Raw genomic sequence first — 45001 nt, forward strand, 5'->3', positions numbered from 1 at the left:
ATGGTCATCATGGGCCTGGGCGGTTGTTCAGCCATTGATGTGATGATGATCCTGAAGAAACAACGCCAGGAAGTAATTGATTTCCGCATAGAAATTGAAGCGGAAAGAGAACAAGGTAAAGAACCTTCTCTCTGGGAATCAGCCCATCTTATTTTCCACCTCAAAGGTAATATCGATGCCGATAAAGCTGCTCGGGCAGTAGAATTGTCTATGAACAAATACTGTTCTGTGGCGGAAACCCTGCGTCAGGGTAAAACAAAGCTGACCTGGGAAGTGAAACTGAACGCATAAACTGCTGTAATTACCATATCCATGAGCAAAGACAGAAATCAATACCAACCGGATACCAATGCTGTAAGAATTCAAATACCCAGAACTGATCAGATGGAACACGCTTCACCGATGTTCCTGACTTCCAGTTTTTGCTTTGATAATGCAGAAGAAATGCGCGCTACCTTCGCGGATGAAACCGACTTTAATATCTACAGTCGTTTCAGTAACCCCAACGTAGACGAGTTTGTACAGAAGATGTGCGCCCTTGAAGGAGGAGAAGCTGGTTATGCTACCGCCTCCGGGATGAGCGCTATTTTCGCCAGCTTCATGGCCCTGCTCAAAGCAGGCGACCACCTGCTGTCTGCCCGCTCCATCTTTGGATCTACCCATACCGTTATCACGAAGTTCCTGCCTAAATGGGGAATTGAAACTTCCTATTTCGACATGACTGATCCTGCCGGCATTGAAGCGATGATCAAACCCAATACCCGGATGATCTTCGTGGAAACACCCTCCAATCCCGGACTGGAAATCATTGACCTGGAGCTCCTGGCGGGCATTGCCAATAAGCATAATATCATTCTGAACGTAGATAACTGCTTTGCTACGCCGGTATTACAACGGCCTATTGCTGCCGGTGCTCACCTGGTTACGCATTCTGCTACCAAGTGGATAGACGGACAGGGACGTGTACTCGGAGGCGTGGTAGTAGGTAAAAAAGAACTGATTAAAGAGATCCATACTTTCTGCAGAAGTACAGGTCCGGCTATGTCCCCATTTAATGCATGGGTACTGAGCAAAAGCCTGGAAACACTGTATGTAAGAATGGAACGTCATACGGAAAGTGCGCTCAAACTGGCGCAGGCACTGGAAAGTAACCCACACCTGTTGTCCGTAAAGTATCCTTTCCTGCCCAGCCATCCCCAATACGCTATTGCTAAAAAGCAAATGAGCGGGGGCGGTGGTATCGTTTGCTTCGAATTGAAAGGAGGCCTGCAACAGGGCGTGAAATTCCTGGATTCCCTGCAACTGCTGTCACTCACCGCTAACCTGGGAGACAGCCGCAGCATTGCCTCTCATCCGGCCAGCACCACCCATGCAAAACTCAGCGAGGAAGAAAGAGCTATCGCAGGGATTACACCAGGGCTGATACGGATTTCTGTAGGGCTGGAAAATATTAAAGATATTCTGGAAGATATAGAACAGGCGCTGGAGAAAAGTAAATAAAATCATTGCACAGCTGACTAAAAGTAAAAAGCACTCTATCCTGAAGCGTTTACTTTAGTCAGCTGTTGTTGTAAGACAGGCACTGTAGCAAGTCAATCTGGTAAGGAGTTTAGTTAACTTTTGTTGTAAGTAAGTCTGGCATAGTAGCGAATCAACCTTTTTCTGTAAATCAACTTCTTTTAGTAATCTACCCCTATGAGAAAAGCATTACTATTGTTGGCACTGGTTTGTTCCCATCCATTTTTTACAAAGGCACAAAATAATCCTCCTGCCTATGATCATAAAATCATTGCAGTGTTGCCCGTCAGAGTACTATTTGTTGAGTATAGAAATTTATCGGACAGCAGTATTCAGGCATTCCGGGCAGTGGAGGTAAAGTATGGTATTCAATTGCAGGAGGCTTTGTATGAAACTGTTGTCAGCGATACCAACCGGCTGCTGGTGGATGTGCAGCCCTGGCAAACAACAGATTCAATTTTGAAACGGGCAGGAGTAGATCTTCTCAAGATTCCCTGGCTGGATATATCTGCTATTGCAAAAATTCTAAAGGTGGATGCATGTGTGGTGACTACCGTGAAAAGTGACCGGCCTATACAAACCACGATTTTGGCAGGTAACACGCTGCCGGTGTTGCTCGCAACGGGTATAGCAAGTACGGCTACTTCKGCACTAATGAACAGGATTAACAGAGATAGCAAAATATTCCGTTTCAGCCTCAGGGACGGGAAGTCCGGTAATGAACTCTGGGCCTTCTCACAAACATCAACGGCAAATGAACTGGTACTGGAGAAAGATAAAATGGTGCTTTCATCTTCCATCTTTAAAAAGTTCAGGAAACGATTCCCTTATTGCGATTAGCCCCCACATTTTTTGAACTTTTCTACTTATATTAGAATAATGAAATCCTTTGCACATTTTCTCTTCATCCTCATCGTGGCTTATGTAGCCGGTATGGTATTGCCCTGGTGGAGTGTAGCCCTCGTGGCTTTTCTTGTCACCATACTGATGCCCTTATCTCCCGCCAAATCTTTTTTCAGTGCCTTCCTCAGCATATTTGTGTTGTGGATGATCCTGGCATTTTATACGGACGTAAGGAACGATCATATCCTCGCAAACCGGATGAGTGAAATGATTCTGAAGGTACGCAGTGCACCCCTCATGGGAGTGGTAAGCGCCTTCCTGGGAGCACTGGTAGCTGGCTTTGGTGCAACTACAGCTGCGTTCATAAGAGCTACCCAAAAACCTGCAAATAAACCAGCCTGATTCCTTATCATGGCTGTTAAAATTCTGATAAAACAGTTTGCCAGATAGGCTGGTAAGCCGTTCGCAGTTACATTTGGGACTATGATGAAATACCTGTCTGCCCTGTTTTGTATTTTTATTTCCAGCTATTGTCAGGCGAATGTGATCAAAGGCCGTGTAATGGACGGAAAAGATCAGCCACTTCCTTTTGCCACTGTATTTATTAAAGGAACCACCATCGGTACCACCACGAATGCTGCCGGACAGTATCAGCTGGATCTGCCGCCAGGACAGTACACCGTAGTTTGTCAATACATCGGATATAAGCGAACAGAACTCCCTATTAACGTTAACGCACCTACGCAAACGCTTGACTTCCGATTGCAGCCGCTTAATATGCAGATCAAAGAAGTAGTAGTGAAAGCGAATGGAGAAGACCCTGCCTACGCCATTATACGGCAAGCCATTAAAAAACGACATATCTATCAGCAACAGGTAAAGGAATATACCTGTATGTCCTACATCAAAGGTACTATCGGTATGAAAAATGTGCCGGGAAAGTTTTTTGGCCAGAAAGTAGATAAAGGAGAGATGGGCGTAGACAGTACCGGCAAAGGCATGGTATTTCTCTCCGAATCAGTCACTAAAATATCCGCCCGGCAACCTGATAAAATAAAACTGGAAGTCATCTCTTCCCGCCAGAGTGGGGGTGGCATAGGTATGAGCTTTCCTGCCATTATTAGTTTCTATGATAATAACGTAGCTGCTGTCATCACCCAGATGGGACCCCGCGGATACATTTCTCCTATTGCTGAAAATGCACTCGCTTATTATAAGTACCAGCTGGAAGGAGAATTTATAGAAGATGGTAAAACAATTAACAAAATAAAAGTAATACCACGGCGCAAACAGGAGCCTTTGTTTTCAGGATATATCTTTATCACGGATGGAGACTGGCGCATTCATAGCACCGACTTACTCCTTACCAGCGAATATCAGCTGGAGCTGATGGATACACTGGTAATACGCCAAACACATGTACCGGTAACAGCAGAGGTGTGGCGGGTAAAGGACCAGGTGTTGCGCATTTCTTTCAATAAGTTCGGATTTAGTATGGGCGGCAGTTTTGTAAATGTATATTCAGATTATAATGTACATCCCAATTTTCCGCCTAAATTTTTCGATAATGTATTCCTGAAGTATGATACTGCTTTTGATAAACAAAAACATGCCTATTGGGATAGTATCCGCCCTGTACCACTGGAACCGGATGAGGTAAAAGATTACCACGTAAAGGACAGCACCGCCCAGGCCGCCAGGGATTCCTCTTTTTCCCGTTATCACCTGGATTCCCTGCAACAGCAACAAAAGCGTATCACCCCCATGAATGTATTGTGGAATGGGGTAAAGCATAAATATTATTTCCGCCGCGACAGCGCCATTCAGTTTCATGCACTCAACGTAAAAGGATTGGCGAAATCGCTGAAATATAATACCGTAGAAGGTCTTGCACTCGCGGTGGAACCAGAACTGACCATTAATACCGGGGAAGAAACCAGTTTACGCATCGCTCCTTATATCAGGTATGGTTTAAGCAATACTCACCTGAATGCCTATACGGAAATTAACTTCGTAAACGACAGCCGGATCCGTAAACGCTACGGACAAAATGCCTGGACGCTGGCAGGAGGGAAGCGCATTTCCCAGTTTAATAAGGATAATCCGATTGATAATATCGCCAATGAGTTTTATACCCTGTTCCTGAAAGAGAACTATATGAAACTCTACGAAAACTGGTTCGCCAACCTGAAATACAGTCGTACGTTTCAGACGAATAACCGGCTTTCAATTGGCGTGAATTACGAAAGCAGGATGCCGGTGGAGAATACTACGGACTTTGTGTTCTTCAAAAACGACAAGAAAGCATTTACACCCAATCATCCCTATGAGCTGGCAAATGTACCTTTTGAAAAGCACCAGGCTTTAGTGGTAGATATGAGCTTTACGTTTCAGCCGGGGCAACAATTTGTAGAATTACCTGATCGTAAAATTCCTTTTGGCTCTAAGTATCCGACCTTTAGAATAGATTATAGTAAAGGGATTCCGGACATTGCCAACAGCATAGTCGATTTTGATAAGTGGAGCTTTTCTGTGCAGGACAATATGAACTTTAAACTCCTCGGTGAATTCCGCTATCATATTGGCGTGGGCGGTTTCCTGAACGACCGGAATGTGCAGATACCCGATTACCAGCATTTCAATGGCAACCAGACTTTCTACAATACCAAGTACCTGAATAGCTTTCAGTTGGCGCCGTACTATCAATATAGTACCACTGCCGCTTTCTACACAACCGCCAATGTAGAGCATCATTTCAATGGATTACTCACCAATAAAATTCCGTTGTTTAACAAGCTGAAATGGAACCTGGTAGCGGGCGCCAATGCTTTTTATGTAAATGGAGATAATAACTATGTGGAAGTATTCGGTGGTATCGAAAATATTATGAAGATGATCAGGGTAGATGTGGTGGCGGGTTATCAGAGTAAAGAAGATACCCGTATTGGTGTTCGCGTAGGATTTGGAGGGATTCTGGGTAACGTCATCAAGTTTAAAGTTGACTGACAATGATGCCGGGGATTTCGTTACCACCTGTAATAGCTTGCCAGGTAACAAAATCCCCGTATCTCAACACACACTGACCAAGTTAGAATTTCACTGATTTCTTTCTGCTACTTTTCAACTCCTTCTTCTCATCAAAGAAATAAGCGAGTAATCTGTAAATCCAGATACCAACTACTGCATAAATAAAGTAAGTAATGTAAATACTCATAAAATAACATTTTCGGGTTAAACAATATTGCTTCTCTATATCAATTTTCAAAAAGGGTGCCAATCGGGGTTGTAACTTAAAAGCAAAGTTATATACAATAATTATCAAATAGTTATAAAATCAGAAATATTTTTTTGGGAGTTAAATGAACTTTTGGTTGCCGGTTTACGTTAGTAAGATAGTCATATTTGGACAAGCGTAGTGCACATTTTACTCACACGTACGTACCAAATGTATCGTCATCTTTTGAATTATCAGCTATGAGAAAAATAGCCCTCTATGCGCTGCTGGCTGGAATTATCCTCGCCGCAGCTGCCTACATTACGGAAATGAATGACCTGCCGGGAGCAGTGGAACTGAGAACCCCCGGTTTTGTGGGTTACATCTTCATTATCAGCGCAATAGCCTGGTTTTCTCTACAAGTCCTTTATAACTGGAGTAAAGAGGCAGACCCTTACCACTACTGATATTCCTGTATTTTTGCTACCTTTGCGCCCTGATCAGCTGCTCTTTTATAATTAAAGAGGGTTTGATTGAATTTTGTTCACTAGAGCAAGTGTCCTTAAAATTCAGGTGAATTATGGCATTACACAACAGAGTATCCGCCGCCGAGTTGAAACAACGGCTGGCAATGGAAACATTTAAACGCGTGACTGTTTCTTTCTACCAGTACGCTAAAATCCCCGATCCGCAATTATTTCGAGATCAATTGTACGCATCTCTCTTTCAGCTGGACACATTTGGACGTATCTATGTAGCACATGAAGGAATTAATGCCCAGGTGAGCGTTCCGGCGCATCATTTTGAGGCGTTTAAGCAACAGTTGTATGCCATCGACTTCCTGAACGGCATCCGGCTCAATATCGCAGTAGATGATGACGGTAAATCCTTCTTTGTCCTGAAAATCAAAGTCCGGGATAAAATTGTAGCAGATGGTATAGAAGACCCCTCGTTCGACATGGCCAACCGTGGCCGGTATGTGGACGCTAAAACATTCAATGAACTCACAGCGGATCCGGACACCGTGATTGTGGATATGCGGAATCACTATGAGTACGAAGTGGGACATTTTGAAGGCGCCATAGAAGTACCGTCAGATACCTTCCGCGATCAGCTGCCCATGGCAGTGGATATGCTGGCAGATCAGAAAGAAAAGAACATTATTATGTACTGCACCGGCGGTATCCGCTGTGAAAAGGCATCTGCCTACATGCTGCATAATGGATTTAAAAATGTGTTTCACCTGGAAGGTGGTATCATAGAATACACCAACAAGGCAAAAGAACAAGGGCTACCGGTTAAGTTCAAAGGGAAAAACTTTGTATTCGATGACAGGCTGGGAGAGCGTATCAGCGATGATATTATCAGCCATTGCCATCAATGCGGGGAACCTTGCGATACCCATACCAACTGTTTAAACGATGGTTGCCATCTTCTCTTTATCCAATGCGAAGCCTGCGCGAAAAAGTACGATGGCTGCTGCAGTGAATCCTGCCAGACGGTACATGCGCTGCCGGCAGAACAACAGGCTGAAATGCGTAAGGGCGTAGAGAAAGGATTGATGTTTAATAAATCAAGACGTAGACGAATGCAGGAATAAAAAAATCCGCCCCGCGTTGTATCTTCTCGGCAGGGCGGAGTAGTTGACCATAAAATTGAATCGGCCGGAGTAATCTGGCCTTTCCTTTTTTATGACCATTCTATCAACCTATATGCGAACTAAAGTGGTTAGCTATTAGCTTTTAGCTTTTAGTAAATGCAGCGAAGATTATGTTATGTTCATCTTCGCTGCATTTACTAAAATGCTAAAAGCTAACTGCTAAAAGCTCTTCTACAGTATATCTTTCTTGCCTTTATATGCTCCGTAGAAAATGATAGGGAATACCAGCAACGTCAGGACCGTTGCGGTAATCAATCCACCAATTACTACGATCGCCAGCGGCTTTTGTGTTTCAGAACCAATACCATGTGAAATCGCCGCAGGTATCAGACCTATAGCAGCCATGAGGGCGGTCATCACTACCGGCCGGATACGACTCTGTACCCCAAGCCTGATCGATTCATTCAGCGAAAGCCGCGCCTCCAGGTTTTTATGGAATACGGAGATGAGGATCACCCCATTTTGTATACAGATACCAAAGAGTGCAATAAAGCCCACACCTGCAGAGATACCAAAGTTCATATTGGTAACATGCAGCGCCAGGATACCACCAATCAGCGCAAAAGGCACGTTCATTAATACGAGACCAGCATCTTTTACGCTGCCCAGCATTATAAATAATACCATAAAAATGGCGATGATACTGATCGGTACTACTTGTCCCAAACGTTGGGTGGCACGTACCTGGTTTTCGAATTCACCCGTCCAGCCTATACTGTAGCCTTTAGGCAGTTTCACGGCTTTATTGATTCTGGCCTGTGCTTCCGCAATGGTACTACCCAGGTCACGGTCACGCACGGAGAATTTCACCCCAATAAAACGCTTGTTGCTGTCGCGGTAAATGAATGCAGGACCCGTGATGGTTTTAATATCTGCAATCTCTTTCAACGGTATTTTATTGTTGTTGATAGTAGGCACCATCAGGTTGGCGAGGTCGTCTTCCGTTTTCCGGTAGTTTTCATCGTAACGGATCCTGATATCAAATTTTTTCTCGCCTTCATACAGCTGTGTTGCTGTTTTACCACCAATTGCCATTTCAATCACCGCCTGCGCATCGCCGGTGGCCACACCGTATTGCGCCATCTTGTTATCGTCCAGGTTGATGCTCATTTCCGGCTGACCGATATTCCGGATTACGCCAAGATCTTTAATGCCCTGCACGGTTTTCAACTGTGCTACTACCTGCTGGGACAAGGCTTCCAGCTTCACCAGGTCGTCACCAAATATCTTCACCCCATTGGCGGCCTTGAAACCAGCTACGGCTTCAGATACGTTATCACTGATAGGTTGGGAAAAGTTCAGGATAATACCGGGATATTTCTTCAGGCGCTGTTCCATCTGTGAGATGAGTTCGTCCTGTGTGATTTTACGTTTCCATTCTTCTTTTGGCGCCAGATCTACCTGGTACTGCACAAAGTAGAAGCCGTTAGGATCGGTACCATCATTAGAACGGCCTACCTGCGACAACACTCTTTTTACTTCAGGGAATCCACCCAGGTCTTCCCGGATGGCATGTGCCATTTTGGTGCTTTCTGTCATCGACATACTCATGGGCAACTCTGTAGTCACCCACAGAGAGCCTTCATTTAGCTGGGGCAGGAACTCCGTTCCCAGGAATTTGGCAGAAATAAAAGTCAGCACCATGAAAGCCAACGCCAGGGTAATACTCAAACGCTTGTTCCGGTAGGTCCAGCCAAAGCCTTTCATCACAATGCGGTCGAAGAAAATAACCAGCACGTTATGCTTCTCTTTCACATTTCTGTTAAGCAAAATAGAACACAGCACCGGCACCAGTGTTAAGGTAAACAGGAGTGCGCCCAGTAATGCAAAGCCCAATGTCCAGGCCAGCGGAGAGAACATTTTACCTTCTACTTTCTGGAAAGAGAAGATAGGAATGAGGGAGATGATAATAATGAGTTTGGAGAAGAAGATGGCCTTTGCCAGTTCTCCACCGGTTTGCTTGATCCATCCCAGCTTGGCCATCTTATTAAAGCGCGCCATGCCATACTTTTGCGCCTTGTGATCAAGCATCACGAAGATACCCTCTACCATCACTACGGCCCCGTCTATGATGATACCGAAGTCAATCGCCCCCATCGACAGCAGGTTGGCGCTCATGCCTTTCAAGCGTAAACACATGAAAGCAAATAACAACGCCAGCGGGATAATGATAGATACGATCACGGTAGTACGCCAGTCGGCCATGAACAGGAATACGATCACGGTAACGAAGATGATACCTTCCGCGAGGTTGTGCATCACCGTATGGGTACAGAACTCCATCAGGTTATCCCGATCGTAGAAGGTCTCCATTTTAATGTCATCCGGCAAAATGGTTTCATTCAGTTCCTTCAGTTTCTCTTTCAGTTTGATCAGTACTTCTGAAGGATTTTCACCTTTACGCATCACCACAATACCTTCTACCAGGTCATCATTTTTATCAATACCTACTTGTCCCACACGCGGGGCAGAGGCTTCGTGCACGTTGGCGAGATCTTTTACCAGCAGGGGGACCCCATTGATATTTTGCACAATGATGTTATTGATATCGGGGATGCTGTTCAGCAAACCAATACCACGGACTACATATGCCTGTCCATTTTTTTCAATTACATCACCACCTACATTCACATTACTTTTGGTAACAGCCTGGTATAATTCCAGTGGTGTGATGTCGTATTTGGCGAGTCTTACAGGGTCGGCAGAAATTTCATAGATCTTCTCCTGCCCACCAAAAGCTACCACATCAGCTACACCGGGTACGCTACGGATCTGCCGGTCTATCACCCAGTTTTGCCAGGTCAGCAGGTCGCGCGAATCCCGCTTACTGCTTTTCAGGTAGTAACGGAAAATTTCGCCGGTAGGGCCGTATGGTGGCTGCACTTCGGGTTCGGCACCTTCAGGAAGTCCTAAGCCCCCCAACATATTATTCACCTGCTGTCGTGCAAAGAAGTCTTCCACGTCATCATCAAACATTATTTTTACCACGGACAAACCGAACATGGTAACAGAGCGTACACTGGTTTTCTTTTGCACCGCGTTCATAGCTACTTCTATGGGCAGTGTTACAAAACGTTCTACTTCCTGTGCACTGCGACCATTCCATTTGGTAACAATCACAATCTGCGTATTGGTTACATCCGGAAATGCTTCAATAGGCGTATGCAAAAAGGAAAACACGCCTGCAGCAATCAGTGTAGCCACACTGATGAATACAAACAGTTTATTCCTCAGCGAAAAAGCTACAATATTTCTAATGAATTTATTCATAACTCCTGTTCTTTAGAATGCCACTCTGGTCCTTATTCCCACGATATTAACCGGTCCGCGGTCGCTGTTGTAAGCAGGATGCAGCACAAACTGATAGTCGGGGCTCAGGGCAATATGTAGCCTGGTAATGTTACATTGATAGAATACTTCAGCAATCATTTCGGGTGTGTAGTTCAACTGACCGTCGCCAACCATAAAGCCGGAGCCGCCGGCAGCGAGGTAGTTACGGTGATCTTTGGATAATCCATTTACCACCAGTGCTACACCTACGTTATCCTGTGCACGGTGCCAGCACTGCCCGTTTTGCAGCCATCCGGCGCTAATGGAACGATCTATTTCCGTGTAGGCCCAGGTTTCATTATGACCGTCATTCCAGGATGCTTTCAGAAAAGCACCGCCGCCTTTCGTGATCTCCTGGTCTATATTAACCGCGAAACCATATTTGGTACGACCGTCTTTTCTGACACCGGTAATGTCCGGTGTATCTACCGCTACTTTCACCGCTTCATTATAATTACCCATAGGAGCCTGGTTAATGAAAGCCATTACACGCACATTTCCTTCATGTTTATTCAGTATATGCGTGTGCGTTATTTCCACAACTTCTCCGTTGGATTTTCCATAATGATAATTAAGGGTAGGACCATTAGCAGTGGTAGGTTCCAGCGAAGTGGCTGCCTGTACCTGCCAGTTATCTTTGTGGTATTGTACGGTCAGCGCCATCGTATAGCCACGTACATCGGCCGGATAATCCCAGGCGGCATTACTCATCAGCGACCAGTTCAGGAACTGGGTGCGGGGATCATGACTGTATACGTTCTGATCGAAGAAGTCGGCCAGACAGTATTTACCGCCTATGAAGCGCAGGTAATGTGTAGGTGTGGTGCCGGCCACATTGTTGATATCATCCTCATCTTTCTCCACATGAGATGTTAACGGCAACGTATAAACGCCGTATGCACGTGCCAGGTATATAGTTGGTTTGGGATTACCCACGCGGAAAGTTTCTCCGTTAGGGAAACCCGCAATGCCGGTGGCATGGCTGAGACCTTCACCACCGGCGAGTTCCGGGTTGATATATAATTCCAGATTTTTCAGCGGACGAATACCTGCGTAAATGGTACTGGTAATAGAGGTAGCCCCTTTTTCGTGGGTAAGAAAGCTGTTAGTTCCGGAGTACTTCGCCTGGAAGTCCGGATGCCATTGCGTTACCAACGTTTGCTGGAAATGGAAAGAGTAGGGGATAATGCTATCCGTCTTCTTATCCTGCGCCAGCAAGCGGGTACTGCTTAATGCCAGTATACCTATGGAAAATAATCGCTTCATTACCGGGTTAGTCTTTAAGTGCATCGTAAATGAGCAATTGATTTTTGGAGATTACTTTCTCCTCCGCACTGAGGCCGGATGACAGGTAAGTAATATCCCCGGAAGTTTTAGCTACTTCCACCTGACGCACTGCAATGTTGAATTTGTCTTTAAATACCAGTACATAATTTTTACTGTTATCAAAGATGACGGCCGCAGAAGGAACCGCTATTTTTTGATCGTTATCCTGGTATTTTACATATACCGTTGCAAACATTTCAGGCTTCAGCAGCATGTTTTTATTATCTATGCTGATTCTCACCTGCATGGTTTTGGTAGCTGGATCCAGGAAGTTGTAGATCTTATCAATCTTGCCATGGAAGGGCTCATCAGGGTAGCTGACGGTGACTACGTCTGCCTGGTAACCTTCTTTAATACGGGCAATATCCGTTTCAAAAACATTGGCCATTACCCACACATCATCCAGTTCAGAGATGGTGAAAATGTTGGCGCTGTTATCCGAACGGATCTCCATATTGTTGTTGATATTTTTTTCAATGATATAGCCGGAGATAGGTGCTGTTACCAGGTAGGTAGCGCCTTTACCTTTTTTGTAAATTTTAAACAGGTCATTGAGCCGGTTGATTTCTGCATCTGATTTCTGTACTTCGCCTTTGGCATTCACCACATCTTTTTCGGTGCTCAACCGGCTGTCGTACAAGTCCTGCGCTACTTTCAGGTTTTTGTCTGCCACATTATGATCAGATTTTGCCTGCGCCAGTTGTTTTTCATAGTCAGCAATTTCCGCACTATGTATCACGGCCAGTACCTGACCTTTTTGTACATAATCACCCAGCTGTACTTTTATATCTTCTACATAACCACTCACCAGCGGATATACCTTCAATACCTTACCACCGTTAGGTGTTACTTTGCCGGAAAGACGAAGCTCATTCAGTACCGGTTGTATATGCGCGGTATCGATGCGTATATTTTTCAGCATCGTATCGCTGAGCACAAAAGTGGTCTTCTCTGAATCCTCTGCCTGGCTGTGTTTGCAGCCACTCCATAAAATGGTGGCCAGCAGCGAAAAGCCAATAATGATGATAGGCTGTTTCATGCGCTTAATTTTTAAATAGTTCTTGTCCTGTTGCATAGTTGAGTTCTTCGTAGGCATTTACCCGGTTGGATAAAAACTTGTTAATATTTTTTGCGTTGTCGCTGTAGCTGTTGAAATAATCAATAAACTGCAGCAGCGAGATATTGCCTTTACTGAAGTTTTTAGCCACTTCCTCGATGAGGGTATCAAACTCACCCTGGAACTGATGCAGGTCAAATCCTTTGTAACGCTTTTCCAGCGCTATGATACGCTGATAGGCATTGAGTACTTCTGTTTGTGCGATAGATTGTTGTTGCAGCAGTTGTTGTTGTTCGCTGCCGATCTGTAATTGTGCTGCACGGATATTCCCCTGGTTGCGGTTCCATGTGGGAAGGTCGATACCCAGGGTAAGGCCCACAAAATTCGGCGTATAACTACCTTGCTTATCATAGGTAGCACCTACGTGCAGATCCGGTACTGCGAGCGATTTTTGAAGGCGATAATTCAGCTGGGCGGTCTGATATTGCATATCTGCTATCCTGACATCAGGTCTGTTTAACGATACACTGTCGAGCAGCTGGGGAAGTTGTATTTTATCCAGGTTGTATGAAGCCAGATCTGCGGGTTGCAGCCTGGCCTCATAAAAATCCCTGGTATGTAACAATTGTTGCAGGTTTTTCTGAGATTCTAATTCCTGTTGTTTCAGGTCGGCAAAGTCATTCTCAATGCCTACCTGCAGGGCCTGTAGCCTTACCAGGTCTGCATGTGCCACTACTCCTTTTTTATCGGCAGTGACATAGGCATCTACAATTTTCTGCAGGTTTTCCAGCTGCTCTTTTAACACCGTTTCCGTTTGTTGCTGGTAGTACATATTGTAGAAGTTTTCCCGGAGCTGTAAACGAAGGGTGCGTAGCAATTCATCAAAGTTTGCCTCACTCATTTTCGCTGCGGCAGCGGCCAGTTGTATGCTTTTATTTCTTTTACCGGCGAGTTGTATTAGCTGGTCCAGGTTGTACTGCGTTTCACCACCAGCTCCTATATTAAACGGCTTAAATTTATCGGTACTACCAAAACCAAGTACGGTACTGAAAGACGGGTTGCTCCACATTTTAGCCTGTCGCACCAATGCTTTGGAAGCATCTATCTGGTAACGTTGTGCCAGCAATGCATAATTTTTTACCAGGAAGGAGTCCTCTACAGATTGTAGGGTAACGGTCTGAGGAGACGTTTGTGCCTGTGAAGGTTGAATATAGCCCAGGCAGGAAACACACGCTGTCAGGAACAGCATCCTTATAGTTCGCATAATGCCAAATTTCATGACACAAAGCTCACAAAGGCGAATTAAAGGGGCCTTTAAGGAAGATTAAAAATGGCTTAAAGAATTATAAATGGGGGAGCATCACGGTAAAAGTGGTGCCTTCTGCTTGTGTAGAAGTAACGGTGATATGGCCGTTGTGAATTTGCACGATCTTCTTACAGATAGACAAACCAAGGCCATGGCCGCGGATTTGAAGTGCATTGTGTCCACGGTAAAAGGGCTCAAATATTTTATTGATTTCATCAGTAGGAATACCGATTCCCGTATCTTTTATCTGCACTGTAATGTACTGCGTAAAAAAATCGATAGAAACCAACGCGGTATTGTTTCCCGAAAATTTGCAGGCATTATCAATCAGATTCAGGAAAAGCACCTTCAGCAGGTTTTCATTTCCATGGCAGGTCACCAGGGAATCATTATCGGGCACTTTCACAAAATGGATTTCCACTTTACTGGCCGTCTTTTGTTTAAGCCGGATCAGGGTGGTCATCTCCATCAGCAATTCATCAATACGCACATTGCTCAATACGAACTCCTGCTGCCGCATTTCTGACTGGGCCAGTTGTAACAGGCCATTGGAAAGATCCGAGAGATTTTCGGCGTCTTCCAGCACAGAAGTCAGCAACGCCAGGTATTCTTCCCGTGATCTGTCTTTCGACAGGGCTACCTGTAATTGGCTGATAATGGCTGCCAATGGGGTACGTAGCTCATGTGAGGCATTGCTTACGAAGCTTTTCTGAAGATGGAAAGACTCACTAAGACGCTGCAGCATCGTGTTGAAGTTGGCTCCCAGCTTGGCAATTTCATCTTTACCTTTTACGGCCACCTGTGTATCCTGCATATTATTGGCATTGATACTATCTACCTGCTGCACCAGTTGGTCGATAGGTTGCACCATTTTTCGTGCAAAGAAATAACCCACACCAACCAGTACTATGACAGCAGTGATCAGCTCCAGCAGCAGGATCTGGCTGAGGTTCTGCAAATTCTGGAAACCATATTTATCAAAAGAAGAAACGATTACAATAACAGAAACATCTCCTTCAGTGTAGTATACGCCTACTACTTCGCCGCTTCCTTTATCGTAACTGTATAGCTTATTTTCTTTAATGTAGTTAAGCAAACTGGGATACGTACGGATGGTCGTATCTTTCAGATTACTATACAGCAGGTCATAATTAGGGTTATATACCAGGATCGTTTCTTTATAAAGATCCTGGAAGGTGGTACGATCCAGTTTACGCAGCAGATCAACCTTTACATTGCCATCTTCAATAATTACATTGGCAATGGAACGGGCGCGGTATTCCAGTCGCTCCAGGTATTCCGCCTTCCGTGATTTAGCCGAAAAATAATAGGCCAGCACCGCAAATGCAATGAGCATCAACGTAGCCGAGATGGTGTAATAGAGCGCTATTTTGTACTTGATCTTCAATCAGAAAAGGGAAGGAGGTTTATTCTTCAGAAAGATAATATCCCATACCGGTTTTGGTATGCAATAGTTTCTGTTCAAAATCCTTATCTATTTTTTTGCGGAGGAAGTTCATATATACTTCAATCACGTTGGTACCGGTATCAAAATCGATATCCCATACCTTTTCAGCGATGGTGAGTTTGGAGATGACTTTGCCTTTGTGCATGGCCAGGAATTCCAGTAACTGGTATTCTTTGGCAGTGAGGGCAATTTTTTTGCCGCCGCGGGTAACATCTTTCTTCTCGCGGTCTATTTCCAGGTCGGCGATACTTATTTTGTATTGGGTACCGTGTGTGGCTTCAGAGCCGGCTCTTTTCAGGAATACCCGGATGCGCGCCAGCAGTTCACGGAAGTCGAAGGGTTTTATGAGGTAGTCATCAGCGCCCAGTTCAAAGGCCTGCATTTTATCTTCCATACCACCAAGGGCGGTGAGCATGATTACCGGAACCCGGTTGTTCTTATGGCGGATCACTTCGCACAGTTCATAGCCGTTGTGATGGGGGAGGTTCAGATCCAGGATCACCAGGTCGTAATTATTGCTGGTGGCTAATCCTTTGCCAATGCGGCCGTCATAGGCTACATCCACATCAAAACCATTTTCTTCCAGCCCTTTCTTCACGGCATTGGCCACTTTTACTTCGTCTTCAACTACCAGTATTTTCTGCATACAAGAAAGGGGAATGGTTAAAAAATGTAATTACAAATTGCGAATTACAATTTACGCATTTGCGTGGAGATCCAGGCGTTTACTACCTTCCCACAAATGCGTAAAATGTAATTCATCATTCGTAATTCTTTCCTCAGCTGGTCAGATTCGCTTCCAGCTGCATTATTTTTTCAAACAACTGTTCATATTGCTGATTTGCCCGGTCCAGGTATTTTTGTACATCCTGGTATTCGTTTTCTACCTGGGCAAATTTTGTTTTGTCATTGTAAACATCAGGTGTTCCCAAACTGGCTTCCAGGCTGGCTTTACGTTCTTTCAAGCTGGCCACCTGACCTTCTACCTGCGAAAACTGCTTTTGCTGTTTCTGCAATTCGCGCTGTACATCTTTGTTAATAGCACCTTTGCCAGCGTCTACGGTAGCAGCGGTATTTTGCTGACGGGTATCTTTTTTCGTTTCTGCGTTAGCGTTAGTTTTTGCAGGTGCCTGCTGCTGGGCTGCCATTCTCTTTTTCCACTCTTCATACTCATTGTAGGTGCCCTTGAATTCCTTGATCTCACCATCCACAATTTCCCAGATCTTATTGGCGGTCTGGCTCACAAAGTAACGATCATGCGATACCAGCACCAGGCTACCATCGTATTTATTCAACGCATCAATCAACATCTGAACAGAGTTCATGTCAAGATGGTTGGTAGGCTCATCGAGCATCAGGAAGTTCGCCTGACTGATAATGGTTTTAGCGAGTGCCACGCGTGCTTTTTCTCCTCCGGACAGGATCTTGATCTTCTTAAATACATCATCACCGGTAAAGAGGAAGCAGCCTAATAACTGGCGTAATTCCAGCTCCGTACGACCACTGCCAAAGTTTTTCAGTTCATCCAGGATTTCACTGCCCATATCCAGTGATTCCAGCTGGTGCTGTGCATAGAAACTGGTTACTACGTTGTGGCCGGGTACCCTTTCCCCTTCCATTGGTTCCATCCCGAAGATGATCCGGAGCAGGGTAGATTTACCTTTACCGTTGGCACCGATCAGTGCGATTTTATCACCACGGTTGATTTCTGCACTGGTGTTTTTAAGGATTTCTATATTCCCGTAGCTTTTGCTGATATTATTCAGGGTACATAAAATCTTACCGGGTGTTTTATCTACCGTAAAGTTAATTTTGATTTTAGAAGGACCATTATCGGTTTGCTCTACGCGCTCCAGTTTATCCAGCCTTTTGGCGATACTCTGTGCCTGTGCTGCTTTGGAAGCCTTGGCTTTAAAGCGCTCAATAAAGCGCTCCTGCTGACGGATATAGTCCTGCTGGTTTTCGTATGCACGCTGCTGCATTTCACGGCGGAGTTCTTTTTCCACTTCGTAATCAGCGTAAGATCCAGCATAGTGGTGCAATTGCTGCTGATATACTTCCACGATCCTGTTGACCATACGGTCCAGGAAGAACCGGTCATGCGATACAATGATCACGGCACCGTTATAACCAATCAGGTATTTTTCCAGCCATTCAATAGATGGAAGATCCAGGTGGTTCGTGGGCTCATCGAGCATCAGTACATCTGGCTGCTGCAGGATTAACCGGGCCAGAAGCACACGCATACGCCATCCACCGGAAAACTGGTTGTAGGGACGGTCTAAGTCGGCTGTGGTAAAACCTAAGCCTTCCAGTACCTGGGCCGTTTTGTGCTTCATGTTGTAGCCATCCAGTGCCTCAAATTCGTGGAGGGCATCGCTGAATTTATGCAGCAATTCTTCTGTCTGGCTATCCTCCAGCTCTTTGGTAATACGCTCAATATCTTTTTCCAGTTCCAGCGCTTTACCAAAGGCCATCATACCCACAGTAAGAATAGATTCATCGGTTTCAAAACTGAGCAGGTCCTGGTTAAAGAAACCAATCGTCAGATTTTTACTTTTATTAATACTTCCTTTGGAAATGGAATATTCCCCATTGATAATGCGTAACAGGGTAGACTTGCCGGTACCATTCAACCCGATAAGACCAACACGGTCGCCCGGTTCTATATGCCAGGAAGAATCTTCCAGTATAACCCTGGATCCAAACTCAAACGTAATGTCCTGTAAAGCGATCAACATAAAAAATAAAAAAATTGGATAAAAAACGTGCAAAGTTAAGGATAAATGTCCGTATTTGGTGGATTTTGTCTGATGTTACGTATGACAAATGCCGCGGTATTTATTTAGTTTTGCTTTAAAGCACAAAATTATGAATTTTAAAGTATGCGTTCCCGTTGGATTAGTGGTACTGGCAACTGCCCTGTTTGCATGCCATCAGGAAGCACCTAAAGAGGAGCAGTCCACGGGTACTTCCGCGGCTTTACAGGCGCCTTACAGCCAGGTATTTTATGATTCTCTTGGTAATACCCTGTCGTCTTATTATCAACTGTCTGATGCGCTGGTAAAGGCCGATAGCACCGCTGCGAATGTCATTGCCGCCACATTGAAGCTTCATATAGATAGCTTACCGGTTACCCTTTTACAGATGGATAGCAGCCGTCTGGGCAATATTACCGGCATCACCGGCAGCATTAGTGCGGAGTTAACCGGTTTTGAAGGAGAAACAGGACTGGAAGGTAAACGTGCATCTTTTCAGATGGTGTCAGATATGTTATTTGACCTTGTTAAGAATACCGGGTTAAAAGGGCATACCATCTATCATCAGTACTGCCCTATGGCATTTGATGACAAAGGCGCCTACTGGCTGAGCGACAAGCCAGGGATACAGAACCCTTACTTCGGACATAAAATGCTGACCTGTGGCGAAACCAGGGATACTTTAAGTTATAAATAACTTGTTATTGAATCGTGAACAGTAAATCGTAAATTACTGGTATCTTTTTGCTGTTCACGATTTAATGGTATGTTCACACGATATGGTCCCTTTGTTTTATTCCTCTACTTGCTATGCTCCTTTAACGGGGTACTGGGACAGCAATATACTGTTAGTGGCTTCATAAAAGACAGTACCAACGGCGAATCCCTGCCGGGAGCCACCATACAGGTTTTACACTCTTCTAATGGCGTACAGACCAACAATTACGGATTCTATTCCCTTACGCTACCCGCCGGAAATTATATATTGCTTTACTCTTTTCTTGGTTTTGAATCCAAAGCGATCGCCCTTTCACTTAACGGAAATATTAACCAGAACCTGGAGTTATATCCGCATTCCTACCAGGCGAAAGAGGTGGTGATTACCGACAAAAGAAAAGATGCCAATGTTAAAAGTACCGATATGGGCAGGGCAGAGCTGTCCTCTCTGCAGGTAAAGAAGCTGCCGGCGCTGATGGGAGAGGTGGACGTACTCAAAGCCTTACAGCTCATGCCAGGCGTACAGGCAGCCGGCGAAGGTAACGCCGGGTTTTATGTGCGTGGTGGTGGGCCGGATCAAAACCTCATCCTGCTGGATGAGGCGCCTGTATATAATACAGGTCATCTTTTCGGTTTCTTTTCTGTATTTAATGCAGATGCGATTCGTAATACTACGCTCATCAAAGGCGGTATGCCAGCGAACTATGGTGGCCGGCTGTCTTCCGTAGTAGATATTTCCATGAAAGAAGGTAATAATAAAAATTTCCAGGGAGAAGGGGGAATAGGACTGATCTCCTCCCGGCTCTCCTTCCAGGGGCCGCTGAAGAAAAACAAAGCCTCCTTTATTGTAAGCGGAAGACGTACCTATATAGACTTGCTCACGAAGCCATTTATTAATAATACTGCGTATAAGGGGTCGGGCTATTATTTCTATGATCTGAATATAAAAATGAATTATATCTTTTCGGATAAAGACCGTATTTACCTTAGTGGTTATGTCGGCAAAGATGTTTTCAGCTTCAATAACAGTGATCGTTCCTTTGATGTGAAGATCCCCTGGGGCAATACCACCGCTACTTTGAGATGGAACCATGTATTCAGTAAAAAGCTCTTTGCTAATACTTCCCTGATCTATAACGATTACAAATTTCAGTTCAGCGCGCTGCAGAATAATTTTGATATCCGGCTTTCTTCTGGTATCAGTGATGGTAACATAAAAACAGATTTCGATTACTATGCCAATGTGAATCATCATATCAAATTCGGTGGCAATTATATCCACCACATCTTTACCCCATCTACGATTGCGGGGCAACAGGATAGCACTAAATTTTCTCCGGAAAATGCGTTTAAGAAATATGCCCATGAGGTAGCGCTGTACCTGATGGATGACTGGGAAATATCACCTCAACTGCAACTGAATGCAGGTGTACGTTACAGCGGTTTTATGCAGATAGGACCATATACCCGTTATACCCGCGACGCTGCCGGCAATAAAACCGATAGCACAGTATATCGCCGGGGACAGTCGGTAATCAGCTATGGAGGCCTGGAGCCACGGATCATTCTGCGGTGGTCCTGGAATGATCAAAGTTCGGTGAAAGCAGCAGTGACCCGTAATTACCAGTTCATTCATCTCGTATCCAATGCCGGTACCACACTGCCTACTGATGTATGGGTGCCCAGTACCTACCTGGTAAAACCACAGGTGTCGTGGCAATACACCGCCGGGTACTTCCGTAATTTCAGGAACAATGCCTACGAGGCTTCTGCAGAAGTGTACTATAAGGATATGCACAACCAGATTGAATATCGTGAGGGGTATACGCCTTCGCTCGATGATCCTGAAAAGGATTTTGTGTTCGGGAAGGGGCAGGCCTATGGCCTGGAATTATTTGTCAATAAAAAGAAGGGGCGATTTACAGGCTGGCTGGGCTATACACTGGCCTGGACCTGGCGTCAGTTTCCGGACTTAAACGACGGTAAGCGCTATCCGGCGAAGTATGATCGCCGGCATGATCTGGCGCTGGTAGGTACTTACGACCTCAATAAGCACTGGAGTTTCTCGGGTATATTCATTTACGGTACTGGTAACACTACCACGTTACCGGAAACTTTCTATTTTATGGAAACCACGCTGGTACAGGGTTATGGGAGTATCAATTCTTATAGGATGGCAGCTTATCACCGACTGGATCTGTCAGCTATTTATACGCCAACGCCTAAGAAGCCCAAGAGGCGTATTAAAAGCAGCTGGACGTTTTCTATCTATAACGTGTATAGCCGCAAGAATCCTTATTTTATTTATTTCGATCAGCAGGGAAGTGCGTTGAATGGAACGTTGGAGGTGAGTGCGAAGCAGGTATCGTTGTTTCCGATTTTACCCTCGGTGACGTATAATTTTAGGTTCTAGGGAAGAAAAGATGGAAGTTTTATACAGGAATGGGGCGCGGTACATATGGGTGTTGGAGTGGAAATACACGATGGAAGGGACAGTTTAATTATCTCACTACTCCTGCATATTTTAAAAAGTAGTATATGGAACCGATAAGAACGAGCATTTGTGCCAGCGTAACACCGTACATGCTTCTTGTTAGCCTTATTTAAGTGGCCTTGTTCTCCGGCAGATGCAGGTCCTTCCGAAAAATGTCATACAATTTAAGATTTCCAATTGTTGTCATAATGTAATGGTTTTATATTACAGGAATAAAATTAATTTATTCCTGGTTTTAATATTGGGCTTTAAATAGATATTTCTTTTAGCTATATTATTACTTTATTGATAATATCATTTTTTAAGAAAAAATATTATTACCAATCACATATAGTCATTGCAAGGTTTATAATAATGAGGCACATTATAATGTAGTGGTAGATATACATGGATGGGGCATCGCTAAAGCATTTATAGCAAGAATAAGGAGATTTCTTATGTAGGTCATACCAGACGGTTGTTATATGCCTGTTACTCCCTGCCAGTTGCTCCTCCACAATCTGATAAATCGCAATAATCAATTCTTTCGCCTTATCTTCCGGGACATACAATTCTTTCGTCAGTGTGTCGTACCGTTTAAAGTAATTTCTGATCATTATATGATATTTTTAATTTACAATTGTAAAAATGGCACCTTTTTCAACTGTACTCACATCGCTGTATAAATATTTATTTTTAAAATCCTTAAGTTCAATGACATGGTAATCTAAAAGCTAACAAACTATTTCTTAACTTCGCAAACATTTTATAAAGGAAATATAGCCCATATGAAAAAGTATGGTGCTAACAGCAAAACGTATGATAAATATCACTTTTCCGGATGGCGCAGTTCGTCAGTATGAATCAGGAGTAACTGCATTGGACATTGCCAAATCCATCAGCGAAGGATTGGCACGCAAAGTATTGGCCGCAAATGTTAATGGGCAGGTAGTGGATGCTACGCGCCCGATTTTGACGGATAGCACACTGCAACTGCTCACGTGGGTGGATAAAGATGGTAAGGCTACGATGTGGCATTCCTCCGCGCATTTGATGGCGGAAGCCCTGGAAGCCCTGTATCCCGGCGTAAAACTGGGTTATGGTCCTTCTATTGAGAATGGATTCTATTATGATATTGATTTAGGAGACCGTACTATTTCGGAAGAAGACCTGAGAAAGGTAGAAGCCAAGATGGTGGAGCTGTCTAAACAAAATAGCGTGTATGTGCGCAAAGAAGTTAGCAAGGCAGATGCACTGGCTTACTTTACAGAAAAAGGCGACCAGTACAAACTGGAAACCATCAACGAACTGGCAGATGGAAGTATTTCCTTCTATACTCAGGGCGGATTTACAGATCTGTGTCGCGGGCCACATATTCCGAATACCGGCTTTATCAAATCCATCAAGCTGACCAGCATTGCCGGTGCTTACTGGCGTGGCAGTGAAAAAAATAAGATGCTTACCCGCATCTACGGTATCACTTTCCCTAATCAGAAGGAACTGGACGAATACCTGACACTGATTGAAGAAGCTAAAAAACGTGATCACCGTAAACTGGGTAAAGAACTGGAACTGTTCGCCTTCTCTGAGAAGGTAGGATTGGGCCTGCCTATGTGGTTACCTAAAGGAGCGATGCTGCGTGAACGCCTGCAACGTTTCCTCCAGGAAGCACAACTGGCCAGCGGTTATCTGCCGGTAGTAACACCACATATCGGTAACAAAAATCTGTACATCACTTCCGGTCACTACGAAAAATATGGCAAGGATAGTTTTCAGCCCATCCAGACACCGGAAGAAGGTGAGGAGTTTATGCTGAAACCAATGAACTGCCCGCATCACTGTGAGCTCTATAAAGTGTCGCCGAAATCTTACAAAGATTTACCGGTACGCTTTGCGGAATTCGGTACCGTGTACCGCTACGAGCAGCATGGTGAACTGCACGGATTAACCCGTGTAAGAGGATTTACTCAGGATGATGCGCATTTGTTCTGCCGTCCTGACCAGGTGAAAGAAGAGTTCCAGAAAGTGATCGACCTGGTGATGTATGTGTTCAACAGCTTAAGTTTTACAGAATATACCGCCCAGATTTCCCTGCGTCACAAAACGGACCGTGCTAAATACATGGGAACGGAAGAAAACTGGGAGCTGGCAGAAAGGGCGATCATCGAGTCGGCTGCAGAGAAAGGCCTGAATACTGTAGTGGAGTATGACGAAGCAGCGTTCTATGGTCCTAAGCTGGACTTCATGGTAAAAGATGCGCTGGGCCGTAAATGGCAGCTGGGGACTATCCAGGTGGATTATAACCTGCCGGAGCGTTTTGAACTGGAGTATATTGGAGCAGATAACCAGAAGCATCGTCCGGTAATGATTCACCGCGCACCATTTGGTTCACTGGAAAGATTTATTGCAGTACTGATCGAGCATTGCGCCGGTAAGTTCCCGCTTTGGTTAGCGCCCACACAGGTAAAAATCCTGCCTATCAGCGATAAAAGCCAGGACTATGCAGAAAAAGTAGCAGAATTGCTAAAAAAAGCGGAAATTCGCGCTGAAATAGATGACAGAAGCGAAAAAATCGGTAAGAAGATCCGGGAAGCAGAGCTGGCAAAAATTCCGTACATGCTCGTACTTGGTGAAAAAGAAGCTGCCGATGAAGTAGTAGCCGTTCGTCGTCAATCTAAAGGTGATTTGGGAACTATGCAACTCGCACAATTTACAGCAATGATAAATGAAGAGGTGGCAAACCGGAAGCCAATAGAGTAACAACGTAAATGAATGTGGAAAAAAGGTATATAAAACAATGAACATTACTCAATTGAGGTATGTTTATTGCTATGATTTTCCCCTTATTTTTGTAAATATTGTTTTTGGTCCATGGACGATATGTGGACCATGGACTGCAAAAGACAATTAATTAATTAATTTTATTTTTCTTAATGCAACAAAGACCCAGACCAAGTTTTGGCGGCAACAACCGGGGCAGAAACCCCAACTTCCGCAGGGAACAACAACAAGAACATCGCACCAACAGGATGATACGCGTTCCTGAGGTAAGGCTTGTAGGTGAAAATATTGAGGTAGGTGTCTACAGAACCGAGGAGGCGCTGAAAATGGCGGAGGAACAGGGTTTAGACCTGGTTGAGATTTCTCCGAATGCCGTGCCCCCCGTTTGTCGTATCATCGACTACAATAAATTCCTTTACGAAAAGAAGAAGAAGGAAAAGGAAATGAAGGCGAAGGCGCACAAAAGCGAAGTGAAAGAAATCCGCTTTACGCCCAACACCGATGACCATGACTTCGACTTTAAAGCCAAACATGCTGAAAGCTTCCTGAAAGACGGTAACAAGGTGAAAACCTACGTACAGTTTAAAGGTCGTGCGATCATGTTTAAAGAACGTGGCGAGTTAATTCTCCTGAAGTTTGCTGAAAGGCTGGCAGAAGTTGGTGGTTTGGAAAGTATGCCTACCATGGAAGGTAAGCGTATGATCGCCATCTTCGCTCCTAAAGCGGCTAAGAAGAAGGAAAAGGAACCTAAGGAACCAAGAGAACCGAGGGAACCCAGAGAGCCAAGAGAACCAAGAGAAGCAAAGGCTCCTGTTACCCCTCCACCAGCTGCTGATGCAGCGCCGGCGGATGATGCTAACGCGTAGCCAATGGTTATATCTGATTAAAAAAAGCAGCACAACAGGGTGTTATACCCCGTTGCGCTGCTTTTTCTTTTGTCGGGTAGTATACTATTGTATCTCTTTTAATACTTTCCTGGCTTTTGAGCGGATGCCCGGTGTAGGATTGTTTTCCAGCTGATCTTCAACCAGCAGGCGGATCTCGTTTTTGATCTCCGGGTAATCTTGCGCAAGATTAGCTAACACCGTCATGGAAAACGACTTTACTGCCACTGTTTCCAGCGGATCTTCCAGGAAGGCAAAGCAACTATTCATCACGGGACCATGCAGGCTTTCCGGGATGGATAAGTTTTGCAATACTCCCAGCACATTTCTTTTAACGGCTACCGGTATCCCTTCATCTTCCATTCTGCCTACGATGACCGGCAGGTGAGGAGCAAGTAATGCCGGATGTTTGTCGGCGACAAAACGAACCACCCAGGCAGACCGCTGTACCACCCGGTATTCATCCTGCAGAAACAATTGCATGAGCTGATCAAAACGACCGGCATGGGAACCTATCCATTTCGCGATGCGAAGGGATTGTACGCGGGAATGTTCTGCTAATATTTCGGAACGTAAATCCATATTGCCGGCAATTTAATGCAAGCAATTTAATTACCATGTTCCAGCAGGTAGGATAATGTTTTATGGCGTATCCTGGCCACATCTTCCGGGTTTACCGGCTGATCGGTTTCTTTACCCATATCATCCCATATCCTGATCTGGATGTATTGCGAAAACAAAGGATCATTGCGGAAAGCCAACGCTTCTTCTTCATTCATAGGGCCTCCCTGGTATTCCAGCGTTTGTTTGCTGGCTTCGGAAAGCGTTTCATAGTAAGCACTGTCAGACCACGTCAGGTAACGTTTGGCGGCTACGTGGCTGCCCACCAGTTTAGCCATTCTTTCCGGAAAGCCACACTCCAGCAGGTAGGCACTGCCCAGGTCATCATGCGCCAGACTACCATATTCGCCCATCTGTTCTGTGTGCTCAAAAAAATGACCAATGTCATGCAGGAATGCAGCTACGATCATTTCGTCATCAAACCCTGTCTTTTCCGCTATCAGCGCGGCCTGCATCATATGCATCAGCATAGTTACCTCTTCGCCGTATTCCTCATTGCCGTAATTGTTATACAGATCGAAGATTTGTTCGATGACGGAGTGTGCATGTAGTTCGTTGTCGGTCATTTTCGTACATTAATAAGGGTTAGTACTGTTTTTCATCGCATGCCGTGGCATTATCGCAAAAGTAATAGCTGTTGCCGCTATATCAGCATACATACTGTTATATTTTTATTAAGACCTCATTATTGTCTGAAAGACGAATGTGTGGTAAGAAGGCACAAATTTATGAACGAAATAACATGGACGAGAGATAACGTAATGCTTAACAGAAAGCACGGCGTTTAGTCATTTCCGTAATAAAAAATGCAGCACAGATATCTCATATCTGTGCTGCATTTACTAAAAGCTAAAAGCTAATGGCTAAAAGCTGATTCGTTATTCTTCTCCCGCTTCCTCACCATCGCCGTGACCAAGTATATCACGTACAGGTTTTACTGCCTGGTAAATACCGCGGTTGTATTTATTTCCTAAGATGATCAGGGTAGTAGAGTCTTGTACAAAACGATAAAATACCGTGTTATTACCATGCCACCAGCCATTATGATAGATAATGTTTTTGGTACTGTCCGGATATACCATCAGGCGCCAGCCAAGACCGTAGTTACGTACGCCGGGMTTTTCATGGCTGTAAGGTGTATAGGCGGCCTTCAGGGTAGCAGCATTTAATAACTGCCCGGAATAGAGCGCCTGATCCCATTTAAGCATATCACGTGCACTGCTGTATATTCCTTTGTCGCCCATTACACCATCAAAGTAAGTATCCGGTTCAAACTGCCCGTTGTATTTATGGCTCTGGGTTTGGTGGGGACGTGCAGCAGAAGCAGGATCATATACAAATGTATTCACCATGCCCAGGGGACGGAAGATGGTTTGTTCCATGAACTCCGCATATTTCTGTCCGCTTACTTTTTCAATGATTGAAGCTAGGAGAAGGTAGTTGGTATTGCAATACTGGAAATGTGTTCCCGGCAAATGTTGCATGGCGGGCTTATGTGCTTCCATTAGTTTGATCACTTCATCATTGGTGATGAAACGTGATTCTTCTTTCCACAAACTATCACAAAAATAGAGGTAGTTAGGTAAGCCGCTGCGGTGGCTCAGCAACATGCGTACATTGATTCCTTTATAAGGAAATTCGGGAAAGAATTTTTGTAAAGAGTCGTCCAGATTGAGTTTCTCTTTTTGTGCTAACCACAATACAGCCGCGCCTGTAAAGGTTTTTGAAACAGAGGCGAGTTGAAAAGAAGAACTGTCGATAACTGGTATTTTAGTTCTTGAATTCTCGTAACCATGATATTGTTCAAAAATGATAACGCCCTTTCTGGCTACCAGCATAGCACCGTTGAATCCACTGCGTAATAATTTACCATTGTAAAATGCTTCCAGTTCACGTTGCATTTGTATGGTACGGGGCGATTTCAATATCGCCTCTTTTTCTGCTGTGCTTAATCCCAGGGTATAAAGAGCGCTGTCTGATATTGTTTTTTTCCTTTCAGCTTCCCGTCTTGCTGCATTGCTCTGGCAACTTGATATTATTGCAATTCCCGATATAGTTAAGATGATACTTACTGCTTTCAATCGCTTCATTAGAGGAGTGTACTACTTTCTTGATTCAATATGACCCTTTAAAAATACAAAGCGCTAAATTTATGCCCAAAGTAAAAGACTGCCAAATAAATAGCCTGTTTTCAGATCCTTTTAATTGATTTTTAAGCTGAAATGCTGAAAAAACTTAAAAAAATGCCCCTGATAAGTGCCTTTTTTTGATAAAATCGAATTTGATCATACTACTATTTGAATATTCCCCAACATCGAGTAGGTTTGTGCCCTGTTTCCCCGCTATCAGCAATTATTAAGCCAATTGCAACATATAGATACACATATAATTTAGTATAATATTATGGACCAGCAAAAGTCGACAAGTTATCCGAAAGAGAAGATCAGCATTTTATTATTAGAGAATATCAGTGATGCTGCGGTAGCAGAATTTACCACCGCAGGGTATCATGTACGCAAATTGGCGGGCGCTCTGAGTGAAGATGATCTGATCAATGAGATCAAAGATGTACATCTCCTGGGTATTCGTTCTAAAACCAAGGTAACCCGTAAAGTACTGGAATCGGCCAGGAAGCTGCAGGCGATTGGATGTTTTTGTATAGGTACCAACCAGGTGGACCTGAAAGCTGCCACTGAACATGGCGTGGCGGTATTCAATGCACCTTACTCCAACACCCGTTCCGTGGCTGAGCTGGTAATAGGATTGTCGATTATCCTGATCCGCCGTATTGTAGATAAAAACGCTGCTGCACATAACGGCATCTGGATGAAAGAAGCTACCGGCAGCTATGAACTCAGGGGTAAAACACTGGGTATAGTTGGTTATGGTAACATCGGCAGCCAGGTGAGTGTACTGGCAGAAGGCATGGGGATGAACGTCATCTACTACGATGCGGAAACCAAACTACCTTTAGGAAATGCGGAACAGATCCGTACCCTGAAAGAACTCTTTGGCAAATCAGATATCATTTCATTACATGTGCCTTCCAGCAAAACTACCGCCAACATGATTACAAAGGAAGTGCTGGCAGATGCGAAACCAGGTGCAATCTTTATTAACTATGCACGTGGGGAAGTAGTAGACCTGGAAGCACTGAGAGATGCATTAACCAGCGGCCAGTTATCAGGTGCTGCGATTGATGTTTTCCCGGTAGAACCAGAAAAAAATGGTGCGGCATTCAGCACACCGCTGCAGAAATTATCCAACGTCATTTTAACACCGCACATCGGTGGTAGCACAGAAGAAGCGCAGCATAATATTGGTCTGGATGTGAGCAGCAAAATGCTGAACTACCTGGAAAAAGGCGCCAGCTTTGGTTCTCATACGGTTCCTTCTATCAGTGTACCCCCCATTGAAAACACACATCGTATTCTGCATATTCACGAAAACGTGCCGGGTGTGTTATCGGCCATCAACACTGCTTTATCTGCCAATAAAATCAATATCCTGGGTCAGTACCTGAAAACCAACGACCAGATTGGTTATGTGGTGCTGGACGTAGATACTAAACTATCACAGGAAGCATTGGCTTTATTGAAAGAGGTAGCGCATACGATCAAGACAAGGTTGCTGTATTAAGCTGTCTTGTGCGAAAATTTTATAGAAAAGCAGGGATTGTTCCCTGCTTTTTGCTTTCTTGCGAAGGATTGTAATTAACCATTTTATATCATCCCTAAACCCACCCTTTTATCATGAAAAAGGTAGCCCTGTTTTTAGCTGTGTATTTTTGCGTATTGACTCAATCCTATGGTCAATCGATAGGACCTTATGATAACATCATCTTAGATAAGCTTCCCTACAAGATTAGTATTTTCAGTAGCATTTATACAGCTAATCCTAATTCCGGACTAAACATACAGAGCGGAGCCTCCCTCAATAACGCCATTAGTGGTCCTTCAGGTAATGGATTCTTATTCCGTTGGTTGGCAAATGATACGCTTGTCAATTTTGTCAATAATAATGATATGGTGATGCACCTGACACCCAAAGGTGATCTGGTGGTGAAAAGGTCTCTAAATGTGCCTAATCTTACTGTGGGCAGTGTTTCTGATACTTCTTACAAAAAACTGGTGATAGCAGGAGCCAATATTCCCACCAACATAGGTAGCAAACGTGATATTTCCTACGAATTTGCTGGAGCAGGAAAGGCGATTATCCGCTCTTACAGAGGTGGTTCCTGGGATACTTTTCTGCAGTTTCTGACGAATGATTACGGTAACCCCGGAGGAGAACCGACCGTCAGAATGCACATCAATTCGGATGGGAATATTGGACTAGGAAATACTAATCCATCTGACCATCTAAATATCACAGGTACTGTTGGAACAGTTACTAACCGCATCGCTATACAGAATACGGGTATCCCCAATTCACTTTTTTACCTTGGAAATACCAGCAGTGACTATGCTGTAACGAACCAACGTGGCGCTAATATCCTGGAAAGTTATACCGATCTGCACGTAGGAGCAGCCAATACCGGCAATATTTATTTTGAAACCGGCAGAACAGGAACGGTGGCTCCCATCAGCATGACTATACTGAACAACGGCGACGTGGCAATAGGTACATCCGCTACCGGTGGAAATAAGCTGGCGGTAGGGGGAGCCATCGCAGCACGCCGGGTTAAAGTAACGCAGAATGCCGCCTGGGCTGATTATGTATTCCATGATACCTATCAGTTGCCTTTGCTGACAGATGTGGCCAGTTACATTGCAAAGCACAAACATCTGCCAGGTATCCCTGATGCAGCCGAAGTCGCCCGGGACGGACAAGACCTGGGAGAAATGAACCGTAAGCTCCTGGAAAAGGTAGAAGAACTGACACTGTATATCATTCAGCAGGACAAAAGGAATACTGAGCAACAGGCACAGATAGATATGCTGATAAAACAGGTGAACAAGTAATTATTCACCTGTTATATCTCCTTATTCACCGATTCTTTTTCCTCATATGCGCTTTTTTTGAGCATATTTTGAAAATTCTTTGTTAACCTTGTACTGCAACTGAAAAAAACAGCACATGAAAATGAATAGGGCACTGATAACCGGAGCTGGGTTAATAGCCGGGCTTTTGTTATATGTAAATGCTTCCGCGCAAGATAGTGAACCAAATAAATGGGCCCCGGCCAACATTAAAATTGACGGACAGGCCACAGAATGGCCTAAACCCCTTCAGTTCTATAATAACGTTACTAAGTTATTTTACACCATAGCCAACGATCAGGAAAATATATACGTAATCGTGAGTGTACCCGATCCGMAAAGCCAGATGAAAATTATGCGTTCTGGTATTACGGTTTCGTTAAATGCCACTGGTAAAAAGAAAGGAGGTGCCTCTATTACTTTCCCGCTTACGGAGAATGTAAGTACTGGCGCGCCGGATGTACCGGAAGCCTCCCGGGCACTGATTGCCGGAGAACTGAAAAAACAGATCCTGGCTAATCTGAAAGAAATAAAGGTTGATGGGTTTGATAGTATTCCCAATGGCAATATTCCGGTGCATAATACGTTTGGTATTCAATCAGCAGCTTCTTATGAAGCTTCCGGTAACCTGGTTTGTGAATTGGCTATTCCATTGAAAACATTGGGGATAACAGCGGTCGCTGATAAACCCATTGCTTACCATTTTAAGGTGAATGCGATGAAGAGAGAGGATAAAAAGGAATTGGAGGCCAAGCGTGCCAAAGGGCAGCAGGCACCAATGCCGGGTGAATACGCAGACCATTTCGCCTTGTATTATTCCGCAGACTTCTGGACCAGACAAACACTGGCTACTCATTAGTTTGCATACTACTGAAATCTGTCTTAACCGTTTTTATGTATAACAAATTGTTTTCTACGGGAACTAAAGCCATGTTGGCCGGAGCTTTTTGTGCCGGCATTTTCATGTCTTGTCATAAAGACAATACGAACCCAACGCCGCCTACTCCGGTTGATACCACGCAGCTCACGACCGCACAGGCAGAAGACTCACTCAAGTACCTGATGTACCAGATTATGCAGGTAACCTATGGTGATGGTGGACGCACCCTGTCCAGCGGCCTGCCTACCTACTTCTGGTATTCATCCGTACCCAAGCTGGATCCGTTCAGCGCCAGCTACCCGAATGCTGATACACTGCTCGCTGTAATGAAAAGGTATGCCATCAACACGGCCACCGCTGCACCATATGACCACTATAGTTTCCTGGACAGGAACGGCACACTGACCAATAAACTCATGAATGGCATTTCCGCCAGCACTTTTGCAGCTACCACCAGCGATTTTGGGCTGGAGTATGCTCCTGTGCTGGTATCGTCCGGCAGCAACCAGGTACGCATTTTTGTATTGTATGCAGATAAAAATAGCCCGGCAGGTAAGGCAGGGATCGACAGAGGTTGTGAAATTACGTCTGTTAATGGAACTACTTCTTTTACCAATACCAATTCTTCGTTACAGTTTGTATACAACGCTATCGTGGGATCTACTTCCACGGTAACATTAGGAATAACCAGGGCTGATAAGACAACGTTTACGACTACACTCAATCCGGTAGCGTATAGTATCAACCCTGTATTGTTTGATACCGTATATACCGCAGCGAATAATACAAAAGTGGGTTACTTTGGTCTCTATACTTTTGCCAGCGTATTCAACGATAAAGGACAGGCTACTTATACCAAAACAGCTCTTGACCAGGCGTTTACCAAATTTGTAGCCAGCGGGATTAAAAACCTGATTGTAGATTTACGGTATAATGGAGGAGGAGCTACTACTACCGCAGAATACCTGGATAGCGCCATTGCGCCGGCATCTGCAGCTGGTAAAACTATGTACACTTATAAGTACAATGATAAGATCATGCAGAACCTGGCCGCTACAGGACTAACGGAAACAGTTAAGTTTCCGGGAAGAACCGGTGGGTTGGCACTTGATAATGTATTTTTTATCACCAGTGGTAATACAGCCTCGGCAAGTGAGCTGACACTCAATAATCTCAAGCCTTATGTGAAAGTTTTGCTCGTTGGAGAGAAGACATACGGTAAGCCGGTTGGATTCATTGATTTTAATATCTCTGCCTATAATCGTTCAGGCACAGTAAAGTACCTGGCTGATCTTTATGCCATTAACTTTGCCACACACAATGCCAATGGATCAGGAGATTATTATACAGGTATTGATGTAGATAAAGCGGCTGTTGATTATGTTAACGTGCCCTGGGGCGCTACCGCTGATGACGATAATCTTAAAAAGATAATGGGTTACATTAATACGGGTGCCTTCCCGACAGCGAGAGCAGCACAATTGAATACAGAAACCGTGAATGGATTGCGCACGGCTATTCCGAACGGTAAGCCACTCAATAATTTCAATGGGATGGTAGATTACAGGTTAAGTAAGGAAATGTCAAAATTGAAATAATCATATATGCGTAGCTGTTAGCGCGAGGATACACTAACAGCTACGCATTCAATATTAGTAAATAATAATTTCATCTGCGAACATAAACCCATGTTGTTCGTTTTTCGCATGAACCCTGATATACCGCGTCTTCTGACCACTCAGGTCAAATTTAAAATCTTTAAAAACAAGTGTGGAAGTACTGGGAGGAACGTCATTGTTTACCTGCTTCAGCGGTCGGAAATTTTTCCCATCATTACTGATCGATACTTCTACAAACGATGGCATGTATACGCCAGGCCCCGTCAGTTGCATAAATGTAACGGCTAAACGATGMAGGTTTGTTTCCTGTTCCATATCTACTGTCACGTCCATATCCCCCTCAAATCCTTGCCACTGGCCATCCACATAAGTAAGAGAACCACGGTAACCATTTACCAGAGTAGCTGATGCCTGAGCAGGATATTTTTTACTGTAAGGAACATTATAGCTCACTTTTTTACCAATAGCTACATGATCATCCAATTGAAGGAAAGCTGGTTTGCCTTGAGGCTGACCGTCTTTGAAAATAACGGCGGTGACAGGAGCAGAGCCAGAAACCACAAACGGACTGGTATATAAAGCAGACTGGGTGTTTGGCATACTGCTATCCAGGGTATAGCGGATTTGTGGCTGGTATTGTTCTGAACGGAATGAAACAAGAGTCCGATGATTTGCTGCATCTATATCCGGATGAATAGTGACGCTATGAGAGGGCCGATAGTAATTTACGTTTAGCCGTTGGAGTAAGAGATAGTGCGATTGTAACCGTTGCTGAAAATCAGCCAGATCTTTATGTGCTGTATCTGACCATACGACTTCTGACAAAGCCAGCAAACGTGGATAAGTCATGTATTCCAGGTGATAGGAGGTGGGTATGTATTCGGTCCAGATATTGGCTTGTGCGCCCAGAACATGTTTGGCTGCAGCTGCATCCAGTTCTTTCGGAACGGGCTCGTAACTGTATACTTTATCGAGTGTAAGATATCCGCCGATTGCCTCCGGTTGGCTGGCTGGGTCGGCCTGATAACTGTCGAAGTAACAATATGCACCAGGTGTCATGATTACATCATGGCCATCTTTTGCGGCTGCAATACCGCCGCTCTCTCCACGCCATGACATTACCGTTGCTTCCGGAGCGAGGCCACCCTCCAGTATTTCATCCCATCCCAGCAGTTTGCGTTTATGCGCGATGAGAAATTTTTCCACGCGCCTGATGGCATAACTTTGCAGTTCATTTTCATCCTTCAGTTTTTCGCTGCGGATGCGTTGCTGACATTTAGGACAGCTCTTCCAGGCTTTTTTATCTGCTTCATCACCACCAATATGAATATAGGGAGATGGGAAAATATCCATTACTTCTGTTAATACATTTTCCAGAAAAGTGAAGGTAGTATCATTACCCAGGCATAGCTCGGAGTTTTTATAAGGTACGCCGGAGCAGGACAGTTGCGGGTATACCGCCAGTACTTCTTCTGAATGACCGGGCATTTCTATTTCCGGAATAACAGTTATGCCACGCTGTGCTGCGTACGCCACTATTTCCCGCGCTTCTGCCTGGGTATAATAACCGCCATAGGCATTAGGATCACCTTCCTGCGAATACCGTCGGCCTTTGGTCCACCAGTCTTTCCAGTTGGCATAATTACGCCAGGCGGCAATTTTCGTCAGTTCGGGATAACGCTTTATTTCCAGTCTCCATCCGGCGCCATCTGTCAGGTGCCAGTGAAAAGTGTTCATCTTATATAATGCCATCAGATCTATGAAGCGTTTGATATAAGTTGCCGGAAAGAAATTTCGTGACACATCCAGGTGAACACCGCGATAGCCAAAGCGGGGATGGTCCGTTATCTCAGCGCAGGGAAGGGTAGTCTGATCCGGTTGCAGCAGCCGTAACTGTAGTAGGGACTGCATGCCATTGATGGCGCCTGTTTGGGTACGTGCAAAAATCGTTACATAGTCCGGTGAAATGTTCAGTCGGTATCCTGTTGAATCTGGAATAAGGGATTTATCTGCTGCGGTAAACACAACACTATGCAACGGTACCATTTTCATCAACGCCAGCTGTGGTTCGGGAAGATGGGCCGTTTCTGCGAAGAGAGCAGCAACACCGGAAAAGACGGGTGCAGTAAAGACATGCGTTTGCGGGGAAATGGCAAAAGTACCTTTTTTTGCGGCGACCGATGTTGGCCTGGGAATCAAATCGAGATTGCCAGCAGATTGGCTATGGGCAGATATCCCAAAGCAAATGGCCAGCAGAAATAACGAGCTATGTTTCATCAATTCTATTTTGACCCCAGTTTACGGATCATATCTTCTGACATGTCTTCTGAATAAACACCATACCCATACATTAATACGCCTTTGGTGCCTGATTTTGTTTCGATGGCATATACCACAGCTTCATCACCCGGATCAGTGTCTCCTTCAAAACGATAGGTCTCTGTAATTTCAAAGTCTTGTGGATGCACTTTTGTATCCCTGGTATGTATACTGTCAAAAAGAAGATTGAAATCAGCTGTGTATCCTCGTTTGCGCAGATCTTCCATTGCAGCTGTTACGGTGTCATAAACTTTCATATTGATCATGATTTCTGGTGAGTAAATTCCATTTGCATCGCCACTAAGTTAATAAAAAAGGTGAGATTCAGTTAATAGCAAAAAGCAGAAAGCAAAAGGCGATCGGCCTTTTGCTTTCTGCTTTTTGCTTTCTGCTTGAATTAGCGGACTACAGTTACTTCACCTTTGAGAACGTTGGAAGTTCCTCCGGCTACTTTTTTGTAGTTAAGCCACCATACATAGGTACCTACATCTACCGGAACGCCTTTGTATTTACCATCCCATCCTTTATGATCATCGGAAGTCATAAAGATTAATTCACCCCAGCGGTTGAAGATTCGCAGTTCGTAGTCGAACATTTGTCCTCTTACTATTGGTCTGAACACATCGTTACGTCCGTCGCCATTTGGAGAGAAGGCATTTGGTACTTGTGGTTTTGGTTCACATTGTACAAAGTCTACCGTGATATCATCAGTAGCGGTGCCGCAATCGTTGAACACCGTTACTGTATAAGTACCTCCGTTCGTCACAGGCAGTGTAGGAGCGGAAGAACCGTTATCCCAGCGTACTCCGGTGATTCCACCGCCTTCAGCGTGAAGGGTTAGTGTTTCACCTTTACACATTACGGTATCTCTACCCAGATTAATGACTGGTAAACCAGTGATTCTTACTGTTACACTGTCCATGAATACGCGTTGACAGTATTTATCCATCAATGCCAGTTTGTATTTGCCGGCCTGTGTTATTTGTTTAACCGGTTTAGGATCGCCATCATTCCAGAGGTAGGAGATCGCATCCGGATTAGTACCATCCAGAGTGATGCTGCCACCCGGACAGATATTCCTGTCTGGTCCCAGATCCAGTGTGATAGATGGTTTCAGTCTTACGTTTACAGTATCTCTTACCACACAATTGTCTCTGCTTACTGCCACCCAGTAACCACCAGGTTGATTCACCACGATGGAGTTGCTGGTTTCGCCTGTCTGCCATTTGATACGGCCGCCATTTGAATTAACAGTGAGCATGATAGACTGATCAGGGCAGATCGATGTATCACGACTCAGGCTGATATCTGGTGGAGGATTCACACTCACTTTCACAGTATCGATTGTGATACATCCGGACTTCATCACTTTCACCCAGAATTGTTCCTGTGTACCTACCAGTATGGAAGAAGCAGTAGAACCGTTGCTCCAGAGGTATTGTGCACCATTTACATAAGCATCCAGTTTCACAGACTGACCGCGACAGATGGTCGTGTCAGGGATATCTACCAGCGGTGTTGGTATCAGGCTTACATGAATGGTGTCTGTAGTAGCACATTCACCGTTGCTTACATTTACCCAGTAAGTACCAGCCTGATTGATATTGATCCTTTGCGTGGTTGCGCCGGTAGACCATTTAATCTGGTAAGCGAAGTTAGCAGGTCCTGCATCCAGTACCAGGCTGTTGCCTCCACATATAGTGGTATCGTTGCCCAGGTTCACCATTGGTTTCTGAATGTAGGTCAGGTTGTAAGTCATCGTATCAGAAGAACAACCGGTTCTGCCATCTGTTATAATGAATGATGCAGAAGTAGCGCCATTCAGGTTGAACACATTGTTGCTTTGTGTCAGCGGTAAACCTGTTACTACATTGGAAGGTGTTACACTTACCAGGGTGTAGGTAGGCAGGTATACGTTGCCCACTTTACGTWATGCTATTCTTCCGTTGTCAGAGCAGTTGGAGGGCAGGGTAGCTTCCAGCTGTGGTTTAGGACAAGGGTTGATGATTACACGTTGGGTCACATCATCGGCTTTATTGCCGCAGGCATCCATGATACTCCATCTTCTTACAATCGTATAGCCGTTACAGATATCTGCTACAAATGGATCTTCCGTATAGATAGCTCTTTTCGGGAAGGTATTATCACAATTGTCTGTAGCCGTCAGCACCGGGGGAGCCGGGATTTTATCCTGACAGAAGATCACTACATCTGCCGGAGCAGGCATGATCACAGGTTTGGTGGTATCTTTCACCGTTACTACCTGTGTCACGGTAGCGGTATTACCGCAGGCATCTTTCGCAATCCATGTTCTGATGATACGGTAGTTACCGGCACAATCATCAGGTGTTCTTTCTGTTGTGATGCGGCGGCTTACCGTCAGGCCATTTCCGATAGTGCTACAGTTGTCGGTAACCTGAACATCTATAGCAGGAGCAGGGATGTTGTCGCAGCTCACGGTAGTATCTGCAGGAGGTCTCACGGTGAATACCGGTTTAATGGTATCCTGTACAGTGATGATCTGCTGCATTGTTGATTTGTTACCGCAATCATCTGTAATAGTCCAGGTACGTGTTTCCTGATAGTTGCCGGCACAGTTGCCTGGTAATTTCACCGTTTTAGTGCTGGTGAATACCTGTACGTTACTGCTACAGTTGTCGGTGGCAGTAATTACCGGCCAGGCTGGAATCTTATCGCAATCTACCACGGTGTCTTTTGGAGCAGGCATGCTGAATACCGGTTTAGTGGTATCCTGTACTTTGATGATTTGTTGTACTGCACTTGCATTACCACATTCATCGAAGGCGGTCCATTTCCTGAAGATCAGGTAGTTGTTGTTACAATTAGCCGGGTTATGCACCACGGAATCTTTTGGCATTACTGTAATTACACCCGGTGTGCAGTTATCACTTGCAGTGAGATTGAATCCTGCAGGTACCTTGTCGCAATCTACTGTTGTATCAGCAGGAGTGGCCACATTGAATACCGGGGCAGTCATATCTTTCACCGTGATTACCTGTTTCAGGGTAATGCCAGTGTTACACTCGTCTTTCGCAGTCCAGGTACGTATCAGCAGATAGTTGTTAGTACAGTTGCCTGGAATATCCTGGCGAACCTCTACCACTGGTATGATGATTTCACCGGCGCAATCGTCGTTTGCTTTCAGGTCTGTTTTAGCAGGTACCTTGTCACAATCAACCGTGATATCGGCAGGAGCAGGGGTAGTAAATACCGGTGCTTTTGTATCCTTTATCGTGATCGTCTGCGAAGCGCTTACTGACAATCCGCATCTGTCTGTTGCCGTCCAGGTACGGGTGATGGTGCTAAGACAAGGAGAAGTCACTACGGTTACATCGTTGTGAGTAACGGTGAGTGTTTCATTATCATAAGGTGCATGACTGAACACCGGATCTCCGAAGAGTGTGGTGTAGTCTTTACCTTTTTCACATTCTGTAGTGATAGCAGGAGGAGTGAAGGTAACAATCGGGCTGATAGTTACTACGGTGATCTTCACTGCATTGCTGATGTTGTTGATACAAGCACCAGATGCTACCACTCTTCTGTACCAGGTATTGACAGACAGAACACCAGGCTGGTAAGTATCTCCGGTTGCCCCGTTAATATTGGTAAACGGTCCGGTAGCACCAGTGGTACTTTGTTGCCATTGGTAAGTATAGGTACCATTACCACCACTCAGAGCAATACCGCGTATCGCCATTGGCATTTCTGTCAAACAAACGGTTTGATCATCGCGGATGGTATTACCAAGTATTGGTTTGCGGTTGATCAGTGTTACACTTGAGCTGGAAGCATCACAAACACCGTTGCTTACTACCCAGGTCAGTTGTGCCGTTTCGCCGGCAGGAACGGTGATGGTCGCATCTTTTTGGTTAATGTTACTGATGTTGATTAGCGCAGCGTTGTTGCTGGTAACAATCCAGGTACCTTTTGCACCTGCCACACCAGGATCACTGGCATTCATCTTAAAGGTAGCATCATCGCAATGTTCCTGGTCTGGTCCTGCGTTGGCAGCTACCGGTAAGCGGTAGTTAATGAGTGTAACATCATCCCAGGTAGCACTACATACACCATTGGTTACTGTCCAGCGTAAGGTAACAGTGTCACCCACGTTTACATTTACCGCAGAAGTAGGACTATTGATAGACTTGATCACTGCATTTCCTTTAATAATAGACCAGAAGCCTCTTGCACTTGGAACAGACAGTGGAGTAGCGGCCATGGTGAAATCTCCGGTGTTATTACACATTTCAATATCTGCACCGGCGTTAGCATCATCTGCTTTCTTGTAATTAATCAGCGTTACAATGCTGCTGCTGCTTGTACAAGTACCATTTGTAACGGTCCATTTCAATATAACGGTGTCGCCTATAGGAACAGTTACGCTGGTAAACGGATCATTTGGTGATTTGATGATGGCAGCGCCAGGGATACGGCTGATATCTTCCCAAACACCTTTCGCACTGCCTGATCCAGGTTGACTTGCTTTCATTACAAAGTCGGCAGTAGTATTACATTTTTCCTGGTCAGGACCGGCGTTTGCCGTAATCGCTGCTTTGTAATTGATGATAGTTACTCTGCTGAAAGTGGTATCGCATACACCGTTGGCAATCGCCCACTGGAGTACAGCGGTATCGCCCACAGGCACAGTTACTGCAGTTGTCGGACTATTTGGTGATTTAATAGTGGCATTTCCGCTKAGGATAGTCCAGATGCCTTTTGCAGTTGGTACACCCGGGTTATTTGCCTGCATGATAAAGTCAGCTGTATTGTTACAGATTCTTTGATCAGGGCCGGCGTTTGCCTGGTTAGCGGTTGCGTAGTTGGTCAGCAACACCGTATCGGTAGTGGCTGCGCAGGTACCGTTGGAGATGGTCCATACCAACGTAGCAGTATGCCCAGCCAGTACTTTCACCTTCGTGTTGTTTAAAGTGGCATCAGTGATGGTCACCCAGTTCGGATTACCTAGCGCTGTCCAGGTACCTTTAGCACCATATTCAGCAGGCTTATTAGCGGCCATGGTGAATATAGAGTCATTACAATGTTCCTGATCAATGTTCGCATTCGCAATAGCCGGTACGTCGTAGTTAGTCAGTAACACGGTGTCGGTAGTGGCGGCACAGGTACCGTTAGAGATGGTCCATACCAGCGTAGCAGTATGCCCAGCCAGTACTTTCACCTGTGTATTATTTAAAGTACTATCGGTGATTTTTACCCATGATGGTTTATTTAATACAGACCACACGCCTTTAGCACCGAATTCAGCAGGCCTATTAGCAGCCATAGTGAACATAGAGTCGTTACAATGTTTCTGATCACTGTTGGCATTTGCAATAGCAGGGATGTCGTAGTTGGTCAGCAGCACTGTATCGGCAGTGGCGGCACAGGTACCGTTAGAGATGGTCCATACCAGCGTAGCGGTATGCCCAGCCAGCACTTTCACCTGTGTGGTGTTTAAGGTGGTATCAGTGATTTTTACCCAAGATGGTTTATTTAATACAGACCATACACCTTTAGCGCCATATTCAGTAGGCTTGTTAGCCGCCATGGTGAACATAGAGTCGTTACAATGTTTCTGGTCAGGGCCTGCAACGGCAACCGCCGGCACATCGTAGTTCGTCAATAATACGGTGTCGGTAGTAGCGGCGCAGGTGCCGTTGGAGATAGTCCATACCAGTGTAGCGGTATGACCAGCCAGTACTTTCACCTGGGTATTATTTAAAGTACTATCGATGATCTTCAMCCATGATGGTTTGTTTAATACAGACCACACGCCTTTAGTACCATATTCAGTTGGCTTGTTAGCAGCCATGGTGAACATAGAGTCGTTACAATGTTTCTGATCATTGTTGGCATTTGCAATAGCAGGGATGTCGTAGTTAGTCAGCAACACGGTGTCGGTAGTAGCAGCGCAGGTACCGTTAGAGATAGTCCATACCAGTGTAGCAGTATGACCCGCCAGCACTTTCACTTTTGTAGTATTTAAAGTGGTGTCGGTAATAGTCACCCATGTTGGTTTACCCACCACAGACCATGTACCTTTAGCGCCATATTCAGTAGGCTTGTTAGCGGCCATGGTGAAGATAGAGTCATTACAATGTAACTGATCCACGTTTGCTTTTGCAACAGCTGGCACATCGTAGTTAGTCAGCAACACGGTGTCGGTAGTAGCGGCACAGGTACCGTTAGAGATAGTCCATACCAGTGTAGCAGTATGACCCGCCAGCACTTTCACTTTTGTAGTATTTAAAGTGGTATCAGTAATAGTTACCCATGTTGGTTTACCTACGACAGACCAGGTGCCTTTGGCGCCATATTCAGTCGGCTTGTTAGCGGCCATGGTGAAGATAGAGTCATTACAATGTTTCTGATCACTGTTGGCATTTGCAACAGCAGGAACATCGTAGTTGGTCAACAACACGGTGTCGGTAGTAGCAGCGCAGGTACCGTTAGAGATAGTCCATACCAGTGTAGCAGTATGACCGGCCAGTACTTTAACCTTTGTAGTATTTAAAGTGGTATCTGTAATAGTTACCCATGTAGGTTTACCAACCGCAGACCAGGTGCCTTTAGCTCCATATTCAGTAGGCTTGTTAGCAGCCATAGTGAAGATAGAGTCGTTGCAATGTAACTGATCAATGTTTGCTTTCGCAACAGCTGGTACATCGTAGTTTGTCAGCAGCACGGTGTCGGTAGTAGCAGCGCAGGTACCGTTAGAGATAGTCCATACCAGTGTAGCAGTATGACCCGCCAGTACTTTAACCTTTGTAGTATTTAAAGTGGTGTCGGTAACAGTCACCCATGTTGGTTTACCTACGACAGACCAGGCGCCTTTAGCGCCATATTCAGTAGGCTTGTTAGCAGCCATGGTGAAGATAGAGTCGTTACAATGTAACTGATCAACATTTGCTTTCGCAACAGCCGGAACATCGTAGTTAGTCAGCAACACGGTGTCGGTAGTCGCTGCGCAGGTACCGTTGGAGATAGTCCATACCAGTGTAGCAGTATGACCAGCCAGTACTTTAACTTTTGTATTATTTAAAGTGGTATCAGTAATAGTCACCCATGTTGGTTTACCTACTACAGACCAGGTGCCTTTGGCTCCATATTCAGTAGGCTTGTTAGCGGCCATAGTGAAGATAGAGTCGTTACAATGTAACTGATCCACATTTGCTTTCGCAACAGCAGGAACATCATAGTTAGTCAGCAACACGGTGTCGGTAGTAGCAGCGCAGGTTCCGTTAGAGATAGTCCATACCATTGTAGCAGTATGCCCAGCCAGTACTTTAACCTTGGTAGTATTTAAAGTGGTATCAGTAACAGTCACCCATGTTGGTTTACCTACCACAGACCAGGTGCCTTTAGCTCCAAATTCAGTCGGCTTGTTGGCAGCCATGGTGAACATAGAATCGTTACAATGTTTCTGATCACTGTTGGCATTTGCGATAGCAGGAACATCATAGTTAGTCAGCAGCACGGTGTCAGTAGTAGCAGCGCAGGTACCGTTGGAGATAGTCCATACCATTGTAGCGGTATGACCAGCGAGTACTTTAACCTTGGTAGTGTTTAAAGTGGTGTCGGTAACAGTCACCCATGTTGGTTTACCTACCACAGACCAGGTGCCTTTAGCTCCAAATTCAGTAGGCTTGTTAGCGGCCATAGTGAAGATAGAGTCGTTACAATGTAACTGATCAACGTTTGCTTTCGCAACAGCAGGAACATCGTAGTTGGTCAGCAACACGGTGTCAGTAGTAGCGGCACAAGTACCGTTAGAGATAGTCCATACCAGTGTAGCAGTATGACCCGCCAGCACTTTCACTTTTGTAGTGTTTAAAGTGGTGTCGGTAACAGTCACCCATGTTGGTTTACCCACCACAGACCAGGTACCTTTAGCACCATATTCAGTTGGCTTGTTAGCGGCCATGGTGAAGATGGAGTCGTTACAATGTAACTGATCAATGTTTGCTTTAGCAACAGCCGGTACATCATAGTTAGTCAGCAACACGGTGTCGGTAGTAGCAGCGCAGGTACCGTTAGAGATAGTCCATACCATTGTAGCGGTATGCCCCGCCAGTACTTTAACCTTTGTAGTATTTAAAGTGGTATCTGTAATAGTTACCCATGTTGGTTTACCCACCACAGACCAGGTACCTTTAGCACCATATTCAGTCGGCTTGTTAGCGGCCATGGTGAAGATGGAGTCGTTACAATGTAACTGATCCACGTTTGCTTTCGCAACAGCAGGAACATCGTAGTTGGTCAGCAGCACGGTATCCGTAGTCGCTGCACAGGTACCGTTAGAGATAGTCCATACCAGTGTAGCAGTATGACCCGCCAGCACTTTCACTTTTGTAGTGTTTAAAGTGGTGTCTGTAACAGTCGCCCATGTTGGTTTACCTACGACAGACCAGGTGCCTTTGGCTCCATATTCAGTAGGCTTGTTAGCGGCCATAGTAAAGATAGAGTCATTACAATGTAACTGATCAATGTTTGCTTTCGCAACAGCCGGTACATCGTAGTTAGTCAGCAACACGGTGTCGGTAGTAGCAGCGCAGGTACCGTTAGAGATGGTCCATACCATTGTAGCAGTATGCCCGGCCAGTACTTTAACCTTGGTAGTGTTTAAAGTGGTATCGGTAATAGTTACCCATGTAGGTTTACCTACTGCTGTCCAGGTGCCTTTGGCGCCATATTCAGTCGGCTTGTTAGCGGCCATGGTGAAGATGGAGTCGTTACAATGTTTCTGATCCACGTTTGCTTTCGCCACCGCCGGAACATCGTAGTTGGTCAGCAACACGGTGTCGGTAGTAGCGGCACAGGTACCGTTGGAGATGGTCCATACCAGTGTAGCGGTATGACCCGCGAGTACTTTAACCTTGGTAGTATTTAAAGTGGTATCAGTAACAGTCACCCATGTTGGTTTACCTACGACAGACCAGGTGCCTTTAGCGCCATATTCAGTCGGCTTGTTAGCGGCCATGGTGAAGATAGAGTCGTTACAATGTAACTGATCAATGTTTGCTTTAGCAACAGCCGGTATATCATAGTTAGTCAGCAACACGGTGTCGGTAGTAGCAGCGCAGGTACCGTTAGAGATAGTCCATACCAGTGTAGCAGTATGACCCGCCAGCACTTTCACTTTTGTAGTGTTTAAAGTGGTGTCGGTAACAGTCACCCATGTTGGTTTACCCACCACAGACCAGGTACCTTTAGCACCATATTCAGT

29 protein-coding genes (1 of these 29 cut by a window edge) are annotated in these 45001 nt (G+C 44.9%); 15 read left to right on the forward strand and 14 right to left on the reverse strand.

Annotated features, from left to right (window positions below; translation table 11 throughout):
- The 5 genes from AC1DCV_RS28945 to AC1DCV_RS28965 all read left to right on the forward strand — a co-directional run.
- Positions 1-291, forward strand: the 3' portion of a protein-coding gene (locus tag AC1DCV_RS28945; RefSeq protein WP_441577051.1) for an OsmC family protein. It extends 129 nt beyond the left edge of the window; only the last 291 of its 420 coding nucleotides appear in the window; its start codon lies off the left edge, out of view; it ends in the stop codon at positions 289-291.
- A gap of 21 nt (positions 292-312) precedes the next feature.
- A complete protein-coding gene (locus tag AC1DCV_RS28950; RefSeq protein ID WP_441577052.1) occupies positions 313-1500 on the forward strand; it encodes an O-succinylhomoserine sulfhydrylase in 1188 nt (395 codons plus the stop codon).
- Between the two features lie 195 nt (positions 1501-1695).
- Positions 1696-2358, forward strand: coding sequence for a hypothetical protein (locus AC1DCV_RS28955; protein ID WP_477026447.1), 663 nt, complete (start codon positions 1696-1698; stop codon positions 2356-2358).
- Between the two features lie 39 nt (positions 2359-2397).
- Positions 2398-2763 carry a hypothetical protein gene (locus tag AC1DCV_RS28960; protein ID WP_477026448.1) on the forward strand — a complete coding sequence of 122 codons (366 nt, stop codon included), beginning with the start codon at positions 2398-2400 and terminating at the stop codon, positions 2761-2763.
- Positions 2764-2844: 81 nt separating this feature from the next.
- Positions 2845-5367: a DUF5686 and carboxypeptidase regulatory-like domain-containing protein gene (locus AC1DCV_RS28965; protein ID WP_477026449.1), complete on the forward strand. Its 2523-nt coding sequence runs from the start codon at positions 2845-2847 to the stop codon at positions 5365-5367.
- 82 nt (positions 5368-5449) lie between these two features.
- Here the strand turns inward: AC1DCV_RS28965 and AC1DCV_RS28970 are convergent, their stop codons facing one another.
- Positions 5450-5575, reverse strand: a complete 126-nt coding sequence (locus AC1DCV_RS28970) for a hypothetical protein (protein WP_291923810.1) — start codon at positions 5573-5575, stop codon at positions 5450-5452.
- Positions 5576-5835: 260 nt separating this feature from the next.
- On the opposite strand from AC1DCV_RS28970, the gene AC1DCV_RS28975 reads away from it, so the two are divergent.
- Both AC1DCV_RS28975 and trhO read left to right on the forward strand, forming a co-directional pair.
- Positions 5836-6042 (forward strand): hypothetical protein, encoded by a 207-nt coding sequence (locus AC1DCV_RS28975; protein WP_441577055.1) that lies wholly within the window; start codon positions 5836-5838, stop codon positions 6040-6042.
- A gap of 113 nt (positions 6043-6155) precedes the next feature.
- On the forward strand, positions 6156-7175 hold the full coding sequence (trhO, locus tag AC1DCV_RS28980) for an oxygen-dependent tRNA uridine(34) hydroxylase TrhO (protein WP_441577056.1): 1020 nt from the start codon (positions 6156-6158) through the stop codon (positions 7173-7175).
- Between the two features lie 231 nt (positions 7176-7406).
- On the opposite strand, the gene AC1DCV_RS28985 is transcribed toward trhO, so the two are convergent.
- From AC1DCV_RS28985 to AC1DCV_RS29015, 7 genes are all read right to left on the reverse strand, one after another.
- A complete protein-coding gene (locus AC1DCV_RS28985; RefSeq protein WP_441577057.1) occupies positions 7407-10505 on the reverse strand; it encodes an efflux RND transporter permease subunit in 3099 nt (1032 codons plus the stop codon).
- A gap of 12 nt (positions 10506-10517) precedes the next feature.
- Positions 10518-11831: a carbohydrate porin gene (locus tag AC1DCV_RS28990; RefSeq protein ID WP_477026450.1), complete on the reverse strand. Its 1314-nt coding sequence runs from the start codon at positions 11829-11831 to the stop codon at positions 10518-10520.
- Between the two features lie 7 nt (positions 11832-11838).
- Positions 11839-12930, reverse strand: a complete 1092-nt coding sequence (locus tag AC1DCV_RS28995; RefSeq protein WP_477026451.1) for an efflux RND transporter periplasmic adaptor subunit — start codon at positions 12928-12930, stop codon at positions 11839-11841.
- 4 nt (positions 12931-12934) lie between these two features.
- Positions 12935-14212 (reverse strand): TolC family protein, encoded by a 1278-nt coding sequence (locus tag AC1DCV_RS29000; RefSeq protein ID WP_477026452.1) that lies wholly within the window; start codon positions 14210-14212, stop codon positions 12935-12937.
- Positions 14213-14291: 79 nt separating this feature from the next.
- The gene (locus AC1DCV_RS29005; protein WP_477026453.1) at positions 14292-15662 is read right to left on the reverse strand and encodes a HAMP domain-containing sensor histidine kinase; all 1371 of its coding nucleotides are present in this window, start codon (positions 15660-15662) and stop codon (positions 14292-14294) included.
- Between the two features lie 19 nt (positions 15663-15681).
- Positions 15682-16368 carry a response regulator gene (locus tag AC1DCV_RS29010; protein WP_133811153.1) on the reverse strand — a complete coding sequence of 229 codons (687 nt, stop codon included), beginning with the start codon at positions 16366-16368 and terminating at the stop codon, positions 15682-15684.
- A gap of 133 nt (positions 16369-16501) precedes the next feature.
- A complete protein-coding gene (locus AC1DCV_RS29015) occupies positions 16502-18463 on the reverse strand; it encodes an ABC-F family ATP-binding cassette domain-containing protein (RefSeq protein WP_477026454.1) in 1962 nt (653 codons plus the stop codon).
- Between the two features lie 130 nt (positions 18464-18593).
- On the opposite strand from AC1DCV_RS29015, the gene AC1DCV_RS29020 reads away from it, so the two are divergent.
- The 4 genes from AC1DCV_RS29020 to infC all read left to right on the forward strand — a co-directional run bounded on the left by AC1DCV_RS29020 (position 18594) and on the right by infC (position 25318).
- Positions 18594-19178: a DUF3347 domain-containing protein gene (locus tag AC1DCV_RS29020; protein WP_477026455.1), complete on the forward strand. Its 585-nt coding sequence runs from the start codon at positions 18594-18596 to the stop codon at positions 19176-19178.
- Between the two features lie 69 nt (positions 19179-19247).
- Positions 19248-21611 (forward strand): TonB-dependent receptor, encoded by a 2364-nt coding sequence (locus tag AC1DCV_RS29025; protein ID WP_477026456.1) that lies wholly within the window; start codon positions 19248-19250, stop codon positions 21609-21611.
- Between the two features lie 879 nt (positions 21612-22490).
- A complete protein-coding gene (gene thrS / locus AC1DCV_RS29030; RefSeq protein WP_477026457.1) occupies positions 22491-24431 on the forward strand; it encodes a threonine--tRNA ligase in 1941 nt (646 codons plus the stop codon).
- A gap of 173 nt (positions 24432-24604) precedes the next feature.
- Positions 24605-25318, forward strand: coding sequence for a translation initiation factor IF-3 (gene infC, locus AC1DCV_RS29035; protein ID WP_477026458.1), 714 nt, complete (start codon positions 24605-24607; stop codon positions 25316-25318).
- 84 nt (positions 25319-25402) lie between these two features.
- Here infC and AC1DCV_RS29040 read toward each other — a convergent pair whose 3' ends face one another.
- The 3 genes from AC1DCV_RS29040 to AC1DCV_RS29050 form a co-directional block, all read right to left on the reverse strand.
- Positions 25403-25918: a hypothetical protein gene (locus tag AC1DCV_RS29040; RefSeq protein WP_477026459.1), complete on the reverse strand. Its 516-nt coding sequence runs from the start codon at positions 25916-25918 to the stop codon at positions 25403-25405.
- Between the two features lie 26 nt (positions 25919-25944).
- On the reverse strand, positions 25945-26523 hold the full coding sequence (locus AC1DCV_RS29045; RefSeq protein WP_477026460.1) for an HD domain-containing protein: 579 nt from the start codon (positions 26521-26523) through the stop codon (positions 25945-25947).
- A 312-nt stretch (positions 26524-26835) separates the two neighbouring features.
- Positions 26836-28047 (reverse strand): serine hydrolase domain-containing protein, encoded by a 1212-nt coding sequence (locus tag AC1DCV_RS29050; RefSeq protein ID WP_477026461.1) that lies wholly within the window; start codon positions 28045-28047, stop codon positions 26836-26838.
- Positions 28048-28360: 313 nt separating this feature from the next.
- Here AC1DCV_RS29050 and serA point away from each other — a divergent pair, with 313 nt between their 5' ends.
- The 4 genes from serA (at position 28361) to AC1DCV_RS29070 (ending at position 33417) form a co-directional block, all read left to right on the forward strand.
- On the forward strand, positions 28361-29596 hold the full coding sequence (gene serA, locus AC1DCV_RS29055; RefSeq protein ID WP_477026462.1) for a phosphoglycerate dehydrogenase: 1236 nt from the start codon (positions 28361-28363) through the stop codon (positions 29594-29596).
- Between the two features lie 113 nt (positions 29597-29709).
- Positions 29710-30921 carry a hypothetical protein gene (locus tag AC1DCV_RS29060; protein WP_477026463.1) on the forward strand — a complete coding sequence of 404 codons (1212 nt, stop codon included), beginning with the start codon at positions 29710-29712 and terminating at the stop codon, positions 30919-30921.
- Positions 30922-31036: 115 nt separating this feature from the next.
- Positions 31037-31798, forward strand: coding sequence for a hypothetical protein (locus AC1DCV_RS29065; RefSeq protein WP_477026464.1), 762 nt, complete (start codon positions 31037-31039; stop codon positions 31796-31798).
- A gap of 35 nt (positions 31799-31833) precedes the next feature.
- Positions 31834-33417 carry a S41 family peptidase gene (locus AC1DCV_RS29070; protein ID WP_477026465.1) on the forward strand — a complete coding sequence of 528 codons (1584 nt, stop codon included), beginning with the start codon at positions 31834-31836 and terminating at the stop codon, positions 33415-33417.
- A gap of 54 nt (positions 33418-33471) precedes the next feature.
- Here AC1DCV_RS29070 and AC1DCV_RS29075 read toward each other — a convergent pair whose 3' ends face one another.
- From AC1DCV_RS29075 to AC1DCV_RS29085, 3 genes are all read right to left on the reverse strand, one after another.
- A complete protein-coding gene (locus tag AC1DCV_RS29075) occupies positions 33472-35715 on the reverse strand; it encodes a glycoside hydrolase family 20 protein (protein WP_477026466.1) in 2244 nt (747 codons plus the stop codon).
- A 5-nt stretch (positions 35716-35720) separates the two neighbouring features.
- Complete coding sequence (locus AC1DCV_RS29080) at positions 35721-36014, reverse strand: hypothetical protein (RefSeq protein WP_477026467.1); 294 nt, start codon at positions 36012-36014, stop codon at positions 35721-35723.
- Positions 36015-36154: 140 nt separating this feature from the next.
- Positions 36155-44968 carry an HYR-like domain-containing protein gene (locus AC1DCV_RS29085; protein WP_477026468.1) on the reverse strand — a complete coding sequence of 2938 codons (8814 nt, stop codon included), beginning with the start codon at positions 44966-44968 and terminating at the stop codon, positions 36155-36157.
- Between the last annotated feature and the right edge of the window lie 33 nt (positions 44969-45001).

Source organism: Chitinophaga sp. 10T418, from assembly GCF_056394125.1.

Coding starts and splice junctions, on each gene's coding strand:
- AC1DCV_RS28950 (WP_441577052.1), top strand. CDS start 313: ATGAGCAAAGACAGAAATCAATACCAACCGGATACCAATGCTGTAAGA.
- AC1DCV_RS28960 (WP_477026448.1), top strand. CDS start 2,398: ATGAAATCCTTTGCACATTTTCTCTTCATCCTCATCGTGGCTTATGTA.
- AC1DCV_RS28965 (WP_477026449.1), top strand. CDS start 2,845: ATGATGAAATACCTGTCTGCCCTGTTTTGTATTTTTATTTCCAGCTAT.
- AC1DCV_RS28970 (WP_291923810.1), bottom strand. CDS start 5,575: ATGAGTATTTACATTACTTACTTTATTTATGCAGTAGTTGGTATCTGG.
- AC1DCV_RS28975 (WP_441577055.1), top strand. CDS start 5,836: ATGAGAAAAATAGCCCTCTATGCGCTGCTGGCTGGAATTATCCTCGCC.
- trhO (WP_441577056.1), top strand. CDS start 6,156: ATGGCATTACACAACAGAGTATCCGCCGCCGAGTTGAAACAACGGCTG.
- AC1DCV_RS28985 (WP_441577057.1), bottom strand. CDS start 10,505: ATGAATAAATTCATTAGAAATATTGTAGCTTTTTCGCTGAGGAATAAA.
- AC1DCV_RS28990 (WP_477026450.1), bottom strand. CDS start 11,831: ATGAAGCGATTATTTTCCATAGGTATACTGGCATTAAGCAGTACCCGC.
- AC1DCV_RS28995 (WP_477026451.1), bottom strand. CDS start 12,930: ATGAAACAGCCTATCATCATTATTGGCTTTTCGCTGCTGGCCACCATT.
- AC1DCV_RS29000 (WP_477026452.1), bottom strand. CDS start 14,212: ATGCGAACTATAAGGATGCTGTTCCTGACAGCGTGTGTTTCCTGCCTG.
- AC1DCV_RS29010 (WP_133811153.1), bottom strand. CDS start 16,368: ATGCAGAAAATACTGGTAGTTGAAGACGAAGTAAAAGTGGCCAATGCC.
- AC1DCV_RS29015 (WP_477026454.1), bottom strand. CDS start 18,463: ATGTTGATCGCTTTACAGGACATTACGTTTGAGTTTGGATCCAGGGTT.
- AC1DCV_RS29020 (WP_477026455.1), top strand. CDS start 18,594: ATGAATTTTAAAGTATGCGTTCCCGTTGGATTAGTGGTACTGGCAACT.
- AC1DCV_RS29025 (WP_477026456.1), top strand. CDS start 19,248: ATGTTCACACGATATGGTCCCTTTGTTTTATTCCTCTACTTGCTATGC.
- thrS (WP_477026457.1), top strand. CDS start 22,491: ATGATAAATATCACTTTTCCGGATGGCGCAGTTCGTCAGTATGAATCA.
- infC (WP_477026458.1), top strand. CDS start 24,605: ATGCAACAAAGACCCAGACCAAGTTTTGGCGGCAACAACCGGGGCAGA.
- AC1DCV_RS29040 (WP_477026459.1), bottom strand. CDS start 25,918: ATGGATTTACGTTCCGAAATATTAGCAGAACATTCCCGCGTACAATCC.
- AC1DCV_RS29045 (WP_477026460.1), bottom strand. CDS start 26,523: ATGACCGACAACGAACTACATGCACACTCCGTCATCGAACAAATCTTC.
- serA (WP_477026462.1), top strand. CDS start 28,361: ATGGACCAGCAAAAGTCGACAAGTTATCCGAAAGAGAAGATCAGCATT.
- AC1DCV_RS29060 (WP_477026463.1), top strand. CDS start 29,710: ATGAAAAAGGTAGCCCTGTTTTTAGCTGTGTATTTTTGCGTATTGACT.
- AC1DCV_RS29070 (WP_477026465.1), top strand. CDS start 31,834: ATGTATAACAAATTGTTTTCTACGGGAACTAAAGCCATGTTGGCCGGA.
- AC1DCV_RS29080 (WP_477026467.1), bottom strand. CDS start 36,014: ATGAAAGTTTATGACACCGTAACAGCTGCAATGGAAGATCTGCGCAAA.